The following is a 57,671-nucleotide window of genomic DNA, read 5'->3' as shown; positions in this document are numbered from 1 at the left end:
ACCAAAACTCTACTTTAAATTGGGATGGAGAATGTGTAGTATGGCCTACAGGTTACGGTATACCTCTAACTAGAGTCTGTGCTAGAGTTGCCGTACCGGATATGCCTCCACCTCCCGGGATAAATGCCCCACCTTCCCCTGCAGATCCAGGTTATACCGATGGAGTACATCTCAATAAAGTCGGTTATACAGAAACTGATAATAAGATAATCGGTGTAGACGGAAAAATAGTTACTTTAAAACCTCCTAAACTTTGTGCTTATAGCGATCCTGGACTTGTTAACCTTGTTTCAGATTCCGGTGCACATCTTGATCCGATGGACTGGAATCCTAATCGTCAACCTCTTCATCGCACTAACGAACTTAGCCCTATTGCAAAAGTATTAAAATTTTTAGTTGAAACGATAAAAGGAGTAAGTTTACCAAGTTTATTAGGGCAGCTTCTTGGTATGATAGATCAAAATTCAGAATTTATAAAAGTACTTCAATCAATACTTAATGCAATAGGAGAGATTTTTAATTTTTTTCCTGCTTTAATAATAAAAATTATTGAAGCACTTGGGTCATTAAACGGTTCTGTAGATAGCTATTCTTTTGGTTGTGTACAATTACCTTTAGGGCCTTTTCCACCACCATATTGTCCAAATTTAGATTATATTAGCATTAATGCGAGTGCTCATAATGTATGTAGCATAAAAGATGCAAGCGGCCAGTTTGACCAATCTTCTACTAGTCCGGCTTGTGTAGTGCCATCTAATATTAATGTTAAAAACAATATTGTTAATAATACCATACGTGTTAGCTTTAGCAATCTTGTTCCGCTTTGCACGAGTTCTCGCTCTGACCTCAAAACTTGTGTAAAACCACGTAATATAGATTTTTCTTCAGCAAAAATTACTCATACTAATACGGCTTTTAAAGATTTAATTAAATCGTGTAAGAATACTTCAGGCAACACTCCATGTATTAATACAGAAATTTCTACGCCATGTAGTGTTACGGCTAACGGTTGTAATGAGGGATTTAGAATAGTATATTCGCAGAAAATTGGAAATGTAGAAACACCCAGCGATTACTACATAAGCGATATACCGGACTGTCCAAGTTCTAATTCAACTACCTGTCAAAAAGTGTGGGGAGTTAATATCGGCGAATTTAAGGATGTAAGCGTAAAATTTCCTGAGGTACAAAAGCAAGATACAACTAGCTTAATGCCTATAAAGACAGATGTCATCTTAAAAGACAATAACGGTAAAGATAGAAAGCTTTATGTCTCTATTAGTAATACCGAAGACGATAAGCAAAATCCTAATAATATTTGCTTATTTGAGTCCGGTAACTTAATAGATTGCGTACCGCGAGTAAATCATTCTTACAGCTTAGCTGTTTATGAATGTGCAAAGCAATATGCCGGAATTACCTGTACTAATAATAATAGCAATCCCAACGATGCTTATTATAAACCGCAATTCATTGCGTCAGTACAAGTAAGAGAAGGCAACAATATCATAGATGAAACAAGCACTCTTGTAACGCCGTTAGCATATGCCGGACCTCCACCTCCCAACCCCACTGACACAGAAAGCATAGTAATGCTTGCCGGTTATAAGTATAGTTCTTCCGTTGCGTTTATACCTAAAGATCCAAAAGAAGATAAATATATTGCTATGCCGTTTTCAGGAGAGAATGCTCTAAATCAGTTGACTATTCACGGTAAATATAAAGACGATAAAGCACCTTATGATAGTAATGGAAATCCTGACTCAAGTGCGGTATATTTAAAATATTTAGAATATATAAACGGTAAATATATCCAAGGTGGAACGCATGCCTGCTTGATGCCAAAAAATTTCCAACATTGTAACCCTATGCTGCGTCCTACTTTACCTGATGGATCACCTATGCCCGGTTACAATCATGACTCAACAAATTGTGTACTTGCTAAACTCAACAACAACGATACTATAAATTGTAAAGATTTTAAAAATAAATATAACGTTAAATATCCAAATCTTGGCTTATGTAAAAAAGATATAGATCTAACGCGCTGTACTCTAGAAGAAACAGTGTCAGGTCCAGGAAGAGGTATTACAATTTATACTTGCAATATAAATAAGATTCCGAGTAAATGCTATACCAATAACGATAAGGCTAATACTCCAATATGTGTTTTAAGTAAGGATTATACAGATAGAATCGAGCCGAAACCTAATATAGGACCAATATTAGTACCGGTAGATCCTTCAAAATATTATACAGTGACATATACAAAAGGAGATAACAATACTCCTCCTGAGCCAACATATAAAGCTGAGACTGAGGATGTAAGAGATAAAACCTGGCAAGAGCTAAATCTTTGTGCTCCTATATTAGTACCTACTTGTGCTAAAATTCCTAGCACAGAGAAAGCTCCTTCCGGTAACAATCACGGTAATGCAGAATGGCCTGAAAGCGATATAGGAGAACTTACAAAAGGAAAATGCCCGACGAATTGGATACCTATTGATCCTAATAAACCTTTAGAACGCCATTGTTTATCATATTTTGATAGAAAGGTTGTCGAGTTTGAACCTTTAGGCCACAATGTCGGCTGTAGAAAATTTAAAGGATTCCCCATAAAAGTTGATTATAACGACTTTCCATCAGACCAATTACTTGAGACCCCTTATAATCCGATAACTAAAATAGGTGACTATATCTTCAACAAAAAACCGGTACCACATGAGAACATTATGGCATTTCCAAAGGATGGAGGACGTATAGCTGCAGCAAATAAACCGGACAATACAATATTACATACTGTAGAATTCAAAGTAACTTTAGATGCAATAATGGACGATATTGAGTATTTTGCAGTAAAAGATTTATGGTATGATGATTGCACATTAATATATGTCAACGGCACAAAGTTACTTAGCTTCCCTACTAACATTGATTCTCTAGATGAGAAAAGGTACTGTAACAATGGAAATGACCAAGGTCAAGCATTACAAGCTAAAAACTTACCGATTGATATAAAGCGTTATTTAAAACAAGGAGAAAATACTATAAGATTCCAGCTAAGAGTTATGTTTGATGGAGGACTATATTTCCACATGCAATATAAAATGAAGAGATAAATAAATGAGTTGGATTATTTTTTATACGGTAATCGCTGCTTTACTGATTCTCGATTTGGGAATAATACACAAAAAAAATACCATACTGAGCTTTAAAGAAAGCGTACTTTTTAGTCTTTTCTATCTTGTAATAGCTTGTTTATTCGGTATCTATGTTTACTATAATACGGGGGCAGATCATGCTCGTGAATATTATACTTGCTTTCTCATTGAGAAAGCTATGTCACTTGATAATATTTTTGTTATCTCTATTATTTTCCAATTTTTTAAAATTCCCTGGCAATATCAACATCGTGTTTTATTTTTCGGTATAATAGGCGTAATAATATTCAGAGCCGTAATGATTTACGGCGGTATTATTCTTTTAAATAAATTTTCCTGGTTATTATATATTTTTGCCGTAATACTTATTGCTACAGGTATAAAAACTTTTTATGTATCACATAAAACTTTTGATATACAGAATTCTTATATTTACAAATCAATAATAAAAAATCTAAATATTACCCCTAACCTTGAAGGAGATAAATTTGTTGTTAAACGTAATAACAAACTATATTGCACCCCCCTTTTTATATCTCTAGTACTGATAGAATCAATAGATTTAGTCTTTGCTATAGATAGTATAGCGGCAATATTCGCAATTACTAATGATGTTTATATAATTTATACTTCAAATATTTTTGCTATTTTAGGGCTTAGAGCGTTATTCTTTTGTTTAGCAGAAATTGTAGAACGTTTCAGTTATATAAAATATTCTTTGGCTTTAATTTTAATATTTATCAGCTTTAAAATATTTATTCATCATTATATAGCGATTCCGGCATATGTTGCGTTCACTGTAACTATTACTTTATTACTATTTGGTATAATTGCTTCCATAATTAGGAAAAATATGATTGACCATTAATAAAGGGGGTATATAATATTTTTTTATTTTTTAAGCAATTATAATGATAAAATTACTAAAATTATTTTTTATTACTATCATCATTTTTAATAACATTGCTTTCGCAAAAGAAACAGGGTTCTATATAGGAGTAGAAGGCGGAATAGTTGAACCGGTCGTTAGTAAATTCCGACATAAACACTCAAATACCGAAATAATTTTAAAAAAATCAAGTATGTATAGTGGAAAAATAGGCTATATAATATATCCACAGATAGCTATTGAATTCTCAGCAACTTATCAACCTAAATATAGTCTGCATTACGTATTACCTGAGCAAAATTTAAGTAATGGTCTCACTATTCCTAAAACCCCAGGTAATACTACCGTATTATCAAATATATATATGCTAAATCTTATTTATGATTTAGAAAAAATAAAAACTTTCACACCTTTTGTAATACTTGGAGGTGGAATAGCACAAGTAAAAGTTAAGCCTACCTCTTCTAGGTGGAGTGTTATAAATAGCGATTATTTTAAAGTAAGAACAACTCATAAAAATTGTGTTGCTTGGCAAGCAGGTCTTGGAATTTCACAAGATGTAACTTCAAATTTAAGTATTGATGCAACTGCAAAATTACAAACGGCATATAGAATAAGAATTAATTATGATACGCTTGATATGAAAACGGGACAATTCGTGCCAGCAAATCCTATCAAAAAAACTATAGCCGTTGGAGAATTTGGCATAGGATTTACTTATAGATTGCCATTTTAATAATTCTGTGAAATATTTATATGAAAGCTACAATGTCATCCCGCGGGATGACACGAATAATTCAACTACATAAGGGAAAAATATGTCTCCAAAAGCTACTAACTCTTCTTCTACCCCTAACGGTCATGATAAGATGGCAAAAAAACCACATTCCGCACAATCCGTTGTTAACGGTGCGATTTCAGATCATAATACTTATGATGAAATACCGTATGAAAGCTACCCATATGCTCTTACAAATCCTTATCACTTAAGTACACTTGCAACTCTTTTCGGTGTAAATGCTCCTGAAGTCGAGAATGCAAAAATATTAGAGCTTGGTTGTGCAGCAGGCGGTAATTTAATACCACATGCAGTTCTTTATCCAAAAGCTTATTTTGTTGGGGTTGATTTGTCTAAGGTACAAATTGACGAAGCAAATAAAAATGTTACAGCACTAGGATTAAAAAATATAGAGTTCCATCATTGTTCGATAACTGATATTAACGATTCTTTCGGTAAGTTTGATTATATAATTTGCCATGGCGTAATTTCTTGGGTACCAAAAACCGTTAGAGATAAAATTTTTGAAGTTTGTAATAAAAATCTTAGTCCAAACGGAATAGCATATATTAGCTATAATACCCTCCCTGGCTGGAATATGGTCCGTACTATTAGAGATATGATGATGTATCATTCTAGCTCATTTGCAAATGTACGGGATAGAATAGCTCAATCTAGATTGTTACTAGAATTTGTTAAGGATAGCTTAGAAAACTCTAAAACTCCTTATGCAGAAGCATTAAAAACCGAAGCAGAGCTACTTGCTAAACAAACCGATCATTATTTACGTCATGATCATCTAGAAGAAGAAAATGCTCAATTCTACTTCCATGAATTTATGAATGAAGCAAGAAAGCACAATTTACAATATTTAGCCGATTGTAATCTTTCGACTATGTATCTCGGTAATATGCCGCCGAAAGTAGTAGAGCAGTTAAAAGCGGTAAACGATATAGTTAGAACCGAACAATATATGGATTTCATTACGAATCGTCGTTTTAGAACCACTTTACTATGTCATAGTGATGTGAAAATTAATAGAAATATTAACAATGATGATATAACGAAATTTAATATAATCTTTAATATAGTGCCTGAAAAACCACTCAAAGCAGTAGATCTTAATAATGCTTCTGAAAATTTAAAATTCTTCTTAAACGGCAATCAAGACTCCAACTTAACAACTAGTTCGCCTTATATGAAAGCTATTTTATACACTTTCAGCGAAAATCTAAATAATCCGTTAAGCTTTGAGAAAATAACCACTGAAGCTAATAAAAAGCTACATAATACTAAATTAAACGAAATCAAAGCTGAGCTTTTAAATAATGCAATGAAGCTAGTACTACAAGGTTATATTAGTATTACAAATCAGAAGCATCGAAATAACCCTGAGATTGATAAGCCTAAAACAACAAAAATGGTGATACATCAAGCAACCCATACACCTTCTATGTGGGTTACAAATTTAAAACATGAACCGATCGGCGTTAATTTCTTTGAGAAGTTTGCACTTAGATATATGGATGGTAAACATGATAAAAAAGCAATCATTGAGGCTGTACTTGGTCATGTAGAAAAAGGCGAGCTAACTTTAAGTAAAGAAGGTCAAAAAGTAGAAAACAAGGAAGAAATACGCAAAGAACTAGAAAGCTTATTTATTCCGATGATCAAGAAATTTTCTTCTAATGCTTTGTTGGTGTAGCCAATTTGCACTCTGTCATACCGTGGTCTTGCCACGGTATCCATGATACTAAACAAAAATTGTTTATTGATTCTCCTACGCCAATGGCGTATAATTATTATGAGTAAAAAACTGATTTCAGTTGTTGAGCTTCCAGAGTTTCAAAAATTCGCTAAGAATAATTTATTTTTACTACAATGAAAATATGTCGGTATTTTTAATAACCGGTTTTATAAAAAATAAGATGGAAAATATTAATCATAATAGTTGTAATGAATTAAAAAAACTAACTGAAGAATTGATAAAATTATATGTCGGACGAGGCAAAAATAAATAATCAAAATACTAATCAAACCGACAAAAGTATATTAATTGGAATGCAAGAGGCTGTTTTATACACTAAAGGAAAAGTAAATAAACATGATATAACATCATCTAATATAGACGCGCATGAAGCAAGAGATAAGTTAAAATTAACACAACAACAATTTGCTACAACATTTGGAGTGAGTGTTGCAACTTTAAGAAACTGGGAACAAGGCAGAAGATTACCTACCGGAGCTGCAAAATTACTTCTTAAGATTATTGAGAAAGAACCTAATGTTGTAAAACGAGTTTTACGAGGATAAAATAGAGCTAAGACACAACCTATATAAACACCATGCCTATATTTTTTTATTTATTTGCAACATTAATAACTATCAGTAGCGTATGCGTTGTCTTAAGCAAAAATTCCGTATATTCGGTATTATGGTTAATTTTTGCATTTATCAACGGTGCAGGGCTTATGATTTTGCTTGAAGCAGAATTTTTAGCTATGATGCTGATAGTGATTTATGTTGGAGCTGTAGCAGTATTATTCTTATTTGTGATAATGATGCTAGATATGCATTTTAATAAGACAATAACGCAGCTAAAAGCAAATCTAGCTTTAAGTATTTTTATAGCTTTGATTATGTTTGCCGATTTAGTAATAATTATTATACTTGGTACTAAAAATATTAATTTCAACTCCAATGTATCGTTTACCATAACAAATAATATCTCAAATACTAAAGCAATAGGAGGCATACTCTACACAGACTTTATGCTACCGTTTCAAATGGCGGGCCTTATATTATTTGTCGCTATGATTGCATGTATTACGTTAACACTAAAGAAGCGTGAGGGAGTAAAACATCAAGATATATCAAAACAACTACGTCACAATAAAGAAAATACCGTATTAATGACAAAGCCTATTCTAAATAAAGGTGTTGAGAATATTAAATATGAATGAATATATTTCGCTTAATCATTATTTAATCTTAAGCAGCTTAGTTTTTACTATCGGAATGTTTGGATTATTTATGCATCGCAAAAATATTATCAATATATTAATGTCTATTGAGTTAATGCTGCTTGCAGTTAACATAAATTTTGTTGCATTTTCCGTATATATGCAAGAATTATCGGGACAAATTTTTAGCATTATAATCTTAACCGTAGCAGCTGCCGAAACCTCAATCGGGCTTGCAATATTACTAATATATTTCCGTAATAAAGGCTCCATTGAAATTACCGACATTAATCAGATGTGGGGATAATGATGTATCAAAATATTTGCATAATGATCATCATGTTACCGCTTGCATCTAGCATAATAAACGGGTTATTCGTAAGGGTAATAAACAAAAAATTAGCGCAAGTAATTGCAACCGGCTTTTTATCTTTATCTGCCTTATTCTCATTAATAATATTTTGCGATGCAGGCTTAGACGGGAATATAATCCATATTAAATTATTACCATGGATTGAGGTTAGAAATTTTAAAGTAAATTGGTCGATTTATATCGATCAGCTAACTAGCATAATGTTTATAGCCGTAACATGGGTGTCAAGCATCGTGCATATCTACTCGCTTGGCTATATGGCCGAAGATAAGGGGATTATACGCTTCTTGTCTTTTCTTTCTTTATTCACTTTTTTTATGTTAATGTTAGTATCTAGCGATAATTTCTTACAGTTATTTTTCGGTTGGGAGGGCGTCGGCGTTTGTTCATATTTACTAATAGGTTTTTGGTATTCAAAAGAATCAGCCAATAAAGCAGCGATTAAAGCTTTTATAATAAATAGATCCAGCGATTTTGCTTTTATCTTAGGCGTAATGACGATTATTGTTTATTGTGGCTCAGCAAATTACAAAGATGTATTGTCATCTGCAGAATTATTATCTAATATAAAAATATTTTTACATTTTTCCATTCTAGACATTATTTGTTTATTATTATTCATCGGTTGTATGGGTAAATCTGCACAGATCGGTTTACATGTATGGCTTCCTGATGCGATGGAAGGACCGACTCCGGTATCTGCACTTATTCATGCAGCAACCATGGTAACGGCAGGAGTATTCTTAGTAGCACGCTGCTCGTATTTATTTGAATATAGCCCTTTAATTCTACAATTTATTACGATTATCGGCGGTGTTACTTGTCTTTTTGCTGCAAGCATTGCTATTATGCAAAGCGATATCAAGAAGATTATTGCTTACTCAACTTGCAGTCAGCTTGGTTATATGTTCATGGCGTGCGGAGTATCTGCCTATAATAGCGGAATATTTCACTTAGTAACTCATGCCTTTTTTAAGGCCTTATTATTCTTATCAGCCGGCAGCGTAATACATGCCGTTCACGAGCAGGATATTTTTAAAATGGGTGATTTAAGAAATAAAATGCCGGTAACTTATGGCAACTTCTTAATCGGCTCACTTGCACTAATAGGGATTTATCCTTTGGCAGGATTTTACTCTAAAGACTCGATTTTAGAAGCGGCTTATAGTAGCGGCTCGTTTATGTTTATTTTTGGAATAGCAGCAGCAATACTTACCGCTATTTATTCAATGAAGATTATTATGTTGGTATTTCATGGCAAAACTAAGCTAGAAAAAGATGTTTTTGAGCATGCTCACGAACCGGCTAAAGTAATGAATAATCCACTTATATTACTTGTCGCCGGGAGCTTTTTTAGCGGTATGATCGGCTATTATTTACTTGCTATGGACAAACCAAACGGTTATTTCCATGCAAGCCTATTTAATTTACATATTTATAAATTACTAATTAGCCACCCGCCTTTATATATTAAGCTACTACCTATGGCAGTCGGTATAGTGGGGATTGTTACTGGAATTTACTTATATAAGTCAAGTACTGTTATGTCATTCCCGCAAAAGCGGAAATCCAGTAAAAATATTAAAAACGCCTGGATCCTGCGGTCAAACCGCGGGATGACACCCTTTGTATTAATTTCCAAAATATTACGCAATAAATATTACTTCGATGAAATATATAATTGCTTAATTGTGAAACCTATTAACTGTTTAGCTTCTTTATTTTATCTTGGCGATCAGCAAATAATCGATCGTTTTGGACCAAACGGTTTTTCACGAGTCGTTAATTGCTTTAGCGTTCTTACCGGCAAAATACAAACAGGATATGTTTTTAATTATGCTTTGTATATAGTATCATTTATTGTTGTAACAATTAGTTATTTTGTTTGGAAAAACATAATGTACTGATGTTATTTGCGTTAAAAACTAAAACCGTCATTGCGAGCGAACGTAAAGAGCATGGCAATCTCATAAAATAATAACAAATTCCTGAGATTGCTTTGTCAATTACTTCGTAATTTGCTTCGCCATGACGGAAAAAAACTCATAAAATCTTAAAGAATGTTAGAATTACCTATTATATCTATCAGTATTTTTCTGCCGCTAATAAGCGTGCTATATATTTTGCTGTTTATTAGTCAAAGTAAAAAAGCAGATAAACCGATATATGTAATGTATGTTGCAGTGCTTAGTTCTGTTTTAACATTCATCTCAACTATCTATATTTTAATAGAGTTTGACTCCTCAAACCCCGCTTATCAATTTGTTGAACGCTACGCTTGGCTTGATAAGATCGGGCTTGAATTCCATGTAGGCGTTGACGGTATATCAATATTTTTTGTGGTTCTAACTTCTTTTCTTACTCTTATTTGTATAATTGGAAGCTTATTTACCGTTAAAAAATATATTAAAGAATATTTGGTATGTTTTTTATTAATGGAATCTTTTTGTATAGGGGCATTTACCTCGGTAAATTTACTATTATTTTATCTGTTTTTTGAAGCAATATTAGTGCCGATGTATATTATTATCGGCGTATGGGGTGGCAAGAATAGAATATATGCGGCTCTTAAATTCTTCTTATACACGTTCTTTGGTTCTGTATTTTTCCTACTTTCATTAATTTATATTTATAGCAAAATGCATAGCTTTGATTTAACCTATATCTTTCAGCTTACCGATAATATTCCATTATTTGCTCAGCAAATTTTATGGTGGGCTATCTTTATTGCTTTTGCCGTTAAAATCCCTATGATTCCTTTTCATACTTGGCTACCCGATGCACACGTACAAGCTCCAACCAGCGGCTCGGTTATTCTTGCCGGTATTTTGCTAAAACTCGGCGGTTACGGTTTTTTAAGAGTATTACTACCTCTATGTCCGAGTGTATCACAAGAATTTGCAATTTACGTAATTTACCTTAGCGTTATTGCTATAATATATGCATCACTCGTTACGCTTGCTCAAAAAGATATGAAGAAGATGATAGCATATTCATCTATTGCACATATGGGATATGTTACGATAGGTATTTTTAGCTTTACTAAAGCCGGAGTTAGCGGAGCAATATTTCAGATGCTTAGCCACGGTGTGATTTCTTCATGTCTATTCTTAATAGTCGGTACTTTGTACGAAAGATTACATACAAAAGAAATAGCTAAATATGGTGGTGTAGCAAGTAAAATGCCGATGCTTGCCGCATTTTTTATGATTGCAATGCTCGGTTCTGTCGGGTTACCCGGAACTAGTGGATTTATTGGAGAATTTTTCAGCCTGCTTGGGATCTATAAGGTGAATGTAGTAGCAACCTTTATAGCAGCTCTCGGCATAATCTTCGGGGCGGTTTATATGCTGAAATTATACAAAGAAGTAATGCTCGGTGAAATTACCAATAAAGAAATTATGCATTTCAGAGATTTATATAAATACGAAATAATCTCAATAGCTCCTTTAATATTATTAATTATTTACTTTGGTCTAATGCCGAGTTCTATTTTAAATGTATTTAGCTTATCGGTGGAAAATTTGCTGGTAAAATTTTAATTGCTTACAAAAAATATAAATGCCACTCTAATTATAGAACTTAAAAGTGAGATTTATATGAACAATAGCAAAAGAAACTACAAAAAATAAACCATGAATTAAACAACGCAACTAAAAAACTAGATCAAGAAGCTAATAAGATAACAGGCATAGATATAAGTCATGTGGTAAATCCTGATGCATCAGGTCATAAAGAAGCTTGAAGAGCTGCTCGTGAGAAACTTGGAATTGGTCATAATAATCAACAAGATAATACAGAATTAACTGGGACCACACCAGAAGAGTATCATGAAAATTAAATTTATTAAAAAGCAACAGATGTCATACCGTGGCTTGACCACGATATCTAGTAAAATTATTAGTATTTTGAATTGCTTTTATGGATACCGTGGTCAAGCTACGGTATGACAAGGACATGCTATCACTTCATCAATTACAATTTAAAAACTTATTTGATCTAAATATTACTTTTCTTCCTTCTTCTATAACATATATAAAAGGAGCTAACGGTTGTGGGAAAAGCTCGTTGCTACGAATGATAGCAGGAATAATGCAACCGAGTAGCGGTAATATCTACTATAGAAACTGTAATATTAACAATATCGCTAAACTTTACTGCACTTATATCGGTCATAATTTAGGTCTAAAATCAGAAATGACTGTTTTTGAGAATCTAAAATTTTGGTCAGAAATTTATAATTCCGCTGCAACCCTATATGCTGCTATTCATTACTTCAAATTACACGACTTATTAGATAAACAATGCTATAGTTTGTCTAGCGGAATGCAGAAAATCGTAGCCATAGCAAGGCTTATTGCTTGCCAATCTGACTTATGGCTACTTGATGAAGTTGAAACTAACTTAAGCAAAGAAAATAGGGCTTTACTCAATAATCTAATTGTCATGAAAGCAAATAGCGGCGGTATTGTGCTTCTATCCTCTCATCTAGAAAGCTCTATAAAATCTGCACAGATATTACGGCTTGATTAATTATTATTGTTTTTTGTACTTACAGCATGTGTTTTAGTAACTTTATATATTTTATTCTTATAACTAATTCTCTTGTCTTCTAGCTCTTTTGGAGGCTTTTAATTGTTCATATAAATCCTTATCATATGATTTTAGCTTTAAATATTGCTCATTAGTACTATATATTTTATGAGTTCCTCTTATTCCAGTAGGAATATAGTTTTTTAGTTTTTATAATTAAGAGAATAAAAGTCAAAAAAAAGAAAAGCAATAATTAAATTATAAAGGTTTATGAAATCTCGAATGTAAGGTTCGAATTTTCATGATATATTTTTTTAATTTAACTTTTTTGAAATGAACCTATTAATAGAATTACAATAGCATAATATACGTATATATTCCGAATAAATGAAGAGTAATTAAACGAGTATATTACCTATACTCGTAATCTTTGTGTAGTTTACTAGCGAGTGCCTGTTCCCATCTAGCGCCATTTTGCAGTAATCTTTCCTTATCGTAAATAAGTGCGGTATGAGTTAGACTTGCAAACTCAAAATTAGGACCTTCAACTATTGCATCTACAGGGCAAGCTTCCTGACATAATCCGCAATAAATGCATTTTGTCATATCTATATCATAACGAGTAGTACGCCTGCTGCCATCTTCTCGTTCGTCCGCTTCAATTACTATCGCTTGTGCCGGACAAATCGCCTCACAGAGTTTGCACGCAATGCAGCGTTCTTCACCGTTTTCATAGCGACGCAGGGCATGTTCACCCTTAAATCTTGGACTAATAGGGCTTTTTTCATAAGGATAATTTATGGTAACTTTGGGCTTAAAGAAATACTTTAAAGTCAAAGCCATCCCCCTTACTATCTCATATAGAAAAAACGATTTTAAATAGTTTATCATAAAAATTATATATTAAAGATCGCTGTATTTCTGCGGGGCATCACCCGCATGGATACCGAGTTGTAATTGCGAGCAGCCGTAGGCTGCGTGGCAATCTCGTCAAATATCCTGAGATTGCTACGTCAATTACTTCGTAATTTCCTCGCAATGACGGGTAAACCGATCAAGCAACAATGACAATAACACCTAAATACTCGGTAAATTATCTGTATAAACAAGCACACTTGATACTAACACTACCCAAAATAAAGTTATAGGTAAAAATACTTTCCAGCCAAGTCGCATTAATTGATCATAGCGATATCTTGGTAAGGTCGCTCTAATCCATAAAAAACAAAACAATAAGAATCCGACCTTAAATACAAACCAAAAGAACCCCGGAATACAATCTAACCACGATATATTAAAGGGTGGCAAGTAACCTCCTAAAAAGAAAGTCGTAGTCATTGCACTAACTAATATCATATTAGCATATTCACCTAGAAAAAATAAAGCAAATCCCATAGAGGAATATTCAACATTATAGCCAGCAACTAACTCCGATTCTGCTTCAGGTAAATCAAAAGGTAATCTATTTGTTTCGGCAAGCACCGAGATAAAAAACACGACACCCATAGGTAGTAGCATTAAATCAATCCACCATGGCATTGTTCTTTGTGCTTCAATGATCTCACTTAAATTGAGAGTACCGGTAGTAAGTAGCACGGTAATAATAACCAGCCCCATCGACACTTCATAAGAAATCATTTGGGCAGAGGAACGTATAGCTCCTAAAAAAGCATATTTTGAGTTACTAGCCCAGCCAGCAATAATAATGCCGTAAACACTTAAAGAAGAAATAGCAAGAATATATAAAACACCTACATTAATATCTGCCAGAACTACGCCCTTTGCAAAGGGCATAACTGCCCAGCCGATTAAACTTAATATAAAAGTTATCATCGGTGCTAAAATAAATAATATTTTATCGGAATTGGTTGGAATGATCGGCTCTTTGAATAAGAGCTTAACCGCATCGGCAATAGGCTGAAGTAATCCAAACGGACCAACAACGTTAGGTCCTCGTCGAAGCTGCATTAATCCAATAACACGACGCTCTGCATATGTTAAATACGCAACGCACAATATTAAAGGGATAGTAATTGCAACTACCTTTAGAGCGATGATAATTAACGGAAAAATATATTCAAAAAAGAGTTCTAGCATGATTGTACTCTTATTATATCATTCCCACAAAAGTGAGAATCCAGAAAATAATTTACAAAAAAAGAGCTGGATTCCCGCTTTTGCAGGAATGACATACGGGGTGAGAATAGCATATTTTTCATCATGCCACCTCCTCATCTCTTGCTTCCTTAGCCTCAACGCACTTAGCCATAGTGACCGAATTTTTACTAATCACGTCAGTCATATAATAATTAATAGGTTCTGCAGTTATAGGCTCTTTTGATAACTTATCTTTAGAGCTAAACGTACTAAATTTATTTTCTATAATTCTATCAATACTAGCAAATACCTTATATTCTTTAGCAAGCCTTACTCTTACTTCTTGCAAATTATCCATTCCGATATCTATTTTTAGATAACCGGCAAGCTCTTTAATAATTTCTATATCTTCTTTAGCTACCCCTACAGGCGATACTGCTTTTTCTGCTATTTGCGGTCTACCTTCTAAATTTACGTAAATTCCGCTCTGCTCGGTATAAGCAGCCGCAGGTAAAATTACATCAGCACTGCTAGCACCTGCGTCCCCGTGATGTCCTTGATATATTATAAAAGTCGATTTCAGCTTATCAAATGGGATGGCGTCCGTCCCAAGTAAATAAGCGAGTTCCAACTCTTCGAGCTTAATAGGAGTATTAAAACCAATATCAAGACCGCCAACTATAGAAGCGTGATTATGCAATATATTAAAACCTTTCCAATCATCACGCATAATATTATATTCAGTCACTATCTTATGAATAAGCGACAATATAGCATATCCGTCATCTCTTGCATATACACCGTCACCTACTATAATCATCAGATATTTTGCTGCTTTTAAGGCTTTCGTAAACTCATGAATACCAATGGCTAGCTCCTCAATAATCTTAATATCACTTCCTAAATCCTGAATTTTATAGGTTTGGTTATGCCCCCCACCTATTCTTGCTACTTTTAGTGAGTCGGCACGTACTCGCATACCTATTCTACTATTTAATACTGGAGCTATTTGCCTTGGATTTGCTCCGATTAGCAAACATAAATCAGCTTTTTCTATCCCTGCAATAGTAGTATTAAATAAATAATTGCCTCGCTGCATGGTATCTAGTTTATAGTCAAACTGATTAACGCTATAATTATTAGAACCAAGCTTTTGCAATAATGTTTTTAACATAAACATTGCTTCGACAGAAGAGAGAGAACCAGCAATAGCAGCAATCTTTTCTGGTTTTACGGATTTTATTTTATCCGCTACTGTCTTTAAAACTTCACTCCAGCTAGCTTCTACTAACTTACCATTTTTTCTGATATAAGGACGATCCAAGCGCTGATATTTTAAACCGTCATAGCTAAAACGATTCTTATCCGAAAGCCACTCTTCATTTATTTCTTCATTAACACGAGGTAATATCCTCATTACCTCATTGCCTCTACTATCAATACGAATATTAGAGCCTTCGGCATCATGCACTCCAATGCTAGCGGTATGTTTTAGCTCCCATTTACGAGCTTTAAAAGCATAAGGCTTAGAGTTCAAAGCACCGACGGGACAAATATCGATCATATTACCGGAAATTTCGGAATCTAAAGTTTGCTCTAAATATGAAGTTACTTCCATGTGTTCTCCACGGTGAATAGCTCCCATTTCCTCTATTCCCGCTATATCGCTCGCAAATCTAATACATCTTGTGCATTGTATGCATCTAGTCATCGCTGTTTTAATCAGCGGTCCCATATATTTATCTTTAATAGATCTCTTATTTTCGTGGAATCTATTAGTACCTTTGCCGTATCTGAAAGCCTGATCCTGTAAATTACACTCTCCGCCCTGATCACAAATAGGACAATCTAAAGGATGGTTAATCAGTAAAAACTCCATCACCCCTTCACGTGCTTTTTTTACCATCGGCGTATCGGTATGAATAACCATACCGTTACTTACCGGCATAGCACAAGAAGCTATAGGCTTTGGTGATTTTTCCATTTCAACCAAGCACATACGGCAATTACCAGCAATTTTTAGACGCTCATGATAACAAAAATAAGGGATTTCTTTTCCTGCTTGTGTACAGGCTTGATAAACGGTGCTACCTTCTGATACTTCTATTTCAGAACCGTCTACGTTCAGCTTTATCATTTTTATTTTATCCAATAAGTCATAGGGTTTGGGTATGCTTTGTCTTCTATCATATATTTAAAACCGAGGGCAACACGAAGTATATACCAAACAGCGAGTATAACGTATAGTACTACTCCAATCATGATAAACGTAAATATAAAACATACAATCCACCCAAGAACCCCAAGGCAAAAAGTACGAAATAAAAACACGTAATGACTAATTGCAAAGTTATCGCCTTTATCTTTGTTAAGATATGCAAAAAATACCCCGATTAACGGCAATATCGGAGCTACGATCCCGCATAAATATAATATATATACCACAATTAAATTTTTCTTACCGCTCTCGGTATATTCTTTAAGATGCTTGTCCATATTTTTACCTCTTTATGTCGTTCCCATGTGGCGTTGTTACATGGCTACCTATCATTGCGAGCAGCCGTAGGCTGCGTGGCAATCTCATGAAATAATAACAAACTCCCAAGATTATGTACAATTGCTAAGCAATTTCCTCGCAATGACGATACCAGCAAACTACCCCCTCAAACTCTCTACCACAAAATGCATAATACTGCCGTGCTTTATATAATTTATCTCATTATCCGTAAATATTTGCAATATTAAATCGATTGTTCTTATTGCACCGGTTTGTTTTTTTATCACGCATTTAACAGGATGATAAGAGCTTATATTCTCGCTTAAGCCTGTAATGTCAATAGTTTCTGAACCGTCTAACTTTAAATCTAATCTTGTATTATTGCCGGTAAAAGTTAGCGGTAAAATACCCATACCTACTAAATTTGAGCGATGTATTCGCTCAAAGCTCTCGGCAATCACTGCCTTTACACCAAGCAACCCAGGTCCTTTTGCTGCCCAGTCTCTAGATGAGCCGCTGCCATATTCTTTACCTGCAAAAATCACTACCGATACATCATGAGCTTTGTAGTCCATAGCTGCATCGTAGATAGTTTGCTGCGTGCCGTTTAACTGGTTTATGGTAAACCCGCCTTCTACACCTTTACACATCTCATTTTTTATACGAATATTAGCAAATGTGCCACGCATCATTACTTCATGATTTCCTCTACGTGATCCGTAAGAGTTGAAATCTAGAGACTCTATATGATGGTCCGTTAAATATTTAGCAGCAGGGCTGGTTTTACTAATACTACCTGCCGGCGAAATATGATCGGTAGTAATAGAATCACCGAGAATTGCTAGAATTTTTGCAGATTTTATATCTTGTATATTATTCTTGCTGCCTATATCCTTAAAATAAGGTGGATTATTAATATAAGTACTATTCTTATTCCAGTTATAAGTAGAACTATTAGTAACCTGTAAATCTTTCCACTCTTTCGTTCCGCTAAATATATCAGAATATTTTTCTATAAACATAGAGGAATTAATTGAATTTGCAATAACTTCATCTATCTCTTCTTTGCTTGGCCAAAGATCTTTTAAATAAATATTTTCTCCTATGGGCATATTTGTTAGATCTATATTAAGAGTGCCGCTAAGTGCATATGCTACGACTAAAATAGGCGAGCCGAGATAGCTTGCTTTAGTAAGCGGATTAATTCGCCCTTCAAAATTCCTATTACCAGATAAAACAGAAGCAACAACTAGCCCGTTTTTGTTAATAGTTTCCTCTATTTCTGGATTTAGAGGTCCGGAATTACCAATGCAAGTAGTGCAGCCGTAACCTACTAGATTAAACCCTAATTCATCTAAATATTTATCAAGACCACTAAGCTTCAAATATTCCGTTACGACTTTTGAACCAGGCGCAAGAGAAGTTTTAACCCAAGGTTTTACCTTTAACCCGTGTTCTAGTGCTTTTTTAGCAAGAAGTGCTGTACCAATTATAACCGAAGGATTAGAAGTATTAGTACAGCTAGTAATTGCTGCAATTACCACATCGCCGTTACCAATTTTGTAATTCTGATTTGCTACGGCATATTTTTTATCAATGTCTTTATTTTCTAAAGCAAAATTTGGTAATTCATATTTAAAATTACTTGCTACATCATTTAAGTTTACTCGATCTTGCGGACGTTTTGGACCGGCAAGTGAGCTATGTACCATAGATAAATCTAGCTCTAAAACCTCAGTATATTCTGCCGCATGTTCAAAATCATACCAAAGATTCTGCTCGGTTGCGTATTGCTCTACTAATCTGATTTGCGTTTTTTCTCTACCTGTTAGCTCTAGATATTTTATAGTTTCTTGATCAATCGGGAAAAAGCCGCAAGTAGCACCGTATTCAGGCGACATATTAGAAATAGTAGCACGATCGGCAATCATTAGGTTTTTAAGACCCTCACCGAAAAACTCGACAAATTTACCTACTACTTTCTTTTTCCGCAACATCTCGGTAACGGTTAAAACTAAATCGGTTGCGGTAGCTATACCTGTTAATTTTCCTGTTAGTTTTACCCCAATTACCTCCGGCAGGATCATAGTAAGAGGTTGACCTAACATGACAGCTTCTGCTTCTATTCCGCCGACTCCCCAACCAAGCACCGATAAACCGTTTATCATAGTTGTATGGCTATCCGTTCCAACTAAACTATCAGGATAAAGGGTGCCGTCTTTATGCCACACGACTTTTGCTAAATATTCTAAATTTACCTGATGACAAATACCCGTACCCGGCGGCACTACTTTAAAATTATTAAATGCTTGCTGCCCCCATTTAAGCAATGCATAACGCTCTATATTACGTTTCATTTCCATTTGAACATTTTTATTGAATGAATCCTTAGCTGCATAAGAATCAACGCTTACGGAATGGTCTATTACTAAATCAACAGGAATAAGCGGATTAATTTTTAACGGATCACCTCCTATTTTCTTCATCGCATCACGCATAGCCGCCAAATCTACAATAGCAGGCACACCGGTAAAGTCCTGCATCAAAACTCTTGCCGGCATAAAATCTATTTCCGCATCAGATTTTTTAGTTTTTAGCCATTCTTTAAATACAAGTAAGCTTTGCTTTGAACCATTAGAACGTAATACATTCTCAAATAATACTCTTAAACTATATGGAAGCTTTTTTAAGGGAAGATCTATATCGCTTGCCGCTTTATTTATATCGTAAATTTTGTATGAAGTATTATCGACTGATAACTCTTGTATATATTCTGAATTATGTACTTTTGACATTTGTTTCTCACTTGATTATGTGGAATAAACATCGTCATTGTAAGCAACCGTAGAACTGCGTGGCAATCTCAGGAAGTTTGACAAGATTGCCGCGTCGCTTCTCGCTCCTCGCAATGACGGAAAAAAGCCTTGCAATAACATTAAAATAACCTTATCCCAAAACGTAGATTTCTCAAACAAATTAATGTTGATCTGATAAAGTTTTTTGAAGATCGAGAAGCTTAGTTGCTATTTCCGCTTCACTTAAATTCGTAACGTTAATAGCCGTTTCCGTAGCTATATTAATATAATTTGCCGTTACTTCGGTTACACCGCCGGAAATAAGATAAGTGTTTTCGGATTTATGCATATCATCTATATAAACCCGCACTAAACCGGCTTTTAAACTAACAATCATCGGAACGTGACTCGGCAACACTCCAAACATACCCTCCTCACCCGACATTGTTACCATTTTAGCTTGCTTTTCAAATGCAATACTTAAAGGAGTAATTATTTTGACTAGAATTGTTGCGTTCATAGAATAATATAGTAAAATTACTACGCCATTCCCGCCTACGCGGGAATGGCATCAACGTCACTTCAACGTCTGCGCCTTCTCTATAGCCTCGTCTATAGTTCCGACCATATAAAAAGCAGCTTCCGGTAAATCATCGTATTTACCCTCTACAAGTCCTTTAAAGCCTGCGATAGTATCGGCTAGATTAACAAATTTGCCTGCAGCTCCGGTAAATACTTCAGCGACATGGAAAGGCTGCGATAAGAAACGCTGTATTTTTCTAGCACGTGCCACGGTTAGTTTATCTTCTTCGGATAGCTCATCCATACCTAAAATAGTGATAATATCCTGCAACGATTTATAAGTTTGTAAAACCTGCTGCACTTGTCTTGCTACACTATAATGTTCTTCACCGACAATCATCGGATCAAGTACCTGCGAATTACTATCTAACGGATCAACTGCCGGATAAATCCCAAACTCAGCTATCTGACGGCTAAGTACCGTTGTAGCATCTAAATGTGCAAAAGAAGTAGCAGGAGCAGGATCAGTTAAATCATCCGCCGGTACATATATAGCCTGCACGGAAGTTATTGAGCCGTGCTTAGTAGAGGTGATACGCTCTTGTAGTTCGCCCATATCGGTTGCAAGAGTAGGCTGATACCCTACCGCTGACGGAATCCTACCGAGTAACGCCGATACTTCAGAACCTGCTTGAGTAAAACGGAAAATATTATCTACAAAAAACAAAACATCTTGCCCTTCATTCATATCTCTAAAACTCTCCGCAATGGTCAGACCGCTTAACGCAACTCTTGCCCTTGCTCCCGGCGGCTCGTTCATTTGTCCATAAACTAAAGCTACTTTTGATTTTTCAGGCTCTGCAAGGTTAATAACACCCGAGTCAATCATTTCATGGTAAAGATCATTACCTTCTCTAGTTCTCTCACCAACTCCTGCAAATACCGTATAACCGCCGTGTGCTTTAGCTACGTTATTAATAAGCTCCATTATAAGCACGGTTTTACCGACTCCTGCACCACCGAATAGTCCTATTTTACCGCCTTTAGTATAAGGAGCAAGTAAATCAATAACTTTAATACCGGTTACTAATATATTACGCTCGGTTGACTGATTAGTAAAATCAGGAGCAGGCTTATATATAGAAGAAATATTTGAGCTTTTAATGTCTCCTTTACCGTCAATCGGCTCACCTACAACATTCATAATACGCCCAAGCGTCTCAGTACCTACAGGAATACGAATAGGACTGCCTGTATCTATGACTTCTACGCCCCGCACTAACCCTTCCATAGAATCCATAGCAATACAACGTACTGTATCATCACCTATATGTTGTGCTACTTCCAGTACTATCCTTTGTTTATCGTTATAGCACTCTAGAGCATTTAAAATTTCCGGTAACTCACCGTTATTCGTAAATTTTACATCCACCACCGCTGAAATAATCTGAGTAATTTTTCCAATATTTTTTGTCATGATTTTTTCTTTTGTTAAAAAATATAATACAAATAAAATGAAGAACAGATAGACGCAGTTTAATGTGGAAAAGAGCAAGGCGTTTCATATTTTTGACAGCGTATATACTAGTACGTGAGGATCAAAAAATATGAAACAACGACGCCAATTTTTCAAATTAAACGAGTATATCTAAACCGCTTCTGAACCGGCTATAATCTCTATTAATTCCGTAGTAATAATAGCCTGTCTTGATCTATTTAGCTTTAAAACTAACTTGCTTATTAAATCATTAGCATTATTTGTTGCATTTTCCATAGCGGTCATTCTAGCTCCCTCCTCACTTGCTCTACTTTGTAGTAAAGCATAATTTATTTGGGAATTCACATATAAATTAATTAGATTAGAAATGAGATTTTCTCCCTCATATTCATAATTATAGTCAATTGATTTGGACTTGCCTACTATGTCACTCGTCGCTCTCCTATTATTTATAGGCTTCGCTCCTCGTTCCTTGTATCCGAATCCGACTAAATTAACTATAGGATTATCTATCATAGAATCATCCTGATATTTTGCTACTGGTAAAATCTGTTTTCTAGTCATAATTTGAGTCATTGCGTTCTTAAATTTATTAAAATATATAACACAATTACTAACTTCTAGATTTTCTACTGCCGACATAATTTTTTGTTTTACTTGTAGCATCAGATTTTCATCATGAATTTTGGGTAACTCAAAATAACTATCAATATAATTTACATATTGCCTTTTTAGTGCTTCGTAACCTTTTTTTCCAATAATGATAAGTTTTATTTGTTCGCCTTTATTTTCTAACTCTTTAATATCATTCTTAACTTGCTTAATTATACTGTAATTAAACGTTCCACATAAACCACGCTGTGATGTCATAACTATCAATAAATTTGCTTTATTCGGCACGGTATTAAAAAATTTCTGCTCTTCTATAGATAACTCATACATATCAATTGATAATATAGCAGACATCATTTTACTAACAGCCTCAATATAAAAATTTGAATTGGCTATTTGACTCTTTATTTTTGCCATTTTAGAAGCTGATACTAGTTGCATTGCTTTAGTAATCTTTTGTGTAGATTTAACGCTTTTAATTCTAGTTCTTAACTGCTTTAAATTTGACATATTTATTTAGTATTTTTATGTCATTGCGAGGAACGAAGCTTTGTTGCAATCTCGTCAAATATCCTGAGATTGCCACGCTCCTTTCAGTCACTCGCAATGACGATTTAGTATCCACACAAAAACAACATCATCTTATTTAACAAATTCCTTAACGAAGTTTTCTAAAAATGCTTTCAGTTTCTGCTCGGTTTCTTCGGTTATACGTTGCTCGTTTTTTATTGATTCCAAAATATCTTTTTTATTTAACCTTATCTCCGTAAGCATTTTATCTTCAAATTCTTTTACTTTCTGAAGCGGGATATCATTTAAATATTTCTTAGTTCCGACATAAATACTTACTATTTGTTCTTCTACCGGAAAAGGATGATATTGAGCTTGTTTTAATATCTCAACTAATCTTTTACCATGATCGATTTGTGCTTTAGTGGCAGGGTCTAAATCTGATCCAAATTGTGAGAAAGACTCAAGCTCTCTAAATTGAGCAAGCTCTAACTTTACCGAACCTGCTACCTGCTTCATAGCCTTTATTTGTGCTGCAGAACCAACACGGCTTACCGAAATACCAACATTAACGGCAGGTCTTACGCCTTTATAAAATAGCTCACTTTCTAAGAAAATTTGACCGTCGGTAATCGAAATAACATTTGTTGGGATATATGCGGATACGTCACCTGCCTGCGTTTCGATTATAGGAAGAGCAGTAAGTGAACCGCTGCCTTTTTCCTCTGACATTTTAGCAGCACGCTCAAGCAACCTTGAATGCAGGTAGAACACGTCACCGGGATAGGCTTCTCGCCCGGGAGGTCTTCTAAGTAATAATGAGATTTGTCTATATGCAACGGCATGCTTACTTAAATCATCATAAATAATAAGTGCGTGCATGCCGTTATCACGAAAATATTCGCCCATACTACAGGCAGAATAAGGGGCAATGAATTGAAGAGCTGCAGATTCCGAAGCAGTAGCCGAAACAATGAGTGTATAGTCCATGGCTCCGGCATCTTCTAGTTTTTTTACTATTTGTGCAACACTTGATCTTTTCTGCCCAATAGCTACATAAATACAATAAATTTTATCACTTTCATTAGTAAGTGAATGAGCTTGTTTTTGATTAATAATAGTATCAACGGCTATAGCCGTTTTTCCAGTTTGCCTATCACCGATTATTAACTCTCTTTGTCCTCTACCTATTGGGATTAACGAATCTATAGCCTTTATTCCGGTTTGTACGGGTTCACTCACACTCGTTCTTTCTATTATCCCCGGAGCCTTCATCTCGATATGTCTGTACTCTTTACTTGCAATATCGCCTTTACCGTCAATAGGATTACCTAGAGCATCAACAACACGACCAAGCAAAGCTTTTCCTACCGGTACTTCTAAAACTTCTTTAGTTCTTTTGACATTATCACCTTGCTGTACTTGGTTATCATCCCCCATAATTACAGCACCGACACTATCGTTTTCCAAGTTTAAAACAAGGCCCTTAACACCGGATTTAAATTCTACTACTTCACCGGATTTGACATTAGCAAGACCGTAAATTTGGGCTATACCGTCACCGACGGTTATTACCTGCCCTACTTCCTCAAGCTCACTTAAGCAATTAATATTAGCTATTTCCTTTTGTAATATTTCAGCTACTTCAATAGGCTTTAGTTTCATGTGGTTTATGTCTCCTAATTTTCTTGTCATTGCGAACGAGCATTGCCCGTGTGGATACCGAATCGTCATTGCGAGCAGCCGTAGGCCTCATGGCAATCTCATAAAATATCCTGAGATTGCTTTGTCAATTACTTCGTAATTTCCTCGCAATGACTATATAAATATCTATACAGCAATATTAACTGTCTTTAAAGCTTTCGTTATTTTCTCTAAACTACCTTTTATTGAGTAATCTTGCAACATACTATCATATTTAATTACAATACCGCCAATAATAGTATTATCTATATCAAATAATATTTCTGTTTTTTGATTTAATTCTTTTTCTATACGAGATTTAATCCACTCCTGCTCTTTAGGTTGTAACTTATTTGCAGAAATAACCTGAACTATCTTTATGTTTTTACTTTCATATAGTAAAGTATTATAAGCATCTACTATATTAGATAAAATAGCAGTACGAGAATTTTTTACCAATAACAATAAAAAATTTTGTACTATTGTGCTAATTTTGATATTTTTTGCTAATGAATTGACTGCGTTAATTTTGTCGTTCTTATTTACTATAGGAGAAAATAGGAACTCTCTAATATCAAAATTATCGGTAATTATACGGTTTATAGAAGTAATTTCTTCAAAGATCTTATCTTGTATATTATCAACCATAGCGTTATTAAATAACGCTACTGCATAATTCTCGATTAAATTACCTTTGTTCATTTTCTTAATTTATATCTCCGAAGTAAAATGAAACGTATATACGAAGATCAACTTCAACAAGAGCAAGGAGTCTATAAGGCGAAGAGCGGAGCATATACTTAATACGTGAGCACCACAGCTCTTATAAGACGACGTAGCCAATTTTTGAAGTTCATCGAGTATTATATATGTATTGCCCTATCATAAGCAGAGAATACTGATTCATGCATCATTTCCGATAAAGTCGGATGCGGGAAGATAGTGTTAATTAAATCCAACTCCGTTCCTTCTAAATTTTTTGAAACCACATATCCTTGTATTAATTCCGTAACTTCCGAGCCTATCATATGAGCTCCAAGCAACTCACCCGTCTTAGCATCAAATATAGTTTTAATTAAGCCATCGCTATCACCGCTTACTAAAGCCTTACCGTTAGCTATAAAAGGAAATCTGCCTATTTTAAGCTCATAACCTAAGGTTGTTGCTGCTTCTTCAGTCAAACCGACGCTTGCTATTTGCGGCGAAGAATAAGTGCAACCAGGAATATTATGTTTATTAATAGTATGCGGTTTTAAGCCCGCTATGCTTTCCGCTGCAATAATACCTTCATGGCTTGCTTTATGAGCTAAACAAGGCACTCCTGCTACATCGCCTATAGCATAAATTCCTGATGCCGCAGTTTGCATTAACCCGTTAGTAGTTATATAGCCGTTTTCTACTTTAATTTTTGTTTTCTCAAGACCTAAATTTTCCGTATTAGCTGTAATACCTACTGCCATAAGTAAAATTTCAGCTTGTAATTTTTGTGTTTTATCTGCTAACTCTAACTCAACTTCTATCTTATCTTTTGATTTTGTTTGCTTAATTAACTTAGCATTTGTAATAATTTTTATACCTTTCTTCTCAAAGTTCTTATGAGCGATTCCGCTAATTTCCATATCTTCAGCAGGCAATATTCTATTATGTGCCTCAATTACGGTAACATCCACACCAATACTATTATAAAACGAAGCGAATTCTATACCGATTGCACCTGAGCCGACAATAATCATAGATTTCGGCACATGCTGCGGTATCATAGCTTCTTTAGAAGTCCAAATTTGTTTACCATCAGGCTTAAAGCCTTTTAAAACCCTAGATCTTGCGCCGGTAGCTATAATAATATTTCCTGCTTTTACTGTAGGTTTATCATTTATATTTATTACCTTATTTCCTGCAAGACTTGCTACTCCGTCTATCACGGTCACTTTGTTTTTGTTCAGTAGTAACTTAACACCGCCTGCAAGCTTATTTGAAATCTCTCTTGAGCGTTCGACTATTTTCTTAATGTTGATTTCAGCACCTTTAGCATCAATTCCATAATCTTTAGCATGTTTTATATATTCAAAAACCTCAGCAGATTTAAGCAGGGATTTAGTCGGTATACACCCCCAATTAAGACATACCCCACCCAAATGCTCTTTTTCTATTAATACAACTTTTTTCTTTAATTGTGCTGCTCTAATTGCTGCAACATATCCACCTGGACCACCGCCTATAACGGCTACATCATATTGTTCCATTTTATTTTTATTTTGTTAGTTTGTTATGAACATTAACATCATTGCGAGGAGATGCACAGCATCGACGCAGCAATCTCAGGAATCATACACTATCTCCTGAGATTGCTACGCTCCTTTCAGTCGCTTGCAATGACGAAAATGGAAATGACACTAGAGTATACTACTCTTCAGCATCCATCTATTCTTTTCATGCACCTTAATTCGTCCAATAATCATATCGGCTGTACCCTCATCGCCCTCTGCTTGTGCTGCTTTGAGTCCCTTATATTAATGTATCTCTAATAATATCTTGATCTTTTGTTAGACTTTTAAGCATTTCATTTGCCGTTGTGTTTAGATTTGCCTCATCATAGATGCAAGTTTTATTAAATCTGATACTGCGGGAACTTTAGCATTTAAACTTCTTATTCTTTCAGCAAACTCATCTAAGCTTTCAGCTAAATCTTCATACTGCCCCTCAAATAATAAATGTAGACTTCTAAACTCTGCTCCTTCTACATTCCAATGATAATTTTGTGTTTTAAAATATAAAGCATAGCTATCTGCTAAAATTTGTTCTAAAGCTTTTACTACTTGTATAATACCCTTAAATTTCTATGAACTTTTTGATTTTATAACATTTCTTTAGATACTTCAAGCGATATTGAAATTTATATAATTTCACCTAATTGCAATGATTATATATTAATTATTAATTTTTGTTAATAATTTCTTGACTATCAAATAAGTACTGCTGATTATGCCCTTCAATTTTAAAAATCCAAAGGAATAGCAACATGATACATCAATTAACTTCATTTTTAACCACTGTGGCAAGGATTACTACAGCAAGAGCAACAATTGGAGATCAAGAATATAATATGCTTCAAATAGGATATAACGGAGAAAATTATTATATAGATCCTACTACAAAAAATTTAATTGTATCGAATTGTCCTAAAAACAATATGGCAGTGATGGAGTATAGCAAAGGAATTGAAGTATTAAATAGCGATATCATGAACCTAATATTTAGAGGGTTTTTCAAAATAAAGAAAGCGTTAACTAACTATAGACTAGGCTATTATTACTGCAGTTAATGATAATGGAGACGATATACGAGATTATATGTTAAAAAAAAACAAGGTGATAATACTTTTATGTATGAGGAAGCATTGATGAAAATATGTCAAGAAAATTTTCGTTATTATTTTGATCTACAAAATTATACTAAAATTTAAAACCCTACTAGAGTATATAGTTAATACTGCAACAACTAATAACCCTATTACTATAGGTAATAGTAAAGGATGCAAAATATTTGAAGTACTTAAAGGAAATAATTTGAATGGAATTTCTTTAGAAATAAAGGATTTAATATCTAACCCGATATCTAGCACTACTCAAGGTACTAGCACAATAGAAAACTTATTAGAACTCATAACAAAAGACTTATCTGAAATAGCAGCTAATCCGATTAATAACACAATAACAAGCTCTACTGCCGAAATTTCTGAATCAATCTTTTCCGATAACACCAAAAGTTAGACTGAAACGGGAATAAATTTAATTAATAACACCGTAGCAAACCTTACTAATACTGCTTTCAATACAACTTACAACTCTCAAGAAAATATGTTTGATGAGAGTGACAACGATAATTCCTTGTTTAGCTCATAAAGCAAGCCATGAAGGTATTATTGCAGCGGAAAGCATAGTGGGCTTAAAACCACATACTATTAATAAACATAATATTCCTGGTTGCACTTATTCTTCGCCACAAATAGCAAGCGTCGGTTTGACTGAAGCAGCAACAACCTTAGGTTATGAGCTTAAAATAGGCAGATTTCCTTTTATAGCTAACGGTAAGGCTTTAGTAAGCAGTGATAGCGATGGCTTAATTAAAACAATATATTGATGAAATTGAAGCTGAAAAACTTGCTGCTGAAATTAATGAAGATGTTACTACTGAAAATAACACTCTACTTGATAATGATCATGCTGTGGTAGATATGACCGGAGTCTCCTATGAAGAAGAAGGTACTTTAGTATAGATAACCTAGAGTATTGCTTTTTAATCAACAACCAATAGCAAATTCACTGTTGGTTGTTCCTCGAAAATAAAAATTGAGATTTATTTCAATTCTTGATTTATCAATTCTTTTAGCTTTTCTTTCTCTGCTTCTTTAGAACGTTGCCCTGCATAAGAATCATAATTTTTATTATCTTCAATGAAATGTACCAAGAAAACTGTTCTGTCATTTTTTTTGTAGCCAACCTATAAACCATCCGATTTTACGATCCTTTAACTTTACAGTTCTATCTTGGCTAAGTTTATTACCACTACCTGTTTTACCGTAACGCTTCCAACAATCTACAAAATCTTCAATAAACAAAATATCTTTAGTCATTTCTTGGGCTTGAACACTTACAGGCAATTTATTCTCTGCTAGTTTCTGAAGAAAAGCTAATTGTTCTTACGGTGAAATTTCTAAAGAACTAGAAAGCCATGCATTAGTTAAACCGTTATTCTTTCCTTTATCTTCTACTGAAATATCACGATTACCATAATCACATTATGTTACATAATCACGAAATTTTTCAATACCTAATTCTTTAGTAATAATCTGAGAATACCAAACACAGCTATTCTTCATCCAATCTTTAGGTGTTTGGGATTGTTTCCAAACTTCAAGATAGTCAGCATATCCTTCTTTAACAGGTAATTTTGGATGAGTTTCATCAATTAAAAACCCATCATCATAACCCATTAAACTTATAGCAATTTTAAATGTTGAGCATGGAGCATAACGAGACTCACAATTACCTTCTTGTTTTATAATTTTCATTAACTAAAAAACAATCTGCTTGAGTTATAAAAGTTACAGTAAGTGATATTAGGGCAGTGAGGTATAAAATAATTTTTTTCATAGGTTAAAATAAAAATAGGTGGTTTTGTTGCATGACATAGAGAACAGAGAATGACATCGGCTTAAACTAATTATACAGTTTAGTAAATTTCCTGCGATTGATCTTCCTTACTCGGTACATAATCAAAAATATCATTATTATCTTGATTATCAATCATATCTTCATTCTCAAGCATCTGAACATTATTTACTTTAAATGCTTCTATAACAGTACCGCTTGGTGTAATTTTACCAGTTGCTCTATCTACGGCGATTAGCTTAATTGAATCTGGAACTTTGAAAGGCAGCGATGGCTTATCCTTATAAGCATTACTCATAAAATCAATAAAAATCGGTAATACTACGTTTGAGCCTGTTGCTCTTTTTCCAAGCTCTTTCGGTGTATCATAACCCACATAACTGCCGACTACTATTTTGGGTGTAAAACCTACAAACCATGTATCTTTACTATCGTTACTAGTACCGGTTTTGCCGCCGATAATTTTCCCTAACTTCTTCGCAGCATAACCGGTACCTCTATCTATTGCTCCGGTTAAAAACGAAGTAATTTGATAATCACTAGCTTCATCCGTAACTCTATAGATATATTCTTTCGGTATTTCTAATATTGCGGTATCTAAATTACTATCCGAAACATTACAAGCAAGACATTCTCTATCATCTCGCCTATAAATAATTTTACCATTACGATCTTTAATTAATTCTACAAAATGAGGCTCAACTTTTTTACCGCCGTTAGCAATAATTGCATAAGCATTAGTCATTCTGCTAAGTGTGGTTTCAATTGAACCAAGTACCATAGAGTAAACTTTTTTTGGTTCATTATTAATACCGAAACGCTTAATTATATCAACGATTTTTGTAAGTCCTACGGCAGTTGCAACTCTTACGGTTATAAGATTACGAGATTTTTCAAGACCAGCACGCATAGTGATTTCACCTAAAAACTTACCCTCATAATTTTTAGGACGCCAACTAGGCATCCCTGGACCTTGCGAAATCTCAATAGGTCCATCATTAAAAATCTGATTCGGCTTAACACCGTTTTCAAGAGCTGCTAAATAAACAAAGGTTTTACTCAAAGAACCGGGTTGACGCAGTGCTTGAGTTACTCTATCAAATTTACTTGTGGAAAAATCATAACCGCCGACGCTTGCAAGTACCTGTCCGGTATTTGGGTTCATAACCATAATAGCACCGTTTACTTCAGGAATCTGACGAAGAGCATACCCCTCTTTTATAGCCTCAACCACTATCACATCACCTTTTTTAAGCAAGGTCTTAACTGATTTAAGATTACTTCTTGCCCATTTCATTTCAGCAATAGGCATCTTAGATTTGCTGCCGTCTATAAGTCCAATTTCTACATGATTATCGGCTACATCTAGAACTACAGCTAATTTATACTCTAAAAGCGATGGAGGAGTCGGTAGTTTTTGTAGCTCTCCTTGCCAATTATCAAGAGAAATATTAGCTATAGGCTTTCTAAAACCACGCCTTCTATCAAACTCCCTTAGACCTTTTCTTAGAGAGTTTTCAGCTAATTGCTGCATCTTTGCATCTAAAGAAGTAATGATAGTAAGACCTCCAGTATAAAATTCTTCCTTACTATTTAACATCCTAATTACTTCTTCTCTGACCTGTGCAGCATAATAATCTGCCGTAACAGTTTCTTCCTTAGCTCGTTTACGTAAAACTATCGGGCTATCCATAGCTTCTTTCGCAGCGTCTCTTGTTATATAACCATCTTCAAACATACGTGCTATTACGTAATCACGACGAGCTTTTACTCTAGCATAGTTTCTCTCAGGATTAAGTTCGGAAGGGGCTTTAGGCAGTGCCGCAATAAAAGCTGATTCTGCAATAGTAAGTTCCTCTACGGATTTATTAAAATAATTTTGTGCAGCTACCACAACACCGTATGCACCACGACCAAAAAATGTTTGATTAAGATATAATTCTAAAATTTGATCCTTAGTAAATACTCTTGAAATCATATAAGAAAGAATCGCTTCTTTAATCTTACGTTCAAGAGAAACTTCGTTAGTTAGCAGAAAATTTTTAACCACTTGCTGAGTAATGGTAGACGCTCCTTCCATACGCCTATGATGTAAATAATTAGATATGTTTAAAAATGCCGCTCTAACTATTCCGAACAAATCAACGCCGGGATGGTTATAGAAATTCTTATCCTCAGCTGCAATAAAACTTTCTATTAGCGAACTCGGTACGCTATTAATCGGTACAAATACACGACGTTCAAAAGCGTACTCCTCCATTAATTTGCCGTCACGGGAATAAATACGCGTTACCGACGGTGGATAATAACGTGCAAGCTGTGAGTAATCAGGCAAATCACGTGAATAGTGGTATATTATATAAGCAGTAATCCCGCAACCTACTAAAATAAGGAAGACAAAAATTTTTAAACAAAAAAGAAGAGATTTATACATGACTTATAATATTTCGCCGGTTAAACTATTAAGTGAAGCCTTAGTAATTTTTACATCAATGATTTTACCAAGTAAAGATTTATTAGGGTTTTGGATATATACGGACTGCATGTATGGAGTTTTACCTATTATCTGGTCGTCGAATTTACCATTGCGATCAAATAGAACTTTCATAGAACTACCAACACAACTTGTATTAAAAGCTAGTTGCTGAGCCATGAGTTCTTGTTGTAATATAGTTAATCTCTCTGATTTTATATGTTCAGGTATTTGGTCAGTTCTAGCTGCACCAGGTGTGCCGGGACGTGGACTATATTTAAACGAATAACACTGACCGTATTTTACTCTACGGACCAAATCTAACGTATCCTCAAAATCTTCATCTGTTTCACCGGGAAACCCGACAATAAAATCAGAGGATAAAACTATATCGGGCCTTGCTTCTCTTAAGCGATTAATTATATCAAAATAATATTCCCGATCATGTTTGCGGTTCATGGCTTTTAATATTTTATTTGAACCTGACTGCACCGGTAGATGTAGAAACGGCATTAATTTAGGTTCGGTGCCATACAGCTTTATTAGATCATCATTCATATCTATCGGGTGTGAGGTGGTATAACGTAATCTCTCTAAATTGGGAATTTGTGCTAGATGTTTGAGTAAATCGGCTAGACTAAATATTTTATCTGCAGGACCTTTACCGTGATATGCATTGACATTTTGTCCAAGTAACATAATTTCTTTAGCACCGCTACTAACTACTTTTAGTGCTTCTCTGTAAACCTGCTCTACATTTCTTGAAAATTCAGCACCTCTAGTATAAGGTACTACGCAGAAAGTACAAAATTTATCGCACCCTTCCTGTACCGATATAAAGGCACTTGTTCCTTGCGGATATAATTGCTCAGGTAGCTGATCAAATTTTGCTTCTTCAACAAAATCAAGATCGATTAAGTGCTTTTCGTGTCTAACGACTTTTGAGATTAATTCCGGTAGGTTATAATAAGATTGCGGACCGACAACAATATCAACATAAGGAGTTCTTGTAAAAATCTCCTCCCCTTCCGCCTGTGCAACACAACCGGCTACAACTATTATTGCAGAACTTAAACCTTGTTTTGTTCTGGTATCTTGTAGTTTCTTAATACGACCGAGTTCAGAATAAGTTTTCTCAGCTGCTTTCTCTCTGATATGACAAGTATTTAGAATAATAACATCTGCTTCTTCAATATTTTCAGTAGGTTCATAGCCAAAGGGATAAAGCAAATCCTGCATCTTAACGGAATCATAAACATTCATCTGACATCCGTAGGTCTTAATATAAAGCTTCTTACTCATAATTTTATATATATATCTTTAAACTAAAAGCCTAGTATACGAAGATCAAATTCAAAAAGAGCGAGGAGTTCATAAGGCAAGATGAGCTGCGTATAACGTAATACGCGAGCACCGAAGCTCTTGTAGAACGACTCAGCCAATTTTTGCAGTTCATCGAATATACTAAAGTTTTATATTATACTATATTTATATCAATCTTTAAACTAAAACCTTGATGGGCATTGCTCAATAACTATAGATATCTTTAAAAGCCCCGTCATTGCGAGGAAAAACTGCAAGTTTTGACGAAGCAATCCAGTTAAAAATGCTACTATTTAGATTTTTATTATTTTTGCTAGATTGCTACGCTCCTTGCAGTCGCTCGCAATGACGACTCGGTATCCACGCAGGTAATGCTGAGTTAGGAATGACACTCAATCCTTACGGATTAATTCTTGCTGTGCAGATTCTTGCGGTGATTTCTTTTAATTTTTCTATTCTTTCAATAAGACAAAGCAGCTGTTCTTTAGTAATTTTATAGTTTTTATCATATCTTGCATCAACATAAGCTTTTTCAAGAAGCTCAAAACACTTTTTTTGTTCTTCGGTTAATTGAAGAAATACACTCCATAATTCATTGTCATAATTTCCTGCCATGCTACCTAGTTCTTGTAAATTATGTAATTTAGGTTTGTAGTTTGAGGAAACTAATAAAATAGTACTGTAAAGACTTTCCGTAGCTTGATGAAGGGTAAAGGCTGATAAAAAGCATACTCCAAATCATAAGTAGTTGCCCCTTTTAAAAAACCTTTACCTCTACCAATCGCTCCAAGATAAATCTTTAGCCTCGCTAATTATAAATTCACCACTATCATATAAAAGAATACCTTCTTTTTTTATATCGGTATAAAAATAACGTCCCTTTTCTAACTCCCTACTTATTTCCTCTATTGACTCTAGAATTATCGATATTCTTGAATCATACGGAATAATTTGCTTAGGGTTTATTATTCCTGTGTTTTCTAATCTTATATATTTATATTATCTTTTAATCTTAAAGCAGTGTATCCTGTATATTTACCTTTTTTCAGAATTATCAAAATATCAGTATCGCTATGATAGCCGTAAGGTAGATCATGTACCCAATCGCCTCTAGCAAAAGAGCCATACAAGATAATCATAGCGATTTTTCCTCTGCAATATCTAAAATCTGCTGCACTATAAAATTAAGCCTTGCTCTAATTTTAAGAGAACGTTCGGGTAAGGTGGTTTTCATTTAAATATCTATACTTTATATTTTTCTGCTTTTAGCTTTTTTATTTCTTCTATTGTAAGCTTAGTATATCGTGCTATTTGCTCTATAGGTTCATTCTCTATTAGCATTTCTTTTGCAGTTTCAATTTTCTCTTTTTCTATGCCCTTCTCCATCCCGGCATTAAACTTTTCTTCAAATTTGTCTATTTCTTGTTATATAGCCATTTCTCACCTCTAAAATAATCATCATGCTCTTGTTCTATCCATTTATATTGCTCTAAACTTGCATATACCGATAACACAATTTCATTTTTAATCTCTTTTAGCGGTTCTTGTTCTTGCGAAGCATATTTTAATAAATACAACCATTCATCGGTATCATCTTTAAGATCATTTTTTTAAACTTCCCTAGTTCAATAAATACATAAGTTAATGAAAACAAATATTATTTATGGGTATTGCTTTCTTTTATATGATGATAACTAATATACGGCAATTCATCAGGCAAAGCTTTTGCTCCTATGATAGAAATTATTACTACCGGCAATAAATCCTTATGTTTCATACCCTTCTTAATTTGACTAACGTAGGTATAACAACCGTAAAACTGCGTTCTATTAAGATAATCTTTCTCCATTTTACGCTGCATCTCGATTATATACCATCTACCGGTTTCATCTTTAACTTTTATATCGAACAAACTTCTTTGCCCTTCAAGAAATACAGGTAACTGTTCAGTAGTTATATAGCTTAAATCTATGATTCTATCTCCTTACGATAACCTAAGAAGAGAGTTCAATAAATTTATTAATTTTACTTTATCGCTAAATAGTTTTTTAAATGCGACATCATTTGTACCGTCTAAATATCTTTGGATAAATAATTATATCTTTGGTAAGTTTTTATACATAGCAAATTAACTTCAGACAGTAAATTACTTTTACAATTTATTATCGGTACTAGGCTTCTTGCATCACCTATCTTATAAAGAGGAACTTGAAGGAAACACGGAACACAGCACTGCAGCGTACATAAAAGTACGTGAGGATGCAAGTACCGGATTGACGTACAAATTTTAGAAGGAGGTTATGCAAGAAGCCTATTAATACCTATCATTATCATCATACACTCCCCAAATTACTTTCTTGGAAATCCAACCTGTGTAATCCTTACATGTAATTTGGCAGAATTGTTCTTTACATTTTTTTAAACTACAACGAACTTTTGGCATTAATTTTGCTATAACTCGGCTTTTAGGGTCTGCGGATTTGGTAAGTGCTATTTCCTTATCAGAAGTAATAACTACTGATCTTTTACCTGATAAAACGCTTGAATGTATCCAACCACCTTCGCCGTTAATATCACGTACTTGCCGCCATTGCTTGTACTCTGCAGTTATTTCTACCGGTTCGCCTTTTTTAACAAAAATCCATTCTACGGCAGATTTAGTAGTTGGTCCGCTCCTTGCATTTACTTCATTAGATTTTATTGAAACAAATCTCGGAATAGGCAATTTTTTATTATCGGCATTAATTGTTGTTGATAATATTACAATAATTAAAGTAATAAGAATTTTAATCATTATCTTCCGCTTCAGATAAAGCATCCTCTTTTTTTGCTATTATATAATTACCAAGCCTAAATTGTACTTTTATTCTATTAATTTCCTGCTCACTAATACCTATATTTTTTAGGACTGTTCCACCTATTTGTAATCCAGTCTCATAACTTTCTGGAATAATAGTTGTGGCACCTAAATCATAAAACTCTCTAGCATTTTTTAAATTTTTTAACTTCACGACAACCGGTATATCCTGATAATTACCACTAATTGTTTTAAGCGATTTCTTGATAGTTACTTGATTATTCATAGTAAGTATTATAGCGAATGCTCGTTCCGTACCTAATGCCTTTAGAGTATCGGCTTGCGATACATCACCTTTAAAAACCGGCAAACCGTTTGATAGCGCTTCTTTTACTCTATCATCATCTAAATCAAGTATTACGTAACTTATACCTTCCGCTTCCAAAACTCTTGCTACCATTTTACCGGTATTACCGAGTCCGGCAATAATAATATGGTTTGTTAAATCTCTTGCCCCAAGCTCAATCATTTGAGTCGGAGTTTTACCAAGTCCTTTATCAACTTTCTCAGCAATCTTTTGCCCTAAAGCTGCAAGTAATGGAGTAAGTGCCATAGTAAAAGTAACTACGAGTAATAATATATCGGCAGTACTTTCTTCTAATACTCCACTATCTTTACCTAAACTGAATAATATAAAACCAAACTCTCCGCCTTGCGATAATAATAAGCCTGAATAAAAAGCAACTCCTTTATTAAAACCGAATAAAATACAAAAAGCCGTTATGATTAAGGTTTTTATACCTATTAAAGCAATAGATAAAGTAAGAATATGAGATATTTTTTCATACATTTCTAGGGCATCGATATTCATACCCACGGTCATGAAAAACAATCCTAAAAATAAACTTTTGAAAGGATAAATACTTTCCTCTGCCTGCAATCTAAATTCAGTTTCTGCAACTAATACTCCAGCAACAAATGCTCCTAGAGCTAAAGATAAACCAAATGTTTCGGTAGCCCAAGCAGCAGAAAGTACTATTAACAAAGTCATCGAAATAGGTAACTCGCTTGCATTATTACTTTCTGATGAAATGAATGAAAATACAGGACGAAGAAAAACACGACCGACAATAAATATTGTAAGTAAGGCCGTTACGGCTTTTAAGAGTGCAATACCAAGAGCCGCTGCAAGCGAGGCTTTATTGTTACCGGCAAGTAACGGAACTATCACAAGCAATGGCACTACGGCCAAATCTTGTAGTAACAGAATAGCTAAAGAAACTCTTCCTATTTGCGTTGATTGACTACGATTTTCCTCAATAACCTGCATAACAAGTGCCGTAGATGAAAGGGCCAGACCACCGCCGGTAATAATAGCCGCACTACTATTGCCGTCTATAAGCACCATTGCACCAGCAATTACTATAGCGGTTGTTAAAACTTGCAAACTACCGAGACCAAATACATATCGTCTCATAGCTTTTAATCGCTCGAAGGATAACTCAAGTCCTATCGCAAATAATAGAAATACTACACCAAGTTCACCTAGTAACTTAGTTTGGTCATATGTTACGATTTTTAAACCGTGATCACCTATTGCAGCTCCGGCAATTAAGTAACCAAGTACCGGACTTAATCTAAGACGCTTAAGTATAGCCACGATAAAAACCGCAGTACCGAGTAAAATTATAACGTTAATAAGAATATGATCGTTCATCTTTTCCAAATTTCTTCTAACTTAAAATGCTCCCGTACTTCAGGATAAAAAATATTAATTAAAATAGTACCTGCATCTATTAGTACCCATTCTGATTTACCAAGCCCCTCAATATTACTATTTATACCAGCATTATTTTTTAATTCTAAAGCTACATATTCAGCAATTGCTCCAACATTTTTAGTCGAACGACCGCTAGCAAATATAATATAATCGGCTAATTTATGTTTTCCTGTTAAATCAATTACCTCAATATCTTCTGCTTTTTTCTCACTTAAACATTCTAAGATAAATAATTTTAATTCTTCAGTTTCTTTTTTCATAATAATTAATAGAATGATATAATAATATTAATTATTATATGCATAAGAGTCGATTTTATCAATGAATGTTTAAAATTCTATAATAAAAATTCATATAAAGCTTTACTTTAAGCAAAAAAACTTTAATTAATACTTAAATTAATATTGATAAAATAATGGCAATATCCGTAGAAGAGTTAGAAAAAATACTTAAAGAATCATTTCCGAACAGTACAGTGAAAATTACTGATTTAGTAGGAGATCAAGACCATTATGCCTTAGAAATATCAGATGTTCAATTTAATGGACTTTCTTTAATTAATCAACATAAATTAGTAAAAAACGCCCTGTCTGAAATATTAAATAAAAAACTACATGCAATTACCATAAAAACTATCGCAGTTCCCGAAAAATAATTACAAATATTAATATGATAATCCTTGTATAAATTCAACTTATTATTTAATTTTATGCAAACAGCTGATTATATAGTAATCCGCTATTCGGTGTGTAATTAAGAATAAGGATTTTAAAATCCTTATTCTTAATTGATGCGGGTTTTTAGAAGTTTACTTTAAATCTTAGCGTACCAGACTGGGCATGGTATTTTTTAGCTAAGTTCAGACTGTAATGCACTCCGTACTCCATTCTACCCTTCTTAATTACTGCACCTGCCCCTAAATCATATAGCATTTTAGTAGGTTTAGGTGCCAGTACCGGAGAGGCTCATTAAGACCGTTAAGAGCTGCAACGATTGCCGGTGTTTTACCTTTGAAATCGTAATTAATAAAGGCATGAATTTGCGGTCTAATTATGAATTCATTCTTATAGTAGGTTGTCTTAATTTCACCGCCGAGTATACCTTCAACCTATGTTATATTGACGTTTCTGAATAGTTAGGTTTTGGAAAGAAGTACCGTATTCCTGATAACCGGAATCTTTAATCTTAGTAAGCCTGATTCCTGCCATCGGTGCAAATGAAGTTTCTTTCCATAGATAATTATAACCCCCAACTACTTGACCGCTATAAGAAGTTGAATGATATTTACCGTGTGCTGTTTCATAACCGCCTATAATATTACGTAGTTCATTAGTTTTAATATCACTTCGTGCATAGGTGGTTACGCCTTCTATAAATAGGTTATTTATAAAGCTATATAAACCGTATATAGAGCCCATATTAGTTCCGACCTTAGTAGTATTGCCTTACCGTAATATAGGCTAGCCCATACCCCGTAAATGGAATTATTAGCTTTACTTTCATCAAGTTCACAATCACCACCTCCAACAGCTACACCTCTCTTACGTGATGTGGCATCTTCTGCTGTAGGATTCGTAGCATTGTTATTTTCATCTTCAAGAGCCTTAATTCTCTCCCTTACTTTTTGATTACCGATACTAGATTATCTTGTGCAGCATTAAAGCCGTCATTCGCTTTAGCACGACTTATTCCGCTACCTGAGCTTCCACCGCTACTTGTACCTGTAGAATTATCTCGGCTACTACCTATAGCAGACATATCGCTACCGGAACTACTTCCCATGCCGTTACTATTATTAGCGGGAGAAACACCTGTTGCTTTAGGATTACAGCTATTACCGTATGGACTACTTCCGCTGTTGGTTACACCGCCTTTAGTTTTACCTCTCAAACTAGAACTGCTCCCTTGTGCTGAAGAGTTACCGCTATTAGCAGGAGCAATACCGGTTGCAGCAGGACTATTATAACTTGAGCCACCGACACCACTCTAACCACTAGAAGCCGTTGATGGACTTTATACATCCGAACCGAAAACTGGACTATTGTAGCTTGAGCCACCTGTTGACGGACTGCTATAACCCGTAGTACTTCCAAAGCTACCGCCTCCTCTAGTTGATAACTGGTTAGCGCCTACGTTTGAGTTGGGAGTCGTTACGACCGAAGCATTCGGACCGTAAGGATTGCCTCCGACATTAGCAGGACCGTTAGGACCAAAACCACCAGTACCAACTGATGGGCTACCGCCGCCTGTACCAATATTACGTCCTGTACCAGGTCCTCTAGGACCAAATCCGCCTGTGCCTGTAACCGGAGTAATCGGAGTATTATATCCTGCCGGATTGCTAGGTGTTACGTCGTAGCCGCCCGGAGTGGTAGGCGGAACATATATATTGTTAACTACACTACCGCTAGTTGGTGGCGGCTGTAGAGGGCTAAAACCTCCAACACTCGGACCGACGGAAGGACCCCATTGGGGTAATAAGCGGAGTAGTTATTCTATGTATTTCATTTGAAGGTCTTTGAATTATAGGTAATAGATGTTCAACGACTTCTCATCTTTGCTCTACAAGGGTATTTACTATAACATTACCAACAGAAGTATTTATTAAAATTTTGATGATATTATCTATTGTTACATCTCCTGTTGATTCTATCGTTAAAAGTACAAAGGAATTACCTGTAATTTGCCATCTGACAAAACCACCTTCATTAGCGGTTACATTAAACGGTAAGCTTACAACATTACCAACTATGATATTACCTCCTGCCTTGGTGATGATAGGATAAGCACTACCTTGCTCAATAGCAAACGGATTATTTTGTGCAGTTAAGAATACTTTAATTGAAGAAACATTTGATAAATCAAAGGTACTACCGCTTGCGAGTACTATATTACCGCTATTAGCGTTGCCTGTTTGCCCTGCATTTATAGTATCATAGAAGACATTTATAGCTCACCGGTAGGAGTAGCAGAGCCTGTATAAGTAACTTTATTATTACCAAGATCGAAAGTTATATTACTTCCTGAGATATTGCCCCCGACATTTACGCTAGTATTATCATAGGTAAACATCATTGTTGCTTGATCGGCAACTTATAGTATATGCTCCTAAATCCGATGCAATAATAAAAGCGGTTTTCTTCGGTGCAAAAGTAATAGCATTAGTGCCTGTTACCACTTTTTGTAACCATACATCATCATCGAATTTATGAATACCGCTGTTAATCGGTGCTTGTACAAGTGCAGCATTAGTGTATTCCGCTGAAGAGTTGCTGCTGCTCCCTTTGAAGTGCTCTGAAACGATTTTTGTCTTGTAATGAAATTTTGTTGTTGCTCTTGGCACTTTAACACCGCCGACCGTGGCTGACGGAATGTCTAAACTTCTACTGTCATAACCGGTAAATACCACTGATTTACCGGCATCAATAGTAATATCTTTAGCATAGGTATCCCCTTTTACCGTGCCTTTATTACTACTGAACTAGTTTAAGGTTTAAATTCTCACCACCTAAATCATCGGTCAAACCATCATTAGCGTTAAATATTGCCGTACCTTGATTATTAGTCTTGGTTGTTATACTCGAGTAAAAATCTTCGCTATCGATTGTGATTTTACTGTCTACACCGTTGAACTGAACGGTTTTAAGGTGATTTGAGTCTGAACCTACCGAACCACTACTGCTAGCTCCAATTGTTAAATCATTTGATATTGCAAGAGTATGGATTTTATTACCTGTGGTCGTAATTGATTCATTTATTATACTTGTATTATTAAGGCTTAAAGTTGCAGACTGAGCAGTAGTAAATGAAATCGAGCCTGTTTTCACGGGAATTGTAACATCACCCCCGTCTATTTGAACTATATCGACCATGCCTTTAGTACCTATACTACCGGAATAAGTAATAGCAGTAAATTCATCAAAAATTACCATGCTCTATCCTCAGGATTTAAAAGCAAAAGGAGAAAAGCTTGATCCTTCAGAAATATCTAAACTATTCGTTGTTCCCTTAAATTTTATGTCGCCACCATTTATTAATATTACATATCCTGCATTAATACCTCCGGTACAATTTAATACATCACCGCTAATAGTTATATCACCAACTTTTGAAGTACTGCTACCTATAGCTCCACTAACGCTACTTGGACCGGTAAACATTAAATCCACAGCTTTACCACCTGTGATGTTAATACCACCGGTTAAATTAGTTGCTTGAGTAAATACTTATTACCCGCGCCGGTTCCTTGGATTTCAGCAATTGACATATTACCGCCGGCGCTAATCGTAACGGTGCTGTTGTCAACACCCACTTTTAACATTGCAAGGTTCGTAATTGTATTCGTTGAGTTTCCGTTACCGTCAACTGTACCTATAGTACCGTTAGTACCTCCGGTACTTGTTATATTACCGGTAATAGCTGATGTTATATTATTTGCTATATCACTAGCAAATATTGCTACGGTACCGGCATTATTTTGGAAATTCATATTACCGTCAATCTTTACAGCCCCAAGCCCACTATTAATAGGACCGGAAGGAGTGGAGAAAAAAACATTTGATCCAAACTTTGATCCTATAGCAACTTTTGCAACGGATACGTCGATATTTGGGGTATTAAGAGCAGTTATTACCAGTATTCCGTGCCCTGTAAGTTGTACTTTACTCACCGGATTTGCTTTTGTTCCGATAGCATACTTATTAGCCATACCATCTATTGTTAACTTGGTATTAGCATTTCTTGCATTTATCTCAACTACACCGGTATTTGGAACAACTGGCTCTATATTACCTGTTAACTCTATAGTACTGTTTTTGCCGCTAGCTACGGTAGTCATTAACTTTAAAACAGATGCGGGATTCACGAATGTAACACCTGGTGCATCTAATGGAAAATCACCGTTTAATGCATCAAGGGCATAAACGGCTGGTCCAACATTAACCTCACCGATATTAATTTTGGCAATCTTAGCCGAGGTAAGTGATGCATCGGCAAAAACCCCGCCAGCAGCAATATTAAGCACTGCAGTATTACTCACATCAAGTCCATTTGTACCTAACGTAGCATTAGTACCAACAACGCCGACATTACCACTAACATTTATAACAGCAAGGAGATTTGCCTTTGTGCCAGAGTTTCATTACCCAAATTACCCTGCAAAGTTAACACATTGTTATTAGGTATAGTACTAGAAGTACTACTTAAATTGACGCTACCGCCTCCACCGGCAAAACCATCGACACTATTCATAAAGGTAACTTGTTGATTTTTGCTAGTAGTTAAACCAAATACGGATTTAGTATTATTCAAATTAATAGCACTTCCTAGCGTTAAAGCCTTGTTAGATACATCTATCGTAAATGCCGCGACTGCATTTCCCTGCCCGATATTAATTGTGTTTACCATACCTATACTTGAATCAGTAGCCGTTAAAGTAGTACCGGTAGTATAAACGTTTAATGTTCCTGTGTTCCCGTTTTTGATTTGGCTGTTAAGTAAATAATCTGCAGGATTTGCTCCCGAAAACTCTAAAACACCGCCATTGGTAAAATCCACGTTACCGCTTGTTGTAAGCGAGTCTTGTAAATTCGCCACAGCATTGTTACCAAGTGTTAAAGAAGTAGCGGATACACTTTTTTGCAAGATAACCGTTTTATTACCTGCTGCATTAACAGTAATTGCTCCAATATTATTTATGACTCCGGTAACGTTACCGCCTCCTAAAAATACTAAATTACTGTTAGTTGCTGCACTACTTATCACTGCTGCTAAAGTACCGGTATCATTAACGTTAACCGTACCTGCAGCCCCTCTAAAATCAGTCTGTCCTGTAATAACTGTTGTGTTACCCGCCAAAAGTTGCATTACCGGTAATATTGCCTGTATATGTTCCTGTTCCGACAGTAACATTACCCGTAGTATTTGTTGTAAGTTGGCCTGCTCCGACCGCAGCATTACTGGTAAAACCACCCGCAGCTGTAGCTACCACACCTGCATTATTTATGGTAAGAGTAGTTGCACTAGATGCTCCGACTATCATAACATTCCCTGCTCCGTTAAGATTCAAAGCCGCAATACCTGTTACAGGTCCAAGCGTAACTACTCCTAAAACATTAACAATGCCGTTAACACCTCCGATACTTGTTACTGCCGCTAAATTACCGCCCGCAGCAAGGTTTACTGTACCGGCATTATTGCCTTGCACATTTAATATATTAACCAGATTTGTAGCTCCTATATTACCGATAACCGTACTATTTATTACTGACAAAATTTAATATATTCACACCTTCTCCTAATTTATTATCTATATTACCACCGGTAGCCCCACCAACATTCTTACCATCAGCGATTGTTACTTGTGCGGCCGTACCGTTAAAATCTATATCAGAAATTATATCTTGCTGAAATCGTACTAACGAGTTCTGCGTAAATTGTACTAATCCTCCCGCGCCGGTATCCAATCCACACCATACGGTGTGTCTACTCCTATATTAATAGGCTGATACTGGTTCCCTATCTGAATAGTTTGGGCAAAGATGGTTCCTGTAATTGTAGCTGAAGTGTAATTTAGAGGAGCTCCTATCCCATTCGGTTAAAAATTTGTTAAGCCTTATTTTCCCTCCTGTTCCATTACCGCTACCTACATTAAGTGCAATTTCTCGGCTACCGGAAGCCACGTGTACTCTTAATTGACCATCTACATCATTTGCTGGAACTAGGTTGAAGCTAGCCACAAATTCTGCAGCATTTGGCGATTCATTACTTACGTCATAAGTAGCATTTTGGCCGCCGAACTTGATACTATTTCTATAGGTTGTATATCCATAACTTCATTAACGTAAAGACCTGCGGCTGGTGAAGTATCAGTAGCAAAATTAAGTAGCTTATTATTTGCAATATTAAAAGTTTTTAATCCAACTTGGATGTTTAAATTGAAAGTCAGTGTCAATCTGTAATGTAAGATCTGCCTGGCCTTGAACAGAAGTTACTATACTACCTGGACCTGTGAGATAAAGGCGATTCTATTATCACCAGTAGGAGGCAAAAGTGATGTAGCCTGAAAAATCAAAGTACTAGCTAAATCGTTAAAATAGTAAGTATTCCCTGGTGCTTCTCCTGGTCCTGGAGCAAAAGGAGGAACCACTGCAAGTGCTTGTGCATTTGTAACTGGCGTACCTGTTAAAGTGATGTTTATAGCGTTAGGGACATCTACAACACGCCCGACATTTTCTTTAGTCAGATCAACAGGTCTAACCGGTCCAAGATATGTTATTTGGCACAGTCATTGTTGCATTATTAAAGGTATCTAAATATATAGCAGGAATTGCTGGCACATCTGCAGTAAAATTATTTACTTCGCCAAGGGTTACAAATGAACCTGGTACATATGCTCCTCCGCCAAAAGCACTACCATCATCTACTGAGCCACCCCCTACTGTTACGATTCGGTTAGCAGTACCAAGGGCACTAGTGCTAGCAAGCATCAATGCCGCAATTGATGTAAACATGCCTTTTTTTATTAAATTTTTTATCGTTGACTTGACATAATATCTCCTAAATTTGGGCTTAATTGTTCTAACTTATGATTTTGTTATATAAATAACATATTACTTTTAATTGAAAAACATTAATTAATACTAAAAATATCTATAAAAAATACTTATAAATAAGGTATTTTCTATATAAAAAAGCAACTTATGATTACTTTTTCTTGTTTAAAATAAATTAAACTTTATGTACTTTTTATAGAAATTCGGTAAATCGTATATAAAACTTAAGAAATACAAGGGTAAAACCTATCTATTTTAGCTTCTTAGTGAAAACCGCAAAACTTTATTAATTTTTGTACCTCTTATGTCATTCCTGCGAAAGCAGGAATCCAGTAATCTTTAATGTCATCCCGCAACTTGATTGCCGGATCTCAGGACACAGTCTGTTATACAAGATCGGGGTCAAGTCACAGTATAACAGCAAAAAAGACTGGATTCCCGCTTCCACGGGTATGAACACATAAGGGCCATACAACAAAGCCGCAGGACTAATACAATGACGCTTAGAACCTAACAAAACCACTTTTGCTAGGTAAAATCTATAAATTTTTACATAAACAAATTGATTTGCTACGAATAATAGAGTATATAGTATAGACATAATTAATTATCGGGGCGTAGCGCAGCCTGGTAGCGCATCTGGTTTGGGACCAGAGGGTCGGGAGTTCGAATCTCTCCGCCCCGACCATAAAAACATAAATTATAATGTCAAAAGACGACCTCATTCAGTTTACAGGTACAGTACTTGAACTTTTACCTAATGCTACTTTCAGAGTAAAGCTTGAGAATGATCATGTAATTATTGCTCATACTTCCGGTAGGATGCGTAAAAATCGTATCAGAATATTACTAGGAGATAAAGTTATGGTAGAAATGACTCCTTATGATTTAACTAAGGGGCGTGTGATTCATCGTCACTAGTCTTTATAAGTATGAAGCAGAACAGAAAAAACCTACCGATTATATTAGCATCAAGCTCTCCTGCAAGAATTGAGTTACTAAACAGAATCAAAATTATCCCTTCACAAATTATTCCGGCAGATATAGACGAAACACCTAATTTGCGTGAATTACCCGCTCCCTTAGCCATAAGACTTGCTTACGAAAAAGCTATAAAAATTGCATCTAAAATAGAGGAATCAGCTATAATTATAGCTGCCGATACCGTAGCGGCAGTAGGTAGAAGAATATTGCCGAAAGCTACTACTTATGAAGAAGTCAAGAATTGTATTAAGATGTTATCCGGGCGTCGTCATCGTGTCTATACCGGTTTATGTATTATCAAAAAAGAGAATGATCAGCTTACAGTTAGACAAAAAATAGTTCAGACTATTGTTAAGTTCAAAAAATTAAGTGATGAAGAGATTAATTTTTATTGTTCTTTGGATGAGGGAATAGATAAAGCCGGCGGATGTAAAATTTCCGGTTATGCAGAAGCTTTTATCTCATTTATTTCCGGCTCATATTCAAATGTTATGGGATTACCTTTATTTGAAACAGTAAATGCTCTAACTTCTTTAGGTTTTAGATATTCAAGTGTCATTCCTGCAAAAATGAATTATTGTCATTCCGCGACTTGATCGCGGCATCTAGTTAAAAATACTAAAATTATTAATATACTAATTTCTAGACCCCGTGGTCAAGCCATGGGGTGGCATTAAATATTTTTAGATTCCTGCGATCCACGCACATAAATTACCTAGCTACTTAATTCCCAGGCTCATCCAAATGACTTCTCTCATACTTTTCATGACGCTCTTGAGCTTCAATACATAATGCAGCAATAGGTCGTGCTTCTAATCTTTTTATACCTATTGGGTCGCCTGTTTCTTCACAGTAACCATATTCCCCATTTTTAATACGTGATAATGCTTCTTCTATTTTACTTATTAATTTACAATATCTATTTCTACTACGAAGCTCAAAAGCTCTTTCTGTTTCATGAGTAGCACAATCGTTAAGATCGGATTCTTTTAAATTTGCTTCCTTTAAATGATTTAAAGTCTCTTGAGACTCCTTTAATAAATCCTCTTTCCATCTTAAAAGTTTTTGTCTAAAATATTCTAGGTGATTAGGACACATATATTCTTCATCTTGAGAAGGTTTATATCCCATAGGTAATTTAGGTGTTTCTAGCATATTAATATCTCAATATTAACTTTAATATATTATGTTTATAAGGTTTTTAAAATAATATATAACTTAAAATTAATGCAAGAAGATTATGAATATTAATATATTTTATTTTTTAATTGGATATGCGGTAGTATATACAGCTTCTAAATGCTTTATAGTTGTTTTAGTATAGTTTTGTGTAGTAGATAAACTTTTATGACCTAATAGTTCTTGAAGAGAGCGTAAATCTGCACCATGCTCAAGCAAATGTGAAGCAAAACTATGTCTAAATGCATGAGCAGTTAAATGCTGCGGTAAACCATAAAAATGCTTTAATTTAATTAATTCACGATTAAACACCGGTGGTTGTAATTTCTTACCCTGCTTTCCTCTAAATATGGGTTCATTATCACCTAACTTATACGGCAATATTTCTAAATATTGGGTAATTAAATTTTTAGCAATCGGTAACCACGGAATTATTCTTTCTTTACTACCTTTACCTATTATTCTTATAAATTCTAGATTTTGTAGATGAAGTTTCGTAATTGATAATGCTTCCGATATACGTAGACCTGAAGCATATATAAGGACAAGTAGGGCTTTATTTCTAAGTTCTACCCACTTAACATTCCCGTATTCTTCAATATGTTCAAGTGATATTACTACATCATCTTCCGATAAAGCTTTTGGTAACAATTTAGTCTTTTTAGGAGATTTTATAGAAAAAATTATATGACTATTTAATAGTGTTGTTTTCTCTAAGAACCTATAAAAATTTTTTACTGCAGATAAACCACGTGAAATTGAAGAAGCGGTAAAATTATCACAGTTACGTTTTGCAAGCCAACTTCGGATTAATCTGATATCTGCGGTTTTAATATGATTTATCGTTACAAGCTCTGAATTATAATAATTCATAAACTCAAGAAAATGCTTAAGGTCATTATTATAAGAAATTACTGTATGATTAGAGTAATTTCTTTGCAAAACGAGGTATTTTTGCCACTTATTTATTAATGCTTGAATTGATGTATCTAACATTTATAAAAACTTAACTATTTTTAATATTATTCTTAATGCTAACAATTATTGACTCATAATTTTATAAATGTGAGCATGAATTGAGGGTTTATGTTTACATATACGTAACCTATAAAACACAAAAAATTTTTTAGGATAATGAATAATGTGAAATAATACACAATTTTTAGATTTAATGAAATCCTATATGAATCCAGAATTTTATATGAGTTCTATGAAAAATATCCCTAGTGTAGATCTAGTATCTATCACAAATACAATGCAAAAAGCTATGAATATTCTTTTAATAACTCACCAAATTGCTACAGAAAGCATGCAATCTTTGCTTAAGAAAAATTCCGAAATTATACAAAATAATGTTAATACTATTTTGAATACTACTAAAGAAGCAGCAACTTCTAAAGATTTCAAACAAGCTAGTGAATGTCATCAAAAATGTTTAAAATCTATTTATATCTTTTAGCTACTAGATTCCTGCTTTCGCAGGAATGACATAGTGGGAATCTCCTCTCAGTTGCTCGCCTTTCTGTTTAACCAATTTTGTAAATAAGATTCTGCTAGCTCCTGATCTTCTATAATAATTACATTTTCAGCATTACGTTTATCGGCAGCAGCCGTGAAATTAAACGAACCGGTTATTACTTTCTTTTTATCAATAATTATAACTTTATTATGAGCAATTCCCGGTACTTTATCTATATCTACATCAATTTTTGCTCGTTGTAATTCATGTAATTTAGAAAATTTTTGCTTTAAATTACTACGATCAAGCAATATTCTAACCTTTACTCCTCGCGCTTGTGCATTAATAAGTGCAGTAGTAATTAACGCATCGCTCATACCATATGCCTGCATATAAATAGATTCTTCAGCTTTATCTATCTGATTGGCTATAAACTTAGTACAACCGGCAGGCGGAGTAAAACATGTACTAACTTTACTTCTTGAAAGCTCTGAAATATTGTAATGCTTTATTTGCAGAGCAGATAAAGCTAATGATTTTTGACTTATTAGATTAGTAAAATAATCCGGATTCTGTCCATAAATACCTACAGCAATTCCCAAAATAAAGGCAATAGATATTTCTATAAATTTATTATTTTTTCTCTTCATGACTTATTTATATTTTTAGGCGTTGCATAGATCGGCTTTTCCATCATTGCGAGGCAAATTACAAAATAATTGACGAAGCAATCTCATGAGATTGCCATGCAGCCTATGGCTGCTCGCAATGACGATTTAGTATCCCCACAAACAACACCTACTTCCTTACGTAACTTCCTGGAGCTTCTTCAATAGCCTCTAGATTCTGATAATCTAAAGAATCTACTAGCTTATTATCATTATTTTTTATAAGCCAATTAAGCCAATAATTCCACCATGAGCCTTTATATTCCGTAGGTTTCATAAGCCACTCATGACTACTTAAACTTAAGTCATCATTAAACCGATAATTATATTTAGCACTAGCGGGAGGGTTAACTACAACTGCTACATGCCCTGAATCCGTGAGACAAAAAATCTTATGTCCGTTTAATAATTTTACTCCATCATATATTGAACGCCATGGAGCTATATGATCTTCTTTTGCGACTACGAAAAAAGAGTTACAATTAACTTTTCCAAGATCTATTTTTGTTCAGAGTACCTCTAAATTATTAGACTCTTTTAGCAAGTTATTGCAATATGTATTTTGTAAATATTCCTCATACATTTTTGCCAGCAAATTAGTAGAATCCGCATTCCAATATAAAATCAAAAGGCATCGGTTTTTTACCGAGTAAGTAATTATTGACAAAAAACGTCCAAATTAAATCATTAGCACTACGTGAGGATCAAAAAATATGAAACAACGACGCCAATTTTTCAAATTAAACGAGTATACCTTATATCTTTAAACTATTCCACATACTATTAACCTTGTCGATAACTTCCTGACTCATTTCTATTTTTTTACCCCATTTTCTATTTGTCTCAGGGTATATTTTATCGGTTGCATCTATTCCCATTTTACTACCAAGGCCTGACTCAGGAGATGCAAAATCCAAATAATCTATCGGGGAATTATCTATAAAGCTCGTATCACGCCTTGGGTCGCTTCTTGTTGCTATTGCCCAAATTACTTCTTGCCAATTACGAACATCAATATCGTCATCTACAACTATAATAAACTTACTATACATAAAGTGTCGTAAGTAAGACCAAATCCCAAGCATTATTCTTTTAGCATGACCGGGATAGGATTTTTTAATCGATACTACCGCAACTCTATATGAACAACCTTCAGGTGGAAGCCAAAAATCGACTATTTCCGGAAATTGTTGCTGTAATATAGGAATAAAAATTTCATTTAATGCTTCACCTAAGATTGATGGCTCATCAGGCGGTTCTCCTGTATAGGTGCTTAAATATACTGGATTTTTCTTCATCGTTATTGCGGTAACCGTAAATACAGGAAATTCCTCAACATCATTATAATATCCGGTGTGATCCCCAAAAGGACCTTCAGGCAAATACTCCTCTAAACTTACATAGCCTTCCAGAACTATTTCACTATGTGCAGGTACTTTGAGGTCAATAGTTTTGCATTGTACCAACTCTACTTTTTTATTACCGAGTAAACCAGCAAAATTATACTCCGAGATATTCTCAGGTATCGGCATAACTGCTGCCAAAGTTATCGCTGGATTTGCCCCGATAACGATAGCAGTAGGAAAAGGTTCTTTTTTTTCTTCTTTCCAACGTTTATGATGCTCTGCTCCCCCCCGTAACTTTAACCAACGCATCAATAGCTTATTTTCTGAAATAACCTGCATTCTATATATGCCAAGGTTGTAATTATCGATTTTATCTTTTGTTGGACCTTTGGTAAATACTATACCCCAAGTAATTAAAGGCGAAACATCATCCGGCCAACATCTTTGGATCGGTAATATATTAATATTCGGTTTGTCAATGACGATTTCATGACAAGCTGCTTTTGATACGGTTTTAGGAGACATAGCAAATATACGCTTAGCAAGCGGTAACATTGACAATGTTTCTTTAAAAGATGCGGGTGGTTGCGGCTGTTTAAGGAATGCTAGTAAAATGCCAAGTTCTCTTAATTCTTTGGGTGACTTAAATTTAAGCCCCATACAAATACGATTTATACTAGCATAAAGATTCGTTAGAACAGGTATGTCGGACTTAATGCCGTCGACTTTTATAACATTTTCAAAAAGTAATGCAGGTCCGCCTTGTGCTAATACTCTTCTACTAATTTCAGTAATTTCTAAGTCAGTTTTAACCTCAAGAACAATACGCTTTAACTCACCATTTTTTTCTAAAAATTTTAAAAACTCCGGTAAATCTTTAAAGCTCATAGTTTTTTTTGTTTATAATGTGCGACTTATTTTATCTCGTCATTGCGAACAGCCATAGACTGCGTGGCAATCTCATTAAATATCCTGAGATTGCTTCGTCAATTACTTCGTAATTTCCTCGCAATGACGATACGGTATGACCTGATGGATTTCGCTACTTACTAAAATTAGCTTTTACCTGCATATCATGCTGAATAATTGTGTAGTTAATTAGCTCGTCAATTACAGAATTTTTAATATTATATATTATATTTTTTTCTGAATTGACATGAATATTTTTAGCTGTTAATTCATCGATACTACTAGATTTAATATGTGCAAAATATACTTCATCATCTACTTGAAATACAGGCGTATTACTTCCTATTTTAGTATTAAAAATTGATAATAATATTTCAGGAGTTAGTGTTAGATCATTTTCCATTTCGGATCTAATATAGCTTTTTTTGCTTATTTTTATTCCGGTAGCTTTAAGCTCTTTTATGTTCTCTTGATCTGAATTATATTCCTTTGCTAAATCCTTGATAATTTTTAAGTTTACATCTGCAATATTCCGCTTTATCCAAGCTTTATTTACCTGCTCTTTAATAGCATCAAATTCAGGTATTTTTGCCGGCTGAATAGATTTTAATTCTACCAATATAAGATAGCTTTTATCCTCTGTTTCTATAGGATAAGATAATTCACCTTCCGAAAGCTCAAAAATACTATCGGCACTTTCAGCAATTATTTTATCTTCAATAAGCTCTGCATAACTGATATAGTTAACGTTTTGTATCGGTAGCTTATATTTTTCGGCAATTTCAACTAAGCTAGAACCGGCTGCCATCTCATCTTCCAGCTTTTTAGCAAACTCCATATTAAGTATGTCGATTTTTTGAGCCTTTAATAAATCATGTAATTGTTTTTGTACCGCTTCAAAACTTTGATCACCGAATTCATCTTTATTTTCATTATAAAATTCTAACAACTCATCTTGAGTAACTGAGACTTTTAAATCCTTAATATTAGCTTTAATATAAGAAAAGCTGCGTTTCTCAGGTACCTCAAACGCGGTTTTATTATCTTGGTAAAAATCCTTTAATTGCTGACCGGTAGGAGTAGGGATTTGTAAATCTTTCGGTTTATTTTGTAAATCTATTTGTATTAATTCTACTTCTCTTTTTTCAGCCATATAATCTACTATATTGTCAGTCATAGCTTTAGGAACATGGAAACTTTCTATAAAAGTACCAACAAAAATATTTTTTAGAGCTTTTTCTTTGAAGTTTAATAAATATTTTTCTTCATCCATATAAGAATTTCTAAAATAAGTTTTAAAAATTTTTATACTGAAAACACCTTGCTCATTTTTAAAAACTGGTGATTCTTTAACTAAAATTTTAACTGTATCATCACTTAGATCTAAGTCATAATAACTCACTAAATAATCTAAGACATTATCGTAAACAAGCCTTTTTAGGATTCGGTTATCAATATTTAACTGTGCTATTTCTTCATCCGTTAAACTTGTTCCCGTTTGCTTACTTATAGCATTAATTTCTAAAGATTTTGCTCTCAAAAAATCTTCCTGGGAGATATTTTTCACATGAGAAAAAGTAACAATATCGCCGCTTCTTCTTCCATTTAATACATCTTTAATACCAAAGCCGACAAAAGCAAAAGCTATCATTGCAAATAAAACCCGCATTATAAAACTATCGGCAGTTTTTCTAATATTATCTAACATAATTTTTTATTTAAGTTTTTATCTTCATTGCAAGGAAATTACGAAGCAATCTCAGGATATTTAACGAGATTGCCACGTTGCTTCGCTCCTCGCAATGACGCTTCTCAAAACTACATTATAAAGCAAAAAAGCCTATATAGTCAAACTATATAGGCCTTTTTTATGATTATAGAACGGTTAATTAAAAATTAACACGAACTTTTACACTACCTTGCTGAGCGAAATACTTACTTCCGATATTGGTATCGTAGTTAATCCCGTATTCCATCATTTTATGCTTAGCAGTAACACCGACACCGACATCAAAACTTGTTTTGCTTTGCTTAAAGCTGTTGGTTGGAAGAGGAGCAGTCATACCTTGTAATCTTGCATCAATCGCCGAAACTTTATTCTTGAATGCATAATCGACCATTGCGTAAAGCTCAGGTGTTAGCACTATTTCATTGACATTGATATTACTTGATACTTTAGCACCGAGTAAACCGTCGAAAGTATTATAGTTCTTGCCTTTAACGGTAAGATTTTGGTAAGTAGTACCGGTTTCCTTATAGCCCTTATCTTTGATAGTCGAATATCTAAGCCCAGCTAGCGGTGTTAAGTTAATGTTCTCAGGCATCATATAGGTATAACCAGCCATTAACTGACCTGTATAGCTTTCGGATTTATACTTACCGTTTGCAGTTTGATAACCGACAGTCTTTAGTATCGTTGCAATAACACGTCTTGATTTGCTTCTTATCTTATTATCTGAGTAAGATGCTATAGCTTCAACGAAGAGATTGTCATAAGGTACATTATATACACCGTATAAAGAATAGATGTTGCTCTCTACCTTATTCTTATCGCCCGTTTTATTATTTTTTAGCTTAATGTCAGTATCGGCTCTTGTATATGCAAGTCCGAGTGCTAGATCATCGCTAACGAAGCCGTCAAAACCTATAGTGCCACCAGTTGTATCAGACTTATAACCACTTATACTGTTACACATCTTCTGCGTTGCATTACCGACAAACGGGCTTATCCACGCACCAAACTTAGCATCCATATCTTCATCACCGGAAGAAACAGGACCTTTATTCCCTACTTGTACTTTATCCATTCTAGCAGTTAGAGCAGTTATATTACTTGATATATTACTCGCTACAACTTGATTATTAACGGCAGCTATAGTATCGCTAGGTTTTACAAAATCTTGCATGAGATGAGTTGCAGCATCTGCTTCCTGTAGCGGTGTCATTAGACCAAAGTTATTGAAAGCTTGACGTGCATCTGAACCATTGGGAGCATCCTCCATTAACTCAAGCGATTTCTTTACATTTGCAGCATTTGGGATATTTGCAAGCGGTCCACCCGGTGTAAAATCTTCATCTATAACATCTGCAGCTATATCCTCTGCAAATAACGTTAAAGTTGATGCATCAAAAGTAAAGTCAACAAAACGGTTGTCATTATTAATAGTTATTTTAACATTCTCTTTAGGAGTAGGCTTTAAACCACCTGCTGTTTCTGCAGATATTACCGTATATTTTGTATCTGGGCTTATATTATTCATGTCGAAATTAGTAGCAGTAACAACAAGTGCTAAAGTTGAAACCCCTGATAAATCAAGAGTACTACCTGATTTAATTAAGATATTACCACCTGACTTAGCTGCTCCGTCAAAAGTAGTATTTAAGGTTAGCGTATCGGTAAAGCTACCGGTGCCAGTATATGTCACTTGATTTGCACCTAAAGTAAGTGTAGTACCACTACCTGTTATATTACTATTAAAGGCTAGGCTATTGCCGAAATTAATAGTAGCACTGTTAGCTACAAAGCTGGTAGCCGTTACATTTTTAGCAAAACTAGTGATAGAACCTTTGGCTAAAGTAACCGCACCTGTATTAGTGAATGTATTGGCAAAAGTTGTAGTACCGCCAAGTGTCGCCGTACCTTTTGCGTTAACACTGCTTGCAAAACTTGTAGCACCTGCCGTTGTGATATCACCAACCGAATTAGCCGCAGTCCCTACAACACCGCTAACACTACCACTATTCATGAAGTTTAGCTTCAGAGCCTGACCACCGGTTTTATTTATGCTGCCTTTTAAGTTAAAGTATGCAGGTAATGTTAAAGTATTTGTGCCTGTACCTTGGATTTCGCCGATTTTAACGCTACCGCCTTTGGCAATAGTTACATTTCCTGCACCTACTTTTAACATAGCAATCCCGTTTACTCTATTAAGATTACTTGCACCTAAAACTATTAACGTACCGTTATTAGTACCGCCGGTATTTTGGACTGTTCCCACAACATTTACATTGTTATTTAATGTTACCGTACCGTTTTTTGCATTAAAATCTAAGAAACCGCCAATATTACCGGTTTGAGTTAATTGAACAGCATCATTAACTAAAACTACATTTGCCGTAGTAGCTCCAAGTTCTAATTGACCTGTCATATCAAGCATTATATTTGTTGCATTAAAAGTGGTACCTGCCGCGCCAAAATCTCCCGCTCCTTTGAAAACTATAGAGTGTAACTTATGAGCTCCACCAAACGTCTTGCCTCCGGCTATCGTTAATTTTTTTCCTGCAGTTACAGAATTTAATATTACTATACCCTCATCGTCATCATCAGGGTCTATATTCGCACCTAGTGTGATCGTACGGTCGTTTCCTGAACTATTTTGTAATATTAATTGAGCATTCTCACTTACAAATTGAATATTTCCTGCCGGTATATTTAAATTACCATTATTTGCATCAATCGTATAAGTAGCATAGTGTATTTGTATAGTACCAGCATTACATGCTGTACTACTAGTAAAATTTGCATTATCGTTAATAAACACGGTCTGTATACCTTCTAAATTTACATCGCCAGTCATTGTAATGGCACGCTCAATAAATAAAGAGCCAAATTTATTACCGCCTCTATTACCGATATTTCTAGCGGTACCTGCTACATTACTCCCAACATTCAGGCCATGAACCCCACCATTAAAGATTATAATACCTTCATTATCACCGTGAGCTACTAAATCAGCTGCTAATAATACATTATTTACTCCGACTCCGGTTAAGTTAGAAAATATTAAAGTAGAATCTGGAGCTCTAAAATGAATCTCTTGAGCATTGAATATAGTAATATCACCAGCACCTACATCAATTCTAAAAAGACTACCGGCTCCAATATTGATTTTTGCAACTGTTCCTATAGTTGAATGATATGTCGTAAGTGACTTTGTATTAACATTTAATATAGCATTATTGCCGTTTGCTATAGCTCCTTTAAAATAATAATGGTTTGGGTGACCACCAACACCAAGAGGTCCGTTAAACTCTAAAGTACTCCCGGCTCCAAAATCTATATTATCCGCAATTAGGCTTCTTCCAGCTTTTAATGTTACTCCTGCTCCTACATTCACT

General features: G+C 34.7%; 58 protein-coding genes, 1 tRNA gene and 5 pseudogenes (1 of these 64 running past the window's edge). 21 read left to right on the top strand and 43 right to left on the bottom strand.

Translation table 11 applies throughout. The features are described 5' to 3' along the window. From TENJIKU01_RS03895 to ccmA, 11 genes are all read left to right on the top strand, one after another. On the top strand, positions 1-3,119 hold the 3' portion of the coding sequence (locus TENJIKU01_RS03895) for a hypothetical protein (protein ID WP_064429278.1). Its footprint begins 373 nt before the window's first position; only the last 3,119 of its 3,492 coding nucleotides appear in the window; its start codon lies beyond the left edge, outside the window; its stop codon occupies positions 3,117-3,119. 4 nt (positions 3,120-3,123) lie between these two features. Beyond that, a complete protein-coding gene (locus TENJIKU01_RS03890) occupies positions 3,124-4,029 on the top strand; it encodes a TerC/Alx family metal homeostasis membrane protein (protein ID WP_064429277.1) in 906 nt (301 codons plus the stop codon). A 43-nt stretch (positions 4,030-4,072) separates the two neighbouring features. Then, entirely contained in the window at positions 4,073-4,786 is a 714-nt protein-coding gene (locus TENJIKU01_RS03885) for an outer membrane protein (RefSeq protein WP_064429276.1), read from the top strand. 82 nt (positions 4,787-4,868) lie between these two features. Further along, positions 4,869-6,533, top strand: coding sequence for a methyltransferase regulatory domain-containing protein (locus TENJIKU01_RS03880; RefSeq protein ID WP_064429275.1), 1,665 nt, complete (start codon positions 4,869-4,871; stop codon positions 6,531-6,533). A gap of 184 nt (positions 6,534-6,717) precedes the next feature. After that, the gene (locus tag TENJIKU01_RS10215) at positions 6,718-6,849 is read left to right on the top strand and encodes a hypothetical protein (protein ID WP_255374201.1); all 132 of its coding nucleotides are present in this window, start codon (positions 6,718-6,720) and stop codon (positions 6,847-6,849) included. Then, the gene (locus TENJIKU01_RS03870; RefSeq protein WP_064429274.1) at positions 6,824-7,141 is read left to right on the top strand and encodes a helix-turn-helix domain-containing protein; all 318 of its coding nucleotides are present in this window, start codon (positions 6,824-6,826) and stop codon (positions 7,139-7,141) included. The genes TENJIKU01_RS10215 and TENJIKU01_RS03870 overlap by 26 nt, the downstream gene beginning before the upstream one ends. A 32-nt stretch (positions 7,142-7,173) precedes the next feature. Beyond that, positions 7,174-7,791, top strand: coding sequence for an NADH-quinone oxidoreductase subunit J (locus tag TENJIKU01_RS03865; RefSeq protein ID WP_064429273.1), 618 nt, complete (start codon positions 7,174-7,176; stop codon positions 7,789-7,791). Continuing rightward, entirely contained in the window at positions 7,784-8,098 is a 315-nt protein-coding gene (gene nuoK, locus TENJIKU01_RS03860; RefSeq protein WP_012151334.1) for an NADH-quinone oxidoreductase subunit NuoK, read from the top strand. The genes TENJIKU01_RS03865 and nuoK overlap by 8 nt, the downstream gene beginning before the upstream one ends. Beyond that, a complete protein-coding gene (gene nuoL / locus TENJIKU01_RS03855) occupies positions 8,098-10,071 on the top strand; it encodes an NADH-quinone oxidoreductase subunit L (RefSeq protein WP_064429272.1) in 1,974 nt (657 codons plus the stop codon). Before nuoK ends, nuoL begins: the two co-directional genes overlap by 1 nt. Before the next feature lie 153 nt (positions 10,072-10,224). Then, a complete protein-coding gene (locus TENJIKU01_RS03850; protein ID WP_064429271.1) occupies positions 10,225-11,706 on the top strand; it encodes an NADH-quinone oxidoreductase subunit M in 1,482 nt (493 codons plus the stop codon). A gap of 415 nt (positions 11,707-12,121) precedes the next feature. Then, the gene (gene ccmA / locus TENJIKU01_RS03845; RefSeq protein ID WP_064429270.1) at positions 12,122-12,697 is read left to right on the top strand and encodes a heme ABC exporter ATP-binding protein CcmA; all 576 of its coding nucleotides are present in this window, start codon (positions 12,122-12,124) and stop codon (positions 12,695-12,697) included. A 411-nt stretch (positions 12,698-13,108) separates the two neighbouring features. Here the strand turns inward: ccmA and nuoI are convergent, their stop codons facing one another. From nuoI to TENJIKU01_RS07545, 12 genes and pseudogenes are all read right to left on the bottom strand, one after another. After that, positions 13,109-13,588, bottom strand: coding sequence for an NADH-quinone oxidoreductase subunit NuoI (gene nuoI, locus TENJIKU01_RS03840; protein WP_064429269.1), 480 nt, complete (start codon positions 13,586-13,588; stop codon positions 13,109-13,111). 186 nt (positions 13,589-13,774) lie between these two features. Beyond that, complete coding sequence (gene nuoH, locus TENJIKU01_RS03835; RefSeq protein WP_064429268.1) at positions 13,775-14,794, bottom strand: NADH-quinone oxidoreductase subunit NuoH; 1,020 nt, start codon at positions 14,792-14,794, stop codon at positions 13,775-13,777. A gap of 121 nt (positions 14,795-14,915) precedes the next feature. Continuing rightward, entirely contained in the window at positions 14,916-16,931 is a 2,016-nt protein-coding gene (gene nuoG / locus TENJIKU01_RS03830; protein ID WP_064429323.1) for an NADH-quinone oxidoreductase subunit NuoG, read from the bottom strand. 2 nt (positions 16,932-16,933) lie between these two features. Beyond that, a complete protein-coding gene (locus TENJIKU01_RS03825) occupies positions 16,934-17,290 on the bottom strand; it encodes a DUF4870 family protein (RefSeq protein WP_064429267.1) in 357 nt (118 codons plus the stop codon). A 159-nt stretch (positions 17,291-17,449) separates the two neighbouring features. Next, positions 17,450-20,086 (bottom strand): aconitate hydratase AcnA, encoded by a 2,637-nt coding sequence (acnA, locus tag TENJIKU01_RS03820; protein WP_064429266.1) that lies wholly within the window; start codon positions 20,084-20,086, stop codon positions 17,450-17,452. Between the two features lie 181 nt (positions 20,087-20,267). Next, positions 20,268-20,606: a F0F1 ATP synthase subunit epsilon gene (locus TENJIKU01_RS03815; RefSeq protein ID WP_064429265.1), complete on the bottom strand. Its 339-nt coding sequence runs from the start codon at positions 20,604-20,606 to the stop codon at positions 20,268-20,270. Between the two features lie 57 nt (positions 20,607-20,663). Further along, entirely contained in the window at positions 20,664-22,085 is a 1,422-nt protein-coding gene (gene atpD / locus TENJIKU01_RS03810) for a F0F1 ATP synthase subunit beta (protein WP_064429264.1), read from the bottom strand. A 171-nt stretch (positions 22,086-22,256) separates the two neighbouring features. Then, complete coding sequence (gene atpG, locus TENJIKU01_RS03805) at positions 22,257-23,228, bottom strand: ATP synthase F1 subunit gamma (RefSeq protein WP_064429263.1); 972 nt, start codon at positions 23,226-23,228, stop codon at positions 22,257-22,259. A gap of 132 nt (positions 23,229-23,360) precedes the next feature. After that, positions 23,361-24,893: a F0F1 ATP synthase subunit alpha gene (gene atpA / locus TENJIKU01_RS03800; RefSeq protein ID WP_064429262.1), complete on the bottom strand. Its 1,533-nt coding sequence runs from the start codon at positions 24,891-24,893 to the stop codon at positions 23,361-23,363. Positions 24,894-25,058: 165 nt separating this feature from the next. Further along, positions 25,059-25,613 (bottom strand): ATP synthase F1 subunit delta, encoded by a 555-nt coding sequence (gene atpH / locus TENJIKU01_RS03795; RefSeq protein ID WP_016917105.1) that lies wholly within the window; start codon positions 25,611-25,613, stop codon positions 25,059-25,061. Between the two features lie 161 nt (positions 25,614-25,774). After that, positions 25,775-27,154 (bottom strand): dihydrolipoyl dehydrogenase, encoded by a 1,380-nt coding sequence (lpdA, locus tag TENJIKU01_RS03790; protein WP_064429261.1) that lies wholly within the window; start codon positions 27,152-27,154, stop codon positions 25,775-25,777. 150 nt (positions 27,155-27,304) lie between these two features. Then, positions 27,305-27,733: pseudogene (locus tag TENJIKU01_RS07545) on the bottom strand (Dps family protein). Positions 27,734-27,930: 197 nt separating this feature from the next. On the opposite strand from TENJIKU01_RS07545, the gene TENJIKU01_RS03785 reads away from it, so the two are divergent. From TENJIKU01_RS03785 to TENJIKU01_RS08465, 3 genes and pseudogenes are all read left to right on the top strand, one after another. Next, entirely contained in the window at positions 27,931-28,233 is a 303-nt protein-coding gene (locus TENJIKU01_RS03785) for a hypothetical protein (RefSeq protein ID WP_064429260.1), read from the top strand. A 112-nt stretch (positions 28,234-28,345) separates the two neighbouring features. Next, positions 28,346-28,681, top strand: a complete 336-nt coding sequence (locus TENJIKU01_RS09685) for a hypothetical protein (RefSeq protein ID WP_227779951.1) — start codon at positions 28,346-28,348, stop codon at positions 28,679-28,681. Between the two features lie 112 nt (positions 28,682-28,793). Next, positions 28,794-29,048, top strand: a pseudogene (locus tag TENJIKU01_RS08465) (dihydrolipoyl dehydrogenase); the annotation flags it as partial. Positions 29,049-29,267: 219 nt separating this feature from the next. Here TENJIKU01_RS08465 and TENJIKU01_RS08460 read toward each other — a convergent pair. The 9 genes and pseudogenes from TENJIKU01_RS08460 to TENJIKU01_RS09670 form a co-directional block, all read right to left on the bottom strand. Then, positions 29,268-29,544, bottom strand: a pseudogene (locus tag TENJIKU01_RS08460) (penicillin-binding transpeptidase domain-containing protein). Between the two features lie 165 nt (positions 29,545-29,709). Continuing rightward, a complete protein-coding gene (locus tag TENJIKU01_RS08455; protein WP_153019869.1) occupies positions 29,710-29,982 on the bottom strand; it encodes a penicillin-binding transpeptidase domain-containing protein in 273 nt (90 codons plus the stop codon). Between the two features lie 161 nt (positions 29,983-30,143). Continuing rightward, positions 30,144-32,516, bottom strand: a complete 2,373-nt coding sequence (locus tag TENJIKU01_RS03765) for a penicillin-binding protein 1A (protein ID WP_064429258.1) — start codon at positions 32,514-32,516, stop codon at positions 30,144-30,146. Positions 32,517-32,519: 3 nt separating this feature from the next. Then, positions 32,520-33,857, bottom strand: a complete 1,338-nt coding sequence (miaB, locus tag TENJIKU01_RS03760; protein ID WP_064429257.1) for a tRNA (N6-isopentenyl adenosine(37)-C2)-methylthiotransferase MiaB — start codon at positions 33,855-33,857, stop codon at positions 32,520-32,522. Between the two features lie 420 nt (positions 33,858-34,277). Beyond that, positions 34,278-34,553, bottom strand: a complete 276-nt coding sequence (locus TENJIKU01_RS08450; RefSeq protein ID WP_153019868.1) for a HEPN domain-containing protein — start codon at positions 34,551-34,553, stop codon at positions 34,278-34,280. A gap of 311 nt (positions 34,554-34,864) precedes the next feature. Continuing rightward, positions 34,865-35,017, bottom strand: coding sequence for a hypothetical protein (locus tag TENJIKU01_RS09175; RefSeq protein WP_172795039.1), 153 nt, complete (start codon positions 35,015-35,017; stop codon positions 34,865-34,867). Positions 35,018-35,120: 103 nt separating this feature from the next. Continuing rightward, positions 35,121-35,264 carry a hypothetical protein gene (locus tag TENJIKU01_RS09680; protein WP_227779949.1) on the bottom strand — a complete coding sequence of 48 codons (144 nt, stop codon included), beginning with the start codon at positions 35,262-35,264 and terminating at the stop codon, positions 35,121-35,123. A 29-nt stretch (positions 35,265-35,293) separates the two neighbouring features. Further along, positions 35,294-35,455 (bottom strand): hypothetical protein, encoded by a 162-nt coding sequence (locus TENJIKU01_RS09675; RefSeq protein WP_227779947.1) that lies wholly within the window; start codon positions 35,453-35,455, stop codon positions 35,294-35,296. An 80-nt stretch (positions 35,456-35,535) separates the two neighbouring features. After that, positions 35,536-35,835 (bottom strand): Rpn family recombination-promoting nuclease/putative transposase, encoded by a 300-nt coding sequence (locus tag TENJIKU01_RS09670; RefSeq protein ID WP_255374204.1) that lies wholly within the window; start codon positions 35,833-35,835, stop codon positions 35,536-35,538. A 223-nt stretch (positions 35,836-36,058) separates the two neighbouring features. Between TENJIKU01_RS09670 and TENJIKU01_RS09665 the strand changes: the two are divergent. After that, positions 36,059-36,163 (top strand): annotated as a pseudogene (locus TENJIKU01_RS09665) (palindromic element RPE1 domain-containing protein); the annotation flags it as partial. 29 nt (positions 36,164-36,192) lie between these two features. Here the strand turns inward: TENJIKU01_RS09665 and TENJIKU01_RS03740 are convergent. From TENJIKU01_RS03740 to rsfS, 3 genes are read right to left on the bottom strand one after another with little or no spacing between them, the layout of a single operon-like run. After that, positions 36,193-36,672, bottom strand: coding sequence for an SH3 domain-containing protein (locus TENJIKU01_RS03740; RefSeq protein ID WP_064429256.1), 480 nt, complete (start codon positions 36,670-36,672; stop codon positions 36,193-36,195). Next, positions 36,665-38,392 (bottom strand): monovalent cation:proton antiporter-2 (CPA2) family protein, encoded by a 1,728-nt coding sequence (locus TENJIKU01_RS03735; protein ID WP_064429255.1) that lies wholly within the window; start codon positions 38,390-38,392, stop codon positions 36,665-36,667. Before TENJIKU01_RS03735 ends, TENJIKU01_RS03740 begins: the two co-directional genes overlap by 8 nt. After that, a complete protein-coding gene (gene rsfS / locus TENJIKU01_RS03730) occupies positions 38,389-38,715 on the bottom strand; it encodes a ribosome silencing factor (RefSeq protein WP_004997291.1) in 327 nt (108 codons plus the stop codon). The genes TENJIKU01_RS03735 and rsfS overlap by 4 nt, the downstream gene beginning before the upstream one ends. 155 nt (positions 38,716-38,870) lie before the next feature. Here rsfS and TENJIKU01_RS03725 point away from each other — a divergent pair, with 155 nt between their 5' ends. Further along, positions 38,871-39,110: a BolA/IbaG family iron-sulfur metabolism protein gene (locus TENJIKU01_RS03725; protein ID WP_064429254.1), complete on the top strand. Its 240-nt coding sequence runs from the start codon at positions 38,871-38,873 to the stop codon at positions 39,108-39,110. 448 nt (positions 39,111-39,558) lie between these two features. Here the strand turns inward: TENJIKU01_RS03725 and TENJIKU01_RS09660 are convergent. Beyond that, positions 39,559-39,879: pseudogene (locus TENJIKU01_RS09660) on the bottom strand (autotransporter outer membrane beta-barrel domain-containing protein); the annotation flags it as partial. A gap of 193 nt (positions 39,880-40,072) precedes the next feature. Then, positions 40,073-40,345, bottom strand: a complete 273-nt coding sequence (locus tag TENJIKU01_RS08910; protein WP_172795036.1) for a hypothetical protein — start codon at positions 40,343-40,345, stop codon at positions 40,073-40,075. A 289-nt stretch (positions 40,346-40,634) separates the two neighbouring features. Here TENJIKU01_RS08910 and TENJIKU01_RS03710 point away from each other — a divergent pair, with 289 nt between their 5' ends. Further along, the gene (locus TENJIKU01_RS03710; RefSeq protein ID WP_064429252.1) at positions 40,635-40,814 is read left to right on the top strand and encodes a hypothetical protein; all 180 of its coding nucleotides are present in this window, start codon (positions 40,635-40,637) and stop codon (positions 40,812-40,814) included. 587 nt (positions 40,815-41,401) lie between these two features. On the opposite strand, the gene TENJIKU01_RS10210 is transcribed toward TENJIKU01_RS03710, so the two are convergent. The 10 genes from TENJIKU01_RS10210 to TENJIKU01_RS03650 all read right to left on the bottom strand — a co-directional run bounded on the left by TENJIKU01_RS10210 (position 41,402) and on the right by TENJIKU01_RS03650 (position 45,942). Next, positions 41,402-41,530: a hypothetical protein gene (locus TENJIKU01_RS10210; protein WP_255374199.1), complete on the bottom strand. Its 129-nt coding sequence runs from the start codon at positions 41,528-41,530 to the stop codon at positions 41,402-41,404. Continuing rightward, positions 41,514-41,864: a hypothetical protein gene (locus TENJIKU01_RS03700; RefSeq protein ID WP_227779944.1), complete on the bottom strand. Its 351-nt coding sequence runs from the start codon at positions 41,862-41,864 to the stop codon at positions 41,514-41,516. The genes TENJIKU01_RS10210 and TENJIKU01_RS03700 overlap by 17 nt, the downstream gene beginning before the upstream one ends. Positions 41,865-41,928: 64 nt before the next feature. After that, entirely contained in the window at positions 41,929-42,387 is a 459-nt protein-coding gene (locus TENJIKU01_RS03695) for a hypothetical protein (RefSeq protein ID WP_172795035.1), read from the bottom strand. Between the two features lie 9 nt (positions 42,388-42,396). Next, positions 42,397-42,615, bottom strand: a complete 219-nt coding sequence (locus tag TENJIKU01_RS07525) for a hypothetical protein (RefSeq protein ID WP_227779963.1) — start codon at positions 42,613-42,615, stop codon at positions 42,397-42,399. A 41-nt stretch (positions 42,616-42,656) separates the two neighbouring features. Continuing rightward, positions 42,657-43,493 (bottom strand): hypothetical protein, encoded by an 837-nt coding sequence (locus TENJIKU01_RS09655; RefSeq protein WP_227779942.1) that lies wholly within the window; start codon positions 43,491-43,493, stop codon positions 42,657-42,659. 62 nt (positions 43,494-43,555) lie between these two features. Continuing rightward, a complete protein-coding gene (locus TENJIKU01_RS09650; protein WP_227779940.1) occupies positions 43,556-44,365 on the bottom strand; it encodes a hypothetical protein in 810 nt (269 codons plus the stop codon). Continuing rightward, on the bottom strand, positions 44,301-44,726 hold the full coding sequence (locus tag TENJIKU01_RS03670; protein WP_064429250.1) for a hypothetical protein: 426 nt from the start codon (positions 44,724-44,726) through the stop codon (positions 44,301-44,303). The genes TENJIKU01_RS09650 and TENJIKU01_RS03670 overlap by 65 nt, the downstream gene beginning before the upstream one ends. Further along, positions 44,710-44,919, bottom strand: a complete 210-nt coding sequence (locus TENJIKU01_RS03665) for a hypothetical protein (RefSeq protein WP_064429249.1) — start codon at positions 44,917-44,919, stop codon at positions 44,710-44,712. Before TENJIKU01_RS03665 ends, TENJIKU01_RS03670 begins: the two co-directional genes overlap by 17 nt. Before the next feature lie 302 nt (positions 44,920-45,221). Then, positions 45,222-45,407, bottom strand: a complete 186-nt coding sequence (locus TENJIKU01_RS09645; protein ID WP_227779939.1) for a hypothetical protein — start codon at positions 45,405-45,407, stop codon at positions 45,222-45,224. A gap of 301 nt (positions 45,408-45,708) precedes the next feature. Next, positions 45,709-45,942: a hypothetical protein gene (locus tag TENJIKU01_RS03650; protein ID WP_064429318.1), complete on the bottom strand. Its 234-nt coding sequence runs from the start codon at positions 45,940-45,942 to the stop codon at positions 45,709-45,711. Positions 45,943-46,619: 677 nt separating this feature from the next. On the opposite strand from TENJIKU01_RS03650, the gene TENJIKU01_RS03645 reads away from it, so the two are divergent. The 3 genes from TENJIKU01_RS03645 to TENJIKU01_RS03635 all read left to right on the top strand — a co-directional run bounded on the left by TENJIKU01_RS03645 (position 46,620) and on the right by TENJIKU01_RS03635 (position 47,588). Beyond that, a tRNA-Pro gene (locus tag TENJIKU01_RS03645) sits at positions 46,620-46,696 on the top strand. Between the two features lie 17 nt (positions 46,697-46,713). Beyond that, positions 46,714-46,929 (top strand): translation initiation factor IF-1, encoded by a 216-nt coding sequence (infA, locus tag TENJIKU01_RS03640; RefSeq protein ID WP_010977828.1) that lies wholly within the window; start codon positions 46,714-46,716, stop codon positions 46,927-46,929. Between the two features lie 11 nt (positions 46,930-46,940). Continuing rightward, positions 46,941-47,588: a Maf family protein gene (locus TENJIKU01_RS03635; RefSeq protein ID WP_064429247.1), complete on the top strand. Its 648-nt coding sequence runs from the start codon at positions 46,941-46,943 to the stop codon at positions 47,586-47,588. A gap of 127 nt (positions 47,589-47,715) precedes the next feature. On the opposite strand, the gene dksA is transcribed toward TENJIKU01_RS03635, so the two are convergent. Further along, positions 47,716-48,147 carry an RNA polymerase-binding protein DksA gene (gene dksA, locus TENJIKU01_RS03630; RefSeq protein WP_064429246.1) on the bottom strand — a complete coding sequence of 144 codons (432 nt, stop codon included), beginning with the start codon at positions 48,145-48,147 and terminating at the stop codon, positions 47,716-47,718. A gap of 102 nt (positions 48,148-48,249) precedes the next feature. Continuing rightward, positions 48,250-49,167, bottom strand: a complete 918-nt coding sequence (locus tag TENJIKU01_RS03625; RefSeq protein ID WP_064429245.1) for a tyrosine recombinase XerC — start codon at positions 49,165-49,167, stop codon at positions 48,250-48,252. Positions 49,168-49,342: 175 nt separating this feature from the next. On the opposite strand from TENJIKU01_RS03625, the gene TENJIKU01_RS03620 reads away from it, so the two are divergent. Beyond that, entirely contained in the window at positions 49,343-49,630 is a 288-nt protein-coding gene (locus TENJIKU01_RS03620; protein ID WP_064429244.1) for a phasin family protein, read from the top strand. A gap of 47 nt (positions 49,631-49,677) precedes the next feature. Here TENJIKU01_RS03620 and pld read toward each other — a convergent pair whose 3' ends face one another. From pld to TENJIKU01_RS03600, 5 genes are all read right to left on the bottom strand, one after another. Further along, positions 49,678-50,280 carry a phospholipase D gene (gene pld / locus TENJIKU01_RS03615; RefSeq protein WP_064429243.1) on the bottom strand — a complete coding sequence of 201 codons (603 nt, stop codon included), beginning with the start codon at positions 50,278-50,280 and terminating at the stop codon, positions 49,678-49,680. 148 nt (positions 50,281-50,428) lie between these two features. Beyond that, positions 50,429-50,575 (bottom strand): hypothetical protein, encoded by a 147-nt coding sequence (locus tag TENJIKU01_RS09640; protein WP_227779936.1) that lies wholly within the window; start codon positions 50,573-50,575, stop codon positions 50,429-50,431. A gap of 478 nt (positions 50,576-51,053) precedes the next feature. Then, positions 51,054-52,532 (bottom strand): UbiD family decarboxylase, encoded by a 1,479-nt coding sequence (locus TENJIKU01_RS03610; RefSeq protein ID WP_064429242.1) that lies wholly within the window; start codon positions 52,530-52,532, stop codon positions 51,054-51,056. A gap of 154 nt (positions 52,533-52,686) precedes the next feature. Next, positions 52,687-54,261, bottom strand: a complete 1,575-nt coding sequence (locus tag TENJIKU01_RS03605; RefSeq protein WP_064429241.1) for a SurA N-terminal domain-containing protein — start codon at positions 54,259-54,261, stop codon at positions 52,687-52,689. A 181-nt stretch (positions 54,262-54,442) separates the two neighbouring features. Beyond that, a partial coding sequence (locus tag TENJIKU01_RS03600; protein ID WP_153019867.1) for an autotransporter outer membrane beta-barrel domain-containing protein occupies positions 54,443-57,671 on the bottom strand: 3,229 nt, incomplete at its 5' end.

It is taken from the genome of Rickettsia sp. Tenjiku01, assembly GCF_001653015.1.
In the GTDB taxonomy this organism is placed as follows: Bacteria; Pseudomonadota; Alphaproteobacteria; order Rickettsiales; family Rickettsiaceae; genus Rickettsia; species Rickettsia rickettsii.
This window is presented reverse-complemented; position numbering and strand designations above follow the sequence as displayed.

What these genes read in the sequence shown, in the direction of transcription:
- TENJIKU01_RS03890 (WP_064429277.1), top strand. Translation starts at nt 3,124, where the DNA reads ATGAGTTGGATTATTTTTTATACGGTAATCGCTGCTTTACTGATTCTC.
- TENJIKU01_RS03885 (WP_064429276.1), top strand. Translation starts at nt 4,073, where the DNA reads ATGATAAAATTACTAAAATTATTTTTTATTACTATCATCATTTTTAAT.
- TENJIKU01_RS03880 (WP_064429275.1), top strand. Translation starts at nt 4,869, where the DNA reads ATGTCTCCAAAAGCTACTAACTCTTCTTCTACCCCTAACGGTCATGAT.
- TENJIKU01_RS10215 (WP_255374201.1), top strand. Translation starts at nt 6,718, where the DNA reads ATGTCGGTATTTTTAATAACCGGTTTTATAAAAAATAAGATGGAAAAT.
- TENJIKU01_RS03870 (WP_064429274.1), top strand. Translation starts at nt 6,824, where the DNA reads ATGTCGGACGAGGCAAAAATAAATAATCAAAATACTAATCAAACCGAC.
- TENJIKU01_RS03865 (WP_064429273.1), top strand. Translation starts at nt 7,174, where the DNA reads ATGCCTATATTTTTTTATTTATTTGCAACATTAATAACTATCAGTAGC.
- nuoK (WP_012151334.1), top strand. Translation starts at nt 7,784, where the DNA reads ATGAATGAATATATTTCGCTTAATCATTATTTAATCTTAAGCAGCTTA.
- nuoL (WP_064429272.1), top strand. Translation starts at nt 8,098, where the DNA reads ATGATGTATCAAAATATTTGCATAATGATCATCATGTTACCGCTTGCA.
- TENJIKU01_RS03850 (WP_064429271.1), top strand. Translation starts at nt 10,225, where the DNA reads ATGTTAGAATTACCTATTATATCTATCAGTATTTTTCTGCCGCTAATA.
- ccmA (WP_064429270.1), top strand. Translation starts at nt 12,122, where the DNA reads ATGCTATCACTTCATCAATTACAATTTAAAAACTTATTTGATCTAAAT.
- nuoI (WP_064429269.1), bottom strand. Translation starts at nt 13,588, where the DNA reads ATGATAAACTATTTAAAATCGTTTTTTCTATATGAGATAGTAAGGGGG.
- nuoH (WP_064429268.1), bottom strand. Translation starts at nt 14,794, where the DNA reads ATGCTAGAACTCTTTTTTGAATATATTTTTCCGTTAATTATCATCGCT.
- nuoG (WP_064429323.1), bottom strand. Translation starts at nt 16,931, where the DNA reads ATGATAAAGCTGAACGTAGACGGTTCTGAAATAGAAGTATCAGAAGGT.
- TENJIKU01_RS03825 (WP_064429267.1), bottom strand. Translation starts at nt 17,290, where the DNA reads ATGGACAAGCATCTTAAAGAATATACCGAGAGCGGTAAGAAAAATTTA.
- acnA (WP_064429266.1), bottom strand. Translation starts at nt 20,086, where the DNA reads ATGTCAAAAGTACATAATTCAGAATATATACAAGAGTTATCAGTCGAT.
- TENJIKU01_RS03815 (WP_064429265.1), bottom strand. Translation starts at nt 20,606, where the DNA reads ATGAACGCAACAATTCTAGTCAAAATAATTACTCCTTTAAGTATTGCA.
- atpD (WP_064429264.1), bottom strand. Translation starts at nt 22,085, where the DNA reads ATGACAAAAAATATTGGAAAAATTACTCAGATTATTTCAGCGGTGGTG.
- atpG (WP_064429263.1), bottom strand. Translation starts at nt 23,228, where the DNA reads ATGTCAAATTTAAAGCAGTTAAGAACTAGAATTAAAAGCGTTAAATCT.
- atpA (WP_064429262.1), bottom strand. Translation starts at nt 24,893, where the DNA reads ATGAAACTAAAGCCTATTGAAGTAGCTGAAATATTACAAAAGGAAATA.
- atpH (WP_016917105.1), bottom strand. Translation starts at nt 25,613, where the DNA reads ATGAACAAAGGTAATTTAATCGAGAATTATGCAGTAGCGTTATTTAAT.
- lpdA (WP_064429261.1), bottom strand. Translation starts at nt 27,154, where the DNA reads ATGGAACAATATGATGTAGCCGTTATAGGCGGTGGTCCAGGTGGATAT.
- TENJIKU01_RS03785 (WP_064429260.1), top strand. Translation starts at nt 27,931, where the DNA reads ATGATACATCAATTAACTTCATTTTTAACCACTGTGGCAAGGATTACT.
- TENJIKU01_RS08455 (WP_153019869.1), bottom strand. Translation starts at nt 29,982, where the DNA reads ATGAAAATTATAAAACAAGAAGGTAATTGTGAGTCTCGTTATGCTCCA.
- TENJIKU01_RS03765 (WP_064429258.1), bottom strand. Translation starts at nt 32,516, where the DNA reads ATGTATAAATCTCTTCTTTTTTGTTTAAAAATTTTTGTCTTCCTTATT.
- miaB (WP_064429257.1), bottom strand. Translation starts at nt 33,857, where the DNA reads ATGAGTAAGAAGCTTTATATTAAGACCTACGGATGTCAGATGAATGTT.
- TENJIKU01_RS09175 (WP_172795039.1), bottom strand. Translation starts at nt 35,017, where the DNA reads ATGATTATCTTGTATGGCTCTTTTGCTAGAGGCGATTGGGTACATGAT.
- TENJIKU01_RS09680 (WP_227779949.1), bottom strand. Translation starts at nt 35,264, where the DNA reads ATGGAGAAGGGCATAGAAAAAGAGAAAATTGAAACTGCAAAAGAAATG.
- TENJIKU01_RS03740 (WP_064429256.1), bottom strand. Translation starts at nt 36,672, where the DNA reads ATGATTAAAATTCTTATTACTTTAATTATTGTAATATTATCAACAACA.
- TENJIKU01_RS03735 (WP_064429255.1), bottom strand. Translation starts at nt 38,392, where the DNA reads ATGAACGATCATATTCTTATTAACGTTATAATTTTACTCGGTACTGCG.
- rsfS (WP_004997291.1), bottom strand. Translation starts at nt 38,715, where the DNA reads ATGAAAAAAGAAACTGAAGAATTAAAATTATTTATCTTAGAATGTTTA.
- TENJIKU01_RS03725 (WP_064429254.1), top strand. Translation starts at nt 38,871, where the DNA reads ATGGCAATATCCGTAGAAGAGTTAGAAAAAATACTTAAAGAATCATTT.
- TENJIKU01_RS10210 (WP_255374199.1), bottom strand. Translation starts at nt 41,530, where the DNA reads ATGATGTTTACCTATGATAATACTAGCGTAAATGTCGGGGGCAATATC.
- TENJIKU01_RS03695 (WP_172795035.1), bottom strand. Translation starts at nt 42,387, where the DNA reads ATGGTAATTTTTGATGAATTTACTGCTATTACTTATTCCGGTAGTATA.
- TENJIKU01_RS07525 (WP_227779963.1), bottom strand. Translation starts at nt 42,615, where the DNA reads ATGTTTACCGGTCCAAGTAGCGTTAGTGGAGCTATAGGTAGCAGTACT.
- TENJIKU01_RS09650 (WP_227779940.1), bottom strand. Translation starts at nt 44,365, where the DNA reads ATGTTACTGTCGGAACAGGAACATATACAGGCAATATTACCGGTAATG.
- TENJIKU01_RS03650 (WP_064429318.1), bottom strand. Translation starts at nt 45,942, where the DNA reads ATGCTTGCTAGCACTAGTGCCCTTGGTACTGCTAACCGAATCGTAACA.
- infA (WP_010977828.1), top strand. Translation starts at nt 46,714, where the DNA reads ATGTCAAAAGACGACCTCATTCAGTTTACAGGTACAGTACTTGAACTT.
- TENJIKU01_RS03635 (WP_064429247.1), top strand. Translation starts at nt 46,941, where the DNA reads ATGAAGCAGAACAGAAAAAACCTACCGATTATATTAGCATCAAGCTCT.
- dksA (WP_064429246.1), bottom strand. Translation starts at nt 48,147, where the DNA reads ATGCTAGAAACACCTAAATTACCTATGGGATATAAACCTTCTCAAGAT.
- TENJIKU01_RS03625 (WP_064429245.1), bottom strand. Translation starts at nt 49,167, where the DNA reads ATGTTAGATACATCAATTCAAGCATTAATAAATAAGTGGCAAAAATAC.
- TENJIKU01_RS03620 (WP_064429244.1), top strand. Translation starts at nt 49,343, where the DNA reads ATGAAATCCTATATGAATCCAGAATTTTATATGAGTTCTATGAAAAAT.
- pld (WP_064429243.1), bottom strand. Translation starts at nt 50,280, where the DNA reads ATGAAGAGAAAAAATAATAAATTTATAGAAATATCTATTGCCTTTATT.
- TENJIKU01_RS09640 (WP_227779936.1), bottom strand. Translation starts at nt 50,575, where the DNA reads ATGAAACCTACGGAATATAAAGGCTCATGGTGGAATTATTGGCTTAAT.
- TENJIKU01_RS03610 (WP_064429242.1), bottom strand. Translation starts at nt 52,532, where the DNA reads ATGAGCTTTAAAGATTTACCGGAGTTTTTAAAATTTTTAGAAAAAAAT.
- TENJIKU01_RS03605 (WP_064429241.1), bottom strand. Translation starts at nt 54,261, where the DNA reads ATGTTAGATAATATTAGAAAAACTGCCGATAGTTTTATAATGCGGGTT.